The sequence below is a fragment of the Reyranella sp. genome, assembly GCF_965279465.1.
Classification (GTDB): domain Bacteria; phylum Pseudomonadota; class Alphaproteobacteria; order Reyranellales; family Reyranellaceae; genus Reyranella.
The window spans coordinates 6,541,803-6,596,434 of record NZ_OZ257242.1 but is presented as its reverse complement, the minus strand read 5'-3'; the positions used below and the strand labels follow the sequence as shown (position 1 = coordinate 6,596,434).

The window sequence follows — 54,632 nt, the reverse complement described above, 5'->3', positions numbered from 1 at the left end:
ATATCGACCTGATCGGCTCCTACACCTACACCGACGCGCTGACGACCAAGTCGAACGCGTTGGCGGCCAACATCTGGGGCACGCCGATCCGGATGCAGGGCCAGCCGGTCAACGGCGTGCCGCAGAACATGGCCTCGATGTGGAGCACCTACAGGTTCACGACCGGCTCGGCCACGGGCCTCATGGTGGGCGGCGGCGTGCGCTATATCGGGCCCCAGCCCGGCGACACTGTCAACTCCTTCATCGTGCCGGGCTTCACCCTGTACGACGCCGTCGTGAGCTATGACCTCGGCGCCGTCATGCCGAAGCTGCAGGGCGCCTCGCTCCAGTTGAACGCCACGAACCTGTTCGACACTCAGTACGTCGCCTCGTGCGCCAACGCCAACTTCTGCTCCTACGGCCTCGGGCGCAACGTCTACGCGAGCCTGAAATACAAGTGGTAAGCCCGCGCGCTGCGCTGGTGGTCCTTCGTGCACAGGTGGACGAGCCTTCGATCTGAGGATCATTACTGCAAGTTCCTCCCTGCGTTGCGCACCGGGAGGAGCATGATCAGCGCTCCATCTTCACCAGCTTGCCCATCGGCACCATGACATAGAGCTGCGGGCCGATGGGCACGATTCCGGCCAGGATCACCAGCGCGCCCACCATCGCCACCGGAATCGGCGGCTGCCAGCCGGTCTCGTGGTAGTGCTGCATTCGGCGCGTGGCACCCATCAGGCCGAGCGCGTAGAGCGGCATGAAGGCGAGATAGAAGCCGACCAGCCAGCACCAGAACGCGGCCTTGCCGAGGCGCTCGTCGAGGATGAAGCCGAACGCCTTGGGGAACCAGTAGATGAAGCCGCGAAGGCGCCAAACAGCACGCCGCGGATGATGACGCTATGGAAGTACGCCACCAGGAACAGGCTGGTGCAGCACGAAGTCGGCCGGCGGGATCGACCGCAGAACGCCGATCATGCCGCCTATCACGCAGGTGCACATGAAACCCAGCGTCCACAGCAGCGGCGAGCTGAAGCGAACCCGCCCGCCATAGAGCGCGAACAGCCGATTCAAGACCTTCACGCTGGTCGGCGCGGCGATGATCATGGTCATGACGCCGAAGAAGGCGTTCACGTCAGCGCCGCTGCCCATGGTGAAGAAACGGTGCGGCCAGACCATGAAGGAGAGCACGCAGATGCCGAGCGTCGCCGCCACCATCGAGCGGTAGCCGAACGTGCGCGCTGACCCACGCGATGCCGCCCAGGAACATCACGACCAGGGCGGGGATCGACCACACGACGAGTTCCACCGGGCCGGAATATTCCCAAACGGGGAGATAGCCTACCCTGCTGTTGCCGGCACGGAACCACCACGCGATGCCGAGCGTCAGCACGATCACGGGCACGACGATCGTCAGCATGATCGCCGTGACGTTCAACAGGATCAGCCGCTCGGCGGCACCGACCGGATCCTGGGGATGCGCCACGCCGCTTTGCCAAAGAGTTTGCACCCAGGTCTCCCCCACGATGCTCAGCGGGAGAGTTTGCATCTCTGCTCGAGGCTCTAGTGCAGCCTAGCCTTCACCGTGACCGGACGCTTGTGTTTCTTGGTCGGCGACCTACTTCCGGGGTAGGGGTGGAAGTCATGCTCTTCCAGACCGCAAGCATGATTGCATCACCGATTGCTTGATCCTCCGTCACCGCGGATGCCAGACGCCGTCGTCCCAGAGCCTGATTCCGCCGGTGATGCCCTTGTCGTTCGACGCGAGGATGACGTTCTTCGGCAGCTTGAAGGTGATGTTTGCTGCGTTGCCGCCGCCGATATGGAGCGTGTCGTAATTCAGCAATGCGCGCAGGATGACGATGATCCGCAGCACGCGCCGGTTCCACTTCTTGCGGCCGACCGCCTTCAGCGCGGCGTCGCCGACATATTCGTCGTAGGTCTCGGACCTGCGTACAGGATGGTGGGCGAGTTCGAGATGCGGTGTCATGCGGCCGTCGCTGAAGATCGCGCTACCGAAGCCGGTGCCGAGGGTGATCACCACTTCGAGCCCCTTGCCGTCGATCACGCCGAGACCAGCGACCTCGGCGTCGTTCTCCAGCCGCGCCGGCTTGCCGAACAGCTTGGATATTTCATCCTGCAGGGGGAAGCCGCGCCAGGCTTTCGTCCCGAGGTTCGGCGCGGTGATGACCGTGCCGCGTCGCACCACGCCCGGAAAGCCGATCGAGATCCGGTCAAAGGGCGGCAACGGCTTGATCAAACCGGCGAGCGTGTCGAGCACGGTGGACGGCGTCGAGGGCGAGGGTGTTGGTACCCGCACGCGCTTCACGACCATCCGGCCTTCCGGATCGAGCACCGCGGCCTTCAGGCCGGTTCCGCCGATATCGATGGCCAGGGTGCATGGGCCAGAGCCGGCGTCGCTCATCGTTCGATCACCTCCACGCCGCGGGCGCCCGCCACGATGACACGCGAGGCGAGGCCGATGAACAGTCCGGTTTCTATGACGCCGACGAGACCGGAAAGTTCGCTCTCGAGTCCGGCCGGATCTTCTATTGCAGCGATCGAGCAATCGGCGATGCGGTTGCCGCCATCGGTGACGAACGGTCGCTCGATGCCACCGCGCAACGTCGGCTGCAACCCAGAGCGTTCGAGCCGGCCGAGCGTCGAGCGCCAGCCATAGGCCACGATCTCGACAGGCAGCGGTGTACCGCCGCCCAACCGGTCGACCAGCTTGCTGTCGTCGACCATCACGATCATCCGGCGGGCGGCGCTGGCCACGATCTTCTCGCGCAGCAGGGCGCCGCCCAATCCCTTGACGAGATTGAGCGTGCCGCGCTCGACCTGGTCGGCGCCGTCGATCACGAGATCGAGTTGAGGATGCTCGTCGAGGGTTGCAAGCGCCAGCCCGAGATTGCGCGCGAGCTGCGCCGTGCGCTCCGAGGTCGGCACGCAGACGACTTGCAGACGGCGCGCGGCCAGCAGCTCGACGGCGATCTCGGCCGTCGAGCCGCTGCCAAGGCCTACGACCATGCCGTCCGCGATCTCCTCGATTGCGCGGGCCGCCGCGGCGCGCTTCAGCGCCTCGCGATCCATCAGTCGCCTGCCGCCGCGTGATCGGCGAGGATACGAAGCGTGCCGTGCGGCTGCAGCCGCGCGGCAGGCAGGCGCTTGTCGCCGGCGAGAACCTCGCGCAGCCGGTCCTTCTTGTCGGCGCCCGCGACCAGGAAGATGGTTTCGCGGCTGCTCTCCAGGCCAGGGTAGGTGACGGTGATGCGCGGCGCGCCGTTCGGATCGTCTGTGGCTCCGACCCAGCGGCGCCGTTCGTCGAGCATCGGCTTGCCGGGAAACAGCGACGCCGTATGTCCATCGGTACCGAGGCCCAGCAGGACGATGTCGAATAACGGCCGCTCTGGCGTCAGTTGCCCGGCACCGTGGAAGGTCTTGAGGCTCGCTTCGTACTGCGCTGCGGCGGTCTCGGGCGTCAGACCGACGGTGGGAACCGGATGGATCTGATCCGCGGGCACCGAAACGTGCGACAGCAGCGCCTCGCGCGTCATCCGGTAGTTGCTCGCCGGATCGTCGGGCGGCACGAAGCGCTCGTCACCCCAGAACCAGTGCGTCCGTGCCCAGGGGAACGGGAGCGTGGCGAGAAGCTGGTAGAGACGCTTCGGCGTCGATCCGCCCGACAACGCGACGGAGAATGCGCCATTCTTCGCGTGCGCCGCGGCGGACATGAGATCGGCCGCGCGCCGGGCAAGCGCGTCGGCGTCGGCGAGGACTTCGAGGAGCGGTTGGGTCATGCGTCGAGGATGTACTTTTGGATGGCTTCGGCAAGCCCGTCCTGATCATTGGAGCCGGTGACGAATCTTGCCTTGTTCTTAACCTCGGCCGGCGCATTGCCCATGGCGATGCTCAGGCCGCTTTGCGCGAACATGCCGAGATCGTTGTGGCCGTCGCCGATCACCGCGACCTCGCCCATCGGCACGCCCATCAGCGCGGCGAGGCGTTGCACACCCACGGCCTTGTTGGCCTGGGGATGGGTGATGTCGAGATAATAGGACTGCGAGCGCGAGGCCGACGCCGCTTCGCCGAGTGCCGCCTGCATCTCGGCCTCGCAGCGTGCCAGATAATCATGATCGTCGCTGACGCCGACGATCTTGAAGGCGCTCTCGAGCACGCCGTCGAAATCCCGCACCACCAGGGGCTGGTAGCGGACGGTGCGGATCTCGCCGGCGACATGGCTGTCGTCGGGATTGGTCAGCAGCCAATCCTGCCCGCTGAACACCCAGACGTCGAGCCCGTAGCCGCGCAGCATGTCGCACGCGCGATGCGCGGTCTCCGGTGCCAGCGCATGCTCCTCGAGCGGCGACAGGTCGGGATTGGTGATCTGCCCGCCGTTGAAGCCGCCGATCGGATTGGTGAGGGCGAGAGGCTCGACCAGCATGCGCATCCCGCGCGGCGGGCGGCCGCTGATCGCCGCGAAGCCGATGCCGCGTGCCTGCAGGGCCGCCACGGCTTCGCAGGTGCGCGGCGTCAGCACTTTGTCATGAGTCATCAAGGTGCCGTCGACGTCCGAGATCAGGGCGGAGATCCTCATGCTCCGCCATTGCCATTTCCGGCGATCGGGCGCCAGCGCCGGCCGTCGCTGCCCAGCAACGCGTCGGCTTCTTCCGGCCCGGCACTGCCGGCCCGGTAGACCGGCAGCTCGGGCGCAGCCTCCTGCTTCCAGGCATCGAGCACGGGTTGCATCACCCGCCAGCCGGCCTCGATCGTGTCGGCGCGCTGGAACAGCGAGGCATCGCCGATCATGCAGTCGTAGATCAGCGTCTCGTAACCGGTGCTGGGCATGGCCTGGAACGCATCCTCGTAGCGGAACTTCATGTCGACGCCGTCGATCCGGACCGTCGGGCCGGGAATCTTCACGCCGAAGCCCAGGGTCACGCCCTCATCGGGCTGGATGTGCAGCGTGAGGTCGTTGAACGGCAGGCGCTCGACCGGCGTGTCCCGGAACAGGGCGAGCGGGGCCTGCTTGAACTGGATGGTGATCTCGGTGCGCCGCCGAGCCAGCGCCTTGCCGGTGCGGAGGTAGAAGGGAACGCCGACCCAACGCCAGTTGTCTATGCCGAGCTTCATGGCGACGTAGGTTTCGGTGGTCGAATTGTGCGGCACGTCCGGTGCCTGGCGATAGGGCACCACTGTCTCGCCGCCGATGTTGCCCGCGCCGTATTGCGCCCGCACGACGTTGCGATGGGCGTCCTTGGCGCCGAAGCTGCGAGCGGCGTCCAGCACCTTGGCCTTCTCGCTGCGCATGGCATCGGCCGCGAAGCAGCTCGGCGGCTCCATCGCGATCAGGGTGAGGAGCTGGAACAGGTGATTGGGCACCATGTCGCGCAGCGCTCCGGTGGTGTCGTAGAACTTGCCGCGCTGCTCGACGCCCACGGTCTCGGCAACCGTGATCTGCACATGATCGATATGGTCGCGGTTCCACAGCGGCTCGACGAAGCCGTTGGCGAAGCGGAAGACCAGGATGTTCTGCACCGTCTCCTTGCCGAGATAATGGTCGATGCGGAAGACCTGCTCCTCCCGCGCCACGCTCAGGATCTCCTTGTTGAGCGCCACGGCGGACGGCAGGTCATGGCCGAACGGCTTTTCGATGATGAGGCGCCGCCACGCGCCGGCGCCTTCCGTCAGAAGGCCGGCCCTGCCGAGCTGGCCGGCGATCACCGCGAACTCCGAAGGCGGCGTAGCGAGATAGAACATCACGTTGCGGTCCGCAGGGAGAAGCCCGGCGAGCGCCCGATAGGTTTCCGGTGCTTCGAACTTCCCCGAAAGGTAGCGGCTGCGTTCGAGGAACCAGTCGATGTCGGCAGGGCCGGTGCCTCCCTTGAACTGCTCCATGCCTTTGCGCAGGTGATCGCGAAACCCATTGTCGCCCAGCGCGCGCGACGCGATGCCGACGATCGCGAAATCCTCCGGCAGCAATTTGTCGCGCCGAAGGTTGCGCAGGGCCGGCATCAGCAGGCGACGGGTGAGGTCGCCCGTCGCGCCGAAGATCACGAGCGTGCAGGAGGGGGCAGTCTCTGTCTCGGCCATGCTGTCGTTCCACCTCGTTTTACGCTACCCACGCATCATGGGCTTCAATACGATCCTTGTCGTCATGGGCGTCTCGGGCTCAGGCAAGACCACCGTCGCCAAGTGTCTGGCGGGCGCGCTCGGCGTCGGACTCCTCGAAGGCGACGAAATGCACCCGAAGACCAATGTCGAGAAGATGAGGAGCGGCACGCCGCTCACCGACGCCGACCGCCTGCCCTGGCTGCACTCCATCGCGCGCCGGATCGACGAATGGCGCGTGCGGGGTGAGGCGGGTGTCGTCACCTGCTCGGCGCTGAAGCGCACCTATCGCAATATCCTTATCGGCGACCGGCCCGACGTTCGGCTGGTCTATCTCAGGGGATCGCGCGAGCTGATCCATCAGCGGATGGCGGCGCGGCACGAGCATTTCATGCCGCTCGGCCTGCTCGACAGCCAGTTCGCGACCCTGCAGGAGCCCGGCGCTGATGAGCGGCCCGTCGTCGTCGATGTCGCCGGCAGTCCGGCGGAGATCGTGGCGGAGATCATCCGGCAGCTTGGCGTGGTGCCGCGCGCGCCGGCCTGAGCGCGGACCTGATCCGCTCCGGCGACAGCGGCATGTCGCGCAGGCGGACGCCTAGTGCATGGGCGACGGCATTGGCGAGGGCCGCCGCCGCGGGGCCCTGGGCGGCCTCGCCGACGCCGAGGAAGGGCTGATTCGGCCGGTCGATGACGTGCACTTCGATCCGGCCGGGAACCGCGGGGAAGCGCAGGATTGGATAGGCGCTCCAGTCGAAGCTGGTGCGGTGGGTCGCGTCGAACGTAACCGCCTCGCGCGTCGTCCAGCTCAGCGACTGCACGATGCCGCCCTCGATCTGGTTGCGAATGCCGTCCGGGCTGACCGCTTCGCCGCTGTCGACCGCAGCGACCACGCGCGGCACGAGGATCGCGCCCGTATCGCGGTCCACGCGCACTTCCATCGCCACGGCACAATAGCTAGCGAGGTTCTTGTAGCGGGCGAAGGCAAAGCCTGTGCCGCGACCTCGAGCTGCCCAATCGAAACGGTCGGCCGCCCTCTTCACGACATCGACCGCGCGCTCGTCCTGCAGGTGAGCGAGGCGGAACGCCACCGGATCGACGCCTGCGGCCTCGGCCAGTTCGTCCATGAAGGATTCGATCGCGAACACGTTCGTTTGGGCGCCCAGTCCGCGCAGCGCCGATACGCGTACGGGCATCCGTTCGACGAAATGCAAGGTGCCGCGTGCATTCGGCAGGGCGTAGATCGGGTTGCCGTTGCGCGCCGCGCCGCCTTCCGGCATCGGGATCGGCCGCGGCTTCGGCGGCGTGAACGGCGGATCGACCTCGGTGCCCGCCAGCAGGCCGCCGGCGGTGGTCGGGCGGGTGCTGTGGGTGTTGCTCCAGACATCGTGTTGCCAGCCGACGATGCGGCTGTCGGCGCCGAGCGACGCCGACAGCTCGACGATCATCGCCGGGCCCAGCGGCTCCCAGCCATGCTCCTGCTCGCGCATCCATTGCAGGCGCACCGGCTGGCCGGGTACGGCGCGGGCGGCCAGCGCTGCATCGGCGGCGACATCGTCGGCCCCGTTATGGCCGTAGCAGCCTGCGCCCTCGACATGGACGCAGCGCACCCTTTCGAGCGGGAGGCCGAGCAGCTCGGCGAGCGCCTTGCGCAGCGGATAGACGCCCTGGCTGTGGGTCCACACGGTCACGCTGTCGTCTTCCCACAGCGCCACGGCGCAGGACGGCCCGATCGAGCCGTGCATCAGGCTGGGCCGGCTGTAGCGTGCGCGCAATGTGTGCGAGTCGGCCGGCGCAGGCGGACCGGGATAGTCGAAGATCGGCACTTCCTGGGCCGGCAGGTCGCGCATCACCGCGCGCATGTCCTTTGCCGGCAGAGGCTCCCCGACTCGCTCCCAGCCCGCCGCCTGCAGGCGATGCAGCGCCTTCACCGCGCGCCATTCGTCGTCGGTCACGATGGCCGTGAAATGCCCGTGGCGTACGACCTGCACGACGCCGGGCATCCTGGCGACGGCTTCCATATCCGCCGGCTTGAGCCGCGTGCCGTCGCTCGGCCCGCGCACGACTCGGGCATGCAGCATGCCAGGCAGGCGCATGTCCTGCAGATAGGCCTCGCCGCCGCTGACCTTGGCGGGAATGTCGATTCGCGCCAGGTTCTCGCCGATGACCTTAGCGCCGCCCGCGCGGCGCGGCATGTTCGGTTTGGCGATCACATGAAGGGACAGTCCCGAGACCAGCTCGCCGTAACCGACGGTCCGCCCATCCGGGGCGTGGGCGGCGCCCTCGCGCAAGTCGATCTGGTCCGCCGCGATCGCGAAGCGCCAGGCTGCCGCTTCCGCCAGCAGAACGCGCACGTTGGCGGCGGCGTTCAGGATTGCGGTGCCGCTGTCCTGCAGGGAGTGGCTGCCCGCCGTCACGCCCTCGTCGGGCGTGCGCGCGGTGTCGGCAGTGACGATGTCGACCGCCGACGGCAGGACGGCCAGCTCATGCGCGGCAATCTGGATCAGTGCCGTCTTGAGGCCCTGGCCGAGCTCGGCTTTGCCGGTGAAGACGGTGACCTGCCCGTCGGCGTCGACACCGATCCAGGAATCGAGCAACGGCGACCTGGCGAGGTCGACGGGTAGCGCGGGGCTGTCCGAATCCTGGGCGCCAGCGCCGCGCGACAAGGCGAAGGCGACGACAAGCGCGCTGTTCGCCAGCAGGGCGCGGCGGCCCAGCCCGCTCACGGCTTTTGCTCTGCGACGTCGCGCACGCCGCCGCCCATCATCTCGGCTGCCCGGCGCACCGCGCGCAGGATGCGCATGTGGGTGCCGCAGCGGCAGAGATTGGGGGCAAGATGGGCGCGCACCTCTTCTTCTGTGGGGCGGTTGTTGCGCTCCAGCAGCGCCTGGGCGCGCACGATCATGCCGGCGATGCAGTAACCGCATTGCGCCGCCTGTTCGGCCTCGAAGGCGATCGACAACGTGCCGGGCGCACCGTCGGGCGACGCCAGCCCTTCGAGCGTGCGCACCTTGCGCTTGCCGAGCGCGGCGACCGGGACGAGGCAGGAGAACACGGGCTTGCCGTCGAGCAGCACCGTGCAGGCGCCGCATTGGCCGAGTCCGCAGCCGAACTTGGCGCCGTTGAGCGCCAGCTCGTTGCGCAGCACGTAGAGCAGCGGCGTGTCGGGATCGACATCGACCTGGTGCGTCTGGCCGTTGACGGTGAGGGCGATCACCTCGCCTCTCCTTGCCGCGCCTGCAGGACGGCGTCGCCGATGTCAGGCCACGGCGGCTTGTCGGTGAAGCGGGTCCGCAAATAGGCTGTGAGCTCGCGAAGCTGGTGGTCGTCGAGCAGGTCGGCGAAGGACGGCATCGTCGGCCAGATCAGGCCGGCCGGCGAGGTGAGGCCCTCCATGATGGTGCGCACGGCATTGTGCGCGTTGTCCGCCTGCAGCGGCGTACCCCAGGCGAGCGGCGGCCGGCCTTGCTGCATCATAGGTGCGCCGGGCTCGTGGCAGACCGCGCAGGCGCCGGCGAACAGCGTCGCCGCCTCGGGATACGTCTGTGCCGCGAGCGCCTGCCGATCGATCGGCTCGGCCTGGTCCAGTCGGGCCGCCGGGGCCTGTGACATGAGGGACGCGAAGTAGACGGCGATCGCGTGCACATCTTCGTCCCGCGCCTCGGACAATGCGCGCGTCACCTCGCCCATCGGACCGGCGGCGGCTGCATGAGCGGGGCTGAGGCCTGTGCGGAGGTAGACACTGAGCCTGTCGGTCGTCCATGGGCGCACGGCGGGTGAGCGCCCGTTGAGCGGCGGCGCGTACCAGCCGTCGGTAAGGGCGCCATCGTAGGCGCGGGCTTTGTCTTCCGCACCGAGGCTGTCGCGCGGTGTGTGGCAGCCGCCGCAATGCGCCAGCCCCTCGGCCAGCGCACGACCTCGATTCCAATCCGACGATTGCGCCGGATCGGCCGGGAGCGGGCCCTCGTTCAGATGGAGCAGGTTCCAGGCGGCGACGAGGGGCCGGAAGCCGAACACGCCGTCGAGATGCGTCGCCGGCGCCCGACCGGCAATGGGTCGACGCGTCATCAGCCAAGCATAGAGCGCGTCGAGCTCGCCGTCGCTCACATGGGTGAAATGGTCGTAGGGGAAGGCGGCGTAAAGGTGCTCGCCGTTGCGGGCGATACCGCGCCGCATCGCGCGACCGAAGGCCTCGCGCGACCAGGCGCCGATGCCTGTCTCTACATCGGGCGTGATGTTCGTCGCGAAGACCGCGCCGAAAGGCGTGGCAAGGGCACGGCCACCGGCCAGCGGTCGTGCAGGATCGGCGGTGTGGCAGCCCGCACAGCTGCCCAGCCTGGCGAGGCCTTCGCCTTCCGCCACGAGCGCACGATCGAAAGAGTCCGCTGCCGGCCGCGCGATCGCCTTGATTTCGGGATTCCAGGCGAGCGCGAAGGCGACCGCGAGCAACGCTGCCGATGCCAGCGCAACTCCCACCACGAGCCGAGTGCCTCGAACCAAGATAAGGCTCCATGCCGCCTTCGTCGTCGGAGACTATAACGCCACGCGTGTGCGGACGATTCGACCCTTTTGTGGCACGAACAGGTGCGACGGTCGGGCCTCCTGCTGGAGCTGCTCGAGGGTGCACTGGTCCGGCCGCTTGTCGGGTCGCCAGCGGACGAAGCGCGTACCATGGCGGAAGCGGTCGCCTGTGACGTGGTCATACCGGACTTCGGCCACCAGCTCGAGCTTGAGCGGCTCCCATTTCGCGCTGCGTTCGGTCGACCAGCGGCTCGGCCCGCCCGGTGCATCGCCTGTGAATCCACGCCCACCCTTCAGCGCTTCGACCTTTCGCGTCAGTGCCGGCCGCTGTTCGTCAGAGATGCCCGAGGTGAAGCCGACATGGTCGAGCTTGCCTTGGTCGTTGAACAGGCCAAGCAGCAGCGAGCCGACCTGCCTGCTGTTCGCGGCGTAGCGAAAGCCGCCGACGACACAGTCGGCGGTGCGCAGGCATTTGATCTTCACCATCGCGCGCTCGCCGGGGCGATAGGGGTCGTCGAGGCGCTTGGCGATGACGCCATCCAGTTCGCCGCCGCCGGCCCGCTTCAGCCAGCGTTCGGCCTCGGCGCGCTTCTCCGTCGCGGGCGACAGGCGCAGCGAGGGTGCATCATTGAGTGCCGCGAAGAATGCCTCGAGTGCCGTTCGCCGTTCGCTCAGCGGCCGCGCGGCGAGATCGGTGCCGCGAGGCGTCTGCAGCAGGTCGAACACGATCAGGATCGACGGCGTCTCCGCGGCGAGCCTGTTCACGCGGCTCGCCGCAGGATGAAGCCGAAGCTGCAGGGCGTCGAAGGAGAGGACCTTGCCGACCGGAATCGCGAGCTCGCCATCGAGCATGAATCGCTTGGGCTTGAGCGCACGAAGCGACGCGACCATGTCGGGAAAGTAGCGCGCGAGGCTCTTCCCAGAGCGGCCGAGCAGCTCGACCGCGTCGCCGTCGCGGATCGCAAGGCAGCGGAAGCCGTCCCACTTGGGCTCGAACTGCCAGCCCTTGTCGCGCGGCAGCTCGGACTCCGGGCGCGCTTCCATCGCGAGGATCGCGCTCGGCGACATCAGTCGCGGCCGTGGCGATTGCTGTAGAACATCAGGAACATGAGGCCGCCGCCCACTGCCAATGTGATCAGCGTGCCCAGCGCCATCGCGATGTAGCCGCCGACCGACATTTCGGAGCCGCGCGGACCTTCGGGTGTCTCCCAGCCGACAATGAGAAAGGCGCCGGCGAGCACGAGCAAGCCCAGCAACACCGTCAGAGTGACAACCGTGCCGGCGCCGATCGGACTTTTCCGTCCCGACTGATTCTTGGACCGTTCCATGCCAAGCAACGGGTAGGGCGTCCACAAGTTGCGGATCGCGTTACGCCCTTCCGGACTGTGAGCAGAAGAGGGGTTGTCTCTAATACCCCGCCGTGCGGTCGACGACCTCTTTCAGGGGCGCGCCCTCGAGGAACCGGCCGAGATTGTCGACGAAGAGCCTGGCGACGAAGCGGTCGCGTTGCGGGTGTGGGCCGCCGATGTGCGGCAGCACCAGGATGCCGTCGGTCTTCCAGAACGGATGCTCGGCCGGCAGCGGCTCCTGGCGGAAGACGTCGAGCACGGCGCCGGCGATCTTCTTGTCGTTCACCGCCGCGATGAGGTCGTCGTCCTTGATGAGATGGCCGCGGCCGAAGTTCAGCAGCCATGCCGTTGGCTTCATCTTTGCCAGCCGCTCCGCATTGATGAAGTTGTCGGTCGCCGGCGTCGCCGGCAGCAGGAGCAGCAGATAGTCGGACCGCGCCAGCACCTCGTCGGTCCGTTCGGCGGGCAGCATTTCGTCGACATGCGCCATCGGCTCGGGCCGGCGCTTGGTGCCGATCACCTTCATGCCGAAGGCCGAGGCCATGCGTGCCACCTCCTGGCCGATCGCGCCGAGCCCGAGGATGCCCAGCGTCTTGCCGGTCAGCGGCTGCGCCACGGTGTGCACCCATTTGCCGGCCTGCTTGTTCGCCGCCGCCACGGCCAGCGGCTTGGCGACGTAGAACAGCGAGGCGATGATGTTCTCCGGCATCGATTCGGTGTGCGTGCCGCGCGCGCAGGTGAGGTCGAGCTTGGGCGGCAGGTCGGGCAAGGCGAGCCAGCCTTCGACTCCTGCCGTCATCGCCTGCGCCCAGCGCAACTTGGGCATGGTCGGCAGCAGGCCGGGCGGCACTCCCGGCGCCATCAGCGCCTCGGTGCGCGCGAGCTGATCGGCTGACGGCTTCTCCTTCCGTGGCAAGGTGTCGACGGCGACGCGATCGGCGAGGCCGGCGGCCTTGATCGCGTCGAGATAGGCGGCGGTGTTGTCGGTCCAGAGCAGGACGTGGGCACGGTTGGTCACAGGGAACGGGCTCCTATCTATCTTGTCATCCTGAGCGCAGCGAAGGATCTGGCGCCAATTCCAGCGGTGTTCTTTGGGCGAAGCGCAAGGTCCTTCGCGTCGCTCAGGACGACATCAGGGAACCCGAATGTGCGCGGTTTCAATCACTTGCGTCCACTTCGGGATTCGGTGCGCGGCGACAGCTCACTCCTTCACCGGGCTGCCTTCGAGCGAGAGCGGCGCATCGACCGCCGGCTTGTCGTCGAACAGCCGGGCGCAGCCGGCGTTGAGGCCGTCGCCCGGTCCCTTGTCGGCGGGAGCGATAAATATCGCGGAGACCTTGATGTCGCCGACCTTGAGCCGCGCCTCGGTCAGCCAGCGCGTCGCGCGGATCGAGGTGCCGCCCTTGTCGAGCAGCAGCCAGCCGCACAGCACGGCGCGCTCGCCCGACGGGTCGACGCGCACATGGGCGGTATCGTTGCCCTTGAAGCTGCCGGCCGGGCTGATCACCTGCCATTCGAACGGCACCGCGCGGTAGAGCTTGGCATCATCGGCGGAGACGTCGATCGTGCCGACATAGTCCGACTTGGCGAGCGAGGGGTCGTGGATCCAGCCTTGGGAGACGGCGAGCCCGAAGAGCAGCAATCCCGCGCCAAACAGCAGGATCGCCCAGCGCGGCAGGCCGGTGATGTTCACGCGAGGATGGTGGTCATGCCGCCATCGACCACCAGCGTGTGGCCGGTGATGTAGGCGCCGGCATCGGATGCCAGCAGCAGCAGCGCGCCGCGCAGGTCGGCCGGCGTGCCCCAGCGGTGGGCCGCGGTGCGCTGCTCCAGCATGGCGCAGAATTTCTTGTCTTGCTGCAGCGGCACATTGAGCTCGGTTCGGATGTAGCCCGGTGCGATCGCGTTGGCAGTGACGTGCGGGCCGAACTCGGCGGCGAGGTTCTTGGTCAGGCCGGTCATGCCGTGCTTGGCGGAGACGTAGCCCGCAACCGAACCGCGGCCGAGCACCGCCATGATCGAGGAGATGTTGACGATCCGGCCGTACTGCCGCTCGAGCATGTGGCGGCCGACCTCGCGCGAAAGCGCGAACGGCCCGATCAGGTCGGTTTCGATCACCTTGCGGTAATCGGGCGTCGCGGTGTCGACGATGTTGTCGCGATGGATGACACCGGCGTTGTTCACCAGGATGTCGATGCGGCGGTATTTGCGCACGAGGGCGCGGACTTGGCGCTGCACGCTGTCCTCGTCGGTGACGTCGAGGATCACCGCCGCCGCCTTGCCCTTCTTGCGCGTGATCGTCTTGACCGTGGTGTCGAGGTCTTTGGCGGCGCGGCCGGCGCACAGCACCGTGGCGCCGGCTCCGGCGAGGGTGACGGCCATGTCGCGGCCGAGGCCGCGCGAGGCGCCGGTCACCAGCGCGATGCGGTTCTTGAGAGAAAAGAGGTCTGCCATGGGACCTTATCCTAGCCTATGAATCGCGCCGCAACCTATCGGGAGGAGAGACATGGCCAAGGTGGCAATCGTAACCGGATCGGCGACGGGGCTGGGAGCTGCCTGCGCGGTCGATCTCGCGGAACGCGGCTGGAACGTCGCGATCAATTACACCAAGTCGAAGAAGGAAGCCGACGAGACCTACGAGAAGGTCAAGGGCAAGGGCGTCGAGGCGATCCTCGTGCAGGCCGACATGGGCCAGGACGCCGATTGCAGGAAGCTCGCCGCCGAGACCATGAAGAAGTGGGGCCGCATCGACGGCCTGGTCAACAACGCCGGCACCACCAAGTTCCAGAGCCAGGGCGATCTCGACGGCGTCAGCGCCGAGGATTTCGACCGCATCCTGCGGGTCAATGTCACCGGCCCCTACATGATGAGCCGTGCCGTCTATCCGACGATGAAGAAGCAGTGGGATGACAGCCAGGAGCGCGGCTCGATCGTCAACATCTCGTCGATCGCCGGCGTCATGGGCGTGGGCACCTCGATCCCCTACGCCGCGTCGAAGGGCGCGCTCAACACACTGACCCTGTCGCTGGCACGCTGGTTCGGGCCGGCGGTGCGGGTCAATACGGTGTGCCCGGGTTTCATCCAGACGCGCTGGCTGCTCGGCGCCCTCGGCCAGGAAAACTACGAGAAGCTGCGCGAGGCACAGGAGCAGACCACGCCGCTGCGCCAGGCCGGCACGCCCGAGCAGATGGCCGAGGCGGTGATCTTCTTCCTGACCAGCGCCAGCAACATCACCGGCGAGTTCCTGATCGTCGATGCCGGCACCCATCTCGGCGGCCTGCCGATGAAGGGACGGTAAGCTTCATTGGAGCGCGCCACTCCAGTGGCGCTCATGAGTCCGAGCGCAACTGGAGTGGCGCGCTCCGATGAGTCTGAATGCGCCCTACGCGGCGCGCTTCTTCATTGAGGCTGCGAAGGCTGCGGCGGCGTTCTGGACGTGGCGCGTGGCGAGCAGGGCGGCCAGCTCGGCATCGCCCGCGATCACGGCGGCGAGGACGCCGGCATGCTCCTGCCAGTCCTCGCGTGCGCGGGCGCGGCCGTTGATGGCGAAGGCGATCGAGGTGCGCTCGCGCAGGCCGCGCATCACCTCGGCCAGTACCGAATTGCGGCTGGCTTCGGCCAGACGTTCGTGGAACTCGGCGTTGAGGCGCGCCAGCCCTTCGGGCGTGCCCGTTTGGGCGGCCTGGTTGCCGCGCTCCAGCGTAGCCTGCAACTGGGCGACGATCTGCGGATCGTGTCGCTGCGCCGCCAGCCGCGCATTCAGCCCTTCGAGCAGCGCGCGGACCTCGACCAGCTCGGCGACGTCTTCCGGCGTGACTTCCACGACTGTCGCCCCGCGGCGGGGCAGGATGGTCACGAGTCCTTCCGCCGAGAGGCCGCGCAACGCCTCGCGCACCGGGACCCGCGACACGCCGAGCTCGGCCGACAGCCGGTCCTCGACCAGCCGCTCGCCGGGCTTCAGCGAGCCGTCGAGGATACGGCCGCGGATCTGCTCGCTGACGACTTTCGAAAGAGACGCGCGTCCGCTCATTTTCCGAGCGTCGCCATGAAGGCGGCGATGCCGGCCTCGCAGCAGGCGATGTCCTGCTCGCCGTTGCCGCCCGAGGCGCCGATGCCGCCGACGCACTGGCCGTCGACGACGATCGGGAAGCCGCCGACGAACACGGTGAAGCGGCCGCCATGCTGGGTCCAGATGCCGAACGCCTCCTCGCCGGGCAGCGAGTTCTTGTAGTTGTCGGTACGCTTGCGATGGCCCGCCGCGGTGAACGCCTTGTTCATCGCGATCTGCACGCTGGTGATCTTGCCGCCGTCGAGCCGGCGCAGCGCGATCGGGTAGCCGGCATTGTCGGCGACGCACAGGACCTCCGGCACGCCGAGCTCCTCCGCCTTCTTTTGCGCCGCGTCGAGCATCAGATGCGCCTCGGCGAGGGTGAGGGTCTTGTAGGTGTGCATGGGGGGATGAGCTCTTCTCGAGAAACGCTTCTTTAGGCTGCCTCCCCCGCTCCGCGGGGGAGGTGTCAGCGTCTTACGCTGACGGAGGGGGAGGGAGGCGGAGATGGTGCGTCACGCCCCCTCCGACGCCGTGAGACGGCGCCACCTCCCCCGCGAAGCGGGGGAGGGGAGTAAGGCTGTCTAGTGCGCCTTCTGGATCGTTCTTAGGCCGCGAGCTTCTGCTCGACGGGCTTCTGCACGAACGTGCGGTACACGCCGTCGAGATAGAGCCGGCGCATCATCGTCGCCTCGCGCACGTTGCGGACGCAGGCGGCGCGCTGCTCGTCGGTCGTGGCGTATTTCTCGACGATCTCGTAGCCCTTCTCGCCATGCTCGATGTCGGCGGCGATATGGATCGTGAAGAAGGTCACCTCGTCCTCGCTGAAGCCGTACTTCTCGAGCAGCGGCGGCGTGGTCTTGCTGTAGATGCGTGGGACCTGGCTCTCCAACCCGATCAGCAGGCCCGACAACGCCTCGACGAACGGCTTGCGCGACTGCACCGTGCACCAGCTTTGCAGGCCCAGCGTCTCGGCCAGCAGCTCGCCGTTCACCTGCGCGTTCAGGACCTCGCCACGGCTCTTGCCGCAGACCTCGCCGAATTCCAGCAGCAGGTCGGAATGGCGCACCGGCGCGGCGCCATGCATGCCGACCAAGCCTTCTTCCTCGGTGACGTTCTCGAGCAGGAAGTGCTGCACCTCCTGGTGCGGGCAGGTGGCGTAGACCGCCGCCACCCACTCCGCGAAGTGGCTGACATAGTGATAGTGCTGCTTGACCCATTCGCCGAGCAGGCGGCGGTCGAGCTTGCCGGATGTCCAGGCATCGCTCCACGGATGCACCGCCGAATGGCGCTGCTCGATGGCCTCTTCGAGAGCCAAGCGGAACGCACTCTTAGCCATGGCGACCTCCTTTTTGCCGTTGTTGGATAAAATTGTATACAAGAATGGCTATATTCGTCAAATTGTATGAATAGAGAGGGAGAACCGTATACAAACAACTGACTATACACAGGGCGATGCCTTCCAGATCGAGAAGCGCGCCGTCTTCGCTATCGGGTGGTTGCCGCTTTGCGCCGATGGCCAGATCGCGCAACCGGGTGATTTCCTGCCGCTCTCCGTAGGTGGATGGAGCGTCGTCGCGACGCGCGACAAGGAGGGCGCGGTGCGCGTGCTGCGCAACGCCTGCCGGCACCAGAACATGCCGGTGGTCGGCACGGTGCCCGGGACCTGCGAGAGCTTTCGCTGTCGTTTCCACGGCTGGACCTACGATCTGCAGGGCAGGTTTCTCGCCGCGCCGCCGCCGGTCGCGCCGGTCGATCCGGCACCCGGTGCCAACGACCTGCAGTCGCTGCCGGTGCGTGTGCTCAACGGTCTGGTGTTCTTTTCGGTTGGCCCCGTGTCGACCGGCGTCTTCCCGCTCGATCCCGGCCAGCCCTACGGCGGTACGATCGTCACCGATATCGCCTGCAACTGGAAGGTTTGCGTCGAGCATCTGCTGGTCGGGCAGGGTGCCGGCGAACCCGAGTTCGCCTGGTTCTGGCCGCTGATGGCGGTGCGCCGGTCAGGACCGGTCGTGCTCGTCGAGCAGGTCGTGCCGCACACCTTCCTGCGCACCAGGCTGTTCAGCCACGTGTTCGGTGGCGCCCTCGAGACGCAGAAACTCCAGGCGGCGGTCGCGAAAGAGGCATGCGAACGGCTCCAGCTCGAGCGCGCTGCCGGCATGCCGGCGCAAGGCAATGCGCTGCTGGCCCGGTTTCACAAAGCGCTGGACGAGGCCTACTCCGGCAGTTCGTGACCGCGGCCGATATTGCGGATAACGTCCCGGAGGTGCGGCTTGGCGGCGATCAGCGCGACGCGATAGGCCTGCAGACCACGCAGCAGCGCACCCTCGCGCTTCAGGAGCTGGTCGGCGAACTCGACCATGCGGGTGTTGGGCCAACCGTGCTTGCGCAGCTCGAGCAGACGCAGGAACGATTCTTCTTCCCGGCCCGGCGCATGCTGGCACATAAGGATTCCCGCCGCTGCCTGCGAGCGCGAGATGCCGGCATGGCAATGGATCAGCATGTGGCTGCCCGCCCTGGCGTGCGCCCGTTCGCCGAAATCGAGCAGCCGCTCGATATGGTGCGGCGCGCAGGCCTCGTAGCCGGGATACTCGGCGACCACGTCGTCGAACCGGATCAGCTCGTGGTCGATGTCGTAGAACTCGTCGAGTGCCGGCGGGCGGGGCTCATGCGTGTCGATGATCGACAGCACGTGGCTGACGCCCAGCATGGCGTGGTGCGGCAGCTCGGGGATGCCACAGATGATGAGCTTGTGGTCGGGCAGGGGCATGCGTTGTTCTACAACAGGCCGCGCGCCATGTGCAGGCCGACGGCGAACATGCCGAAGATGAACGCCTTGCGGAATGTCTCGGCCGACAGCCGCCGACGGGCGTGCTGGCCCAGCCAGACACCGGCCATGGTCGGGGCGATGGCGGCGACGCTGCTGGCGAGGTTGGTGAGGTGATAGGCGCCTTGCCAAGCCAGAACGACGGCCAGCATGCCGATGATGAACAGGAACATGATGCCGAGCGCCTGCACCAGCTCGTGCCGGTTCATCTCCAGCGACTGCATGTAGGGCAGGAAGGGCACCGCGGCGACGCCGGTGATTCCGGCCACGAGGCCGCTGGCCACGCCGACCAGCGGGTTGGCCCACCATTCGATCCGGCGCGGCACATGCGGCCGCCACGGTGTCAGCGCCAGCAGGGAATAGAGGACGAGGATCACGCCGACCCAGGCCGCCGCGCGCGGCGAGCCAATCCGGCCGAAGACCGCCGCGGCGAGCGCAATGGCGACCATCGCGGCGAACGCCATCGGCGCGAAGCGCCGCATCAGCACGACGAAGCGGCCGCCGTAGATCGCCTGCCAGACGTTGGTGAACATCGTCGGCAGCACCATGATGGCGATCGCGCTGTCGAGCGGCAGCGCGAAGCTCAGCAGCCCGATGGCGATCGGCGGCATGCCCATGCCGATCGCACCCTTGGCGAAGCCGGCGACGATGAACGCCACGGCGATCACCAAGATTTGCAACTGGGACATCACGCGGATTTGGGAGAGACTTGCTTCACGTAGCGGGGATAGGCCTTGGCGATATTCGATTCAATCGGGCCTGCACGTGCAGGCTAGGGCCAGCGTCGCTCCTCATCGTTGATCGTTCTACTATGCGACATGCGGGCAATGCGCCGACTTACCGCTTCTTGTCGTCATGGGCGGGGACACTCCGGAGCGCGCTCGAGAAACCAGAGAAGATCGGCTGGCTTGGCCTTGCCTGCACGGCGCTTGGAGAAGCCTGCCGCAGTTTCGACCGCGGCGACCTTCTCCGCCACCGCCGCAATCCACTGGTTCAAGGAAACGCCGTCCTCCTTTGCGAGCCTGGCTGCTGCGGCCTTGATGGCAACAGGAATCTTGAGTGGGTAAGTTGCCTTGCTCGTGGTCATATTCTGTTGATGCCGGTCGAATGACCGCACGGCATCACGTAGTTGTGGCGGCCAGGCATCCCATGGGATGTCTAGTTTGAGTCTGAGTAGCGGAGAATGTTCTTCGTAAACCTGTCGAACACCTCCCAGAAGCGGGCACGGATGTCGTCGGTTTCCATCATGATCTCGTGCTTGGCCTCGGCGATGGTGACGTGCTCGACGAGGCGGAGGCGCGCGGCGACCGGGCCGTGGCTTGCCGGATCGACGATCTGGTCCTGGCCGGCGGTGAGTAGGAGGATCGGCAGGTCGATCCGTTCGAGATACCCCGGCGCTAGCGACGCCGTCATGGATCGTGCCGCCTGGCGCGCCCAGCCGACGGTCGGTCCGCCCAACGACAGGCGCCGTTCGGCCCCGAACCAGGCCTCCGTCCAGCGGTAGCGGCGCTCGTCGTGGGTGACGAAGTTGGCCGCGAAGTCGCGTGCCAGGAACAGGAAGGGCCCGGTGCCGAACAGGTAGCGATGGTCCATCGACGCGATCTCGGGCATCAGTATCAGCATCGAGCGCAGGAACAGCTCGCGGTGCAGGCCCGTCATGGGCGAGACGATCGTCGCTGCCGCAAAAGGGCCGCGGCCGTGCTCGGCCAGGTAGCGCAGGACGATGTGGCCGCCCATCGAATGGCATAGGGCGATGACCGGCTGCGCGGCATCTGGTGCCACGATCGTGTCGAGGAACAGTTTCAGATCGGCGATGTAGGTGCCGAAGCTATCGATGTGGCCGGCATCGTGCTCGGGCAGGGGGCGGTCACTCAACCCCTGGCCCCGCCAGTCCAGTGCGGCGACGGCAAAGCCGCGCTGCAGCAGTTCGCCGATCACCTCTGACGCATACTTCTCGATGAACTCGCCGCGGCCGGTCAACACCACCACCGTGCCACGCGGGGTTCCGGACGGATTCCAGAGCGCGTATCGCAGCATGGTACCCCCGCTCGACGGCAGCCGCGCATAACGATCGGCGGCGCGATAAGTTCCGATGACCTCGGACGGGACGTTGGCTGGAGCGGGAGAACGTTGATCGGTGACTGTCATGCAGCGCGATTTTGACATTTTGGCCACGATCGCGCGCCGACTCTTTACCGACTCACGGACCATCGCTATAGATTGCCTTGGCCGCCGCATGGTTTTCGGCTCGCCGCTCGAGTCGATCCGGTATGGTCCTCGCGACGAAGGTTTCGTCCGCAGATGACAGGCGACCGCGATCCAAGAGTGCGAGCGTTGATCGAGGGCGGCATGCCGGAGCGATCGCTTGTTTATGGTCCGTTTGGGGCTTGTACTGATCCTTGCAGCGATGGCGACCGTCGCCGGTTGGCGACTGCTGGACCGTCACGTCTCCGCCGCCGATGTCGAAGGGCCGCTGCAGGGCGTGACCTACGCTCCCTGGGCCAAGGACCAGGACCCGATCGCCGGCAAGGCGAGCAGTATCATGAGCTTCCTGCGCACCGCCATCAGCGATGAGCCGGTGCCGACGGTCAAACCGCGCCGGGAGCAGGTCGAGCGCGACTTCGCCATGCTGGCCGGCAAGGTCGGCACTGTCCGCACCTACCGCACTACCGACGGCGGCGAATACATGCCGGAAATCGCGGCCAGGGTCGGACTCAAGCTGGTCCCCGGCGCGTGGATCTACAGCGCCAACGAAGCCAAGTTGCAGTTCGGCCGGGAGGCGAGCGAGGTCAATGCGGAGGAGACACGCGCGCTGATCCGGATGGCCAACCAGAATCCGAACATCGAGCGGGTGCTGGTCGGCAACGAGAACATCCTGCGCTGGGACGGCCAGAAGGACCTGCGCGATCCCAACGCCGTGAGTCCGGCCCAGCTCATCCGCGAGATCCGCAACGTCAAGCGCAACGTCAAGGTGCCGGTCAGCACCTCCGAACCGTGGCATATCTGGCTGAACTATCCGGAACTCGCCAAGGAAGTCGATTATCTTGCCGTCCATATCCTGCCCTATTGGGACGAGCAGTCGAGCGAATCGCCCCTCGATTATCTCAAGGACAAGATCGGTCAGCTGCGCAAGGCCTACCCGAACAAGAACATTATTGTGACCGAGGTCGGCTGGCCGTCGAACGGCGCGGAACGGCGCAGCCCGGCCACCGGTTTGATCAAGCGCGCGACACCGGCCGAGCAGGCCAAGAGCGTTCGCGACATGGTGGCCTGGCTGAAGGCGCAAAACATCCAGTATTTCGTGGTCGAGGCGATCGATCAGCCATGGAAGTCCTACGATCTGGAAGGCAAGGCCGGCGGCTATTGGGGCCTCTGGAATGCCGACCGCCAGCAGAAGTTCGAATGGACCGGCCCGATCGAGACCTTCCCCCAGTGGTGGGTCTATGCCGCCTGGTCGGTTGCCGCCGCGTTGCCGCTGATGGCGGTTTTCCTCTGGTATTGGTCGAATCTGCGGGCTGCCGGCCAACTTGCGTTCTGCGGCCTCGTCGTGCTGTCGACCAGCGCCGTCGCCTACGGCGCCTCGGTGGCGGCCGGGACTTACATGGTGACCGGCGAGATGGTCGGCTGGGGCGTACTGGCCTTCTTCCTCGTGCTGAGCCTTGCCATGGCGCTGGTCCAGGCGCTCGAGCTTGTCGAGACGATCTGGCGCCGCCGCTGGGTGCGGGAGGCCCTTCCGGCGGCCGAGATGATCGCGCGCCAGCCGGTTGACCGGCATTGGCCCAAGGTCTCGATCCATGTCGCGATCTGCAACGAGCCGCCGGCGATGGTGATCCAGACCATCGAATCGCTGGCCGCCGTCGACTATCCGAACCTCGAAGTCATCGTCATCGACAACAACACCAAGGACCCCGCGGTGTGGCGCCCCGTGCAGGACTACTGCGCCCAACTCGGCGAGCGCTTCAAGTTCTTCCACTTCGACGTCATGAAAGGCTTCAAGGCCGGCGCGCTCAACTACGTGCTGAGCCAGACCGCGCCGGACGCCGAGGTGATCGGTGTGATTGACAGCGACTATATGGTGCGCCCCGACTGGCTGAAGGGCGTCATCCCCTATTTTGACGACGCTAAGATTGCCTATGTGCAGTGCCCGCAGGACCATCGCGACTGGACCGGCGACCGCTTCAAGGAAATGCTCAACTGGGAGTATGCGGGTTTCTTCGACATCGGCATGTGCCTGCGCAATGAATACGACGCCATCATCCAACACGGCACGATGACCCTGGTGCGCCGCACCTGCATGGAGGAAATGGACGGCTGGGCGACCTGGTGCATCACCGAGGACACCGAGCTCGGCCTGCGCCTGATGGAGAAAGGCTACGGCGCCATGTACAGCCGCGAGCGCTTCGGCCACGGCCTGACGCCCGACCATTTCGCCGGCTACAAGAAGCAGCGCTTCCGCTGGGCCTACGGCGCCATGCAGATCATGAAGGCCCATGCCCGCAAGGTGTTCTCCAACACTACGCGGCTGACCTTCTGGCAGAAGTACCATTTCGTCGCCGGCTGGTTGCCGTGGTTCGCCGATGCGCTGAACCTGATCTTCACCTGGGCCGGGCTCGCCTGGGTGCTGGCGGTGCTGGTGCCGCCGCTGTTCGGCCTCAAACCGGTCGGCCTGCCGCCGACCGAGTTCATCATCCCGACCATCGGCATCTTCATCTTCAAGCTGGTCTATTCGTTCGGTCTTTACGCCGACAGGGTGAAGTGCACCTTCCGCCAGAGCCTCGGCGCCTCGTTGGCGGGTCTGGCGCTCACCTATACGGTGGGGCGTGCCGTCATCTACGGCCTGGCAACGAGCCGCCTGCCTTTCATGCGGACACCCAAGATGGACGAGCGGGCGACACTGGGCATGGCGCTCGGCATGGCGCGCGGTGAAGCGGTGCTTATGATCCTGCTGTGGCTCGCGGCCTTGGTGTTGTGGGCGAACGTCGGCGTGATCGACCCCGAGGCCCGCCTGTGGTCGCTGTTCATGGTCGTGCAGTCGCTGCCCTACGCGGCGGCGGTCCTGGTTTCGGTGATCAATGCCCTTGAGCAGATGCGCCACGCCCAGGCCGTTTTCGAAACCGCCCCCACCCCCGTGGTTGCTTCGCCTGCGATGCAGCCTGCACAATAAGACCATGCCCACCGCCGAACATGCCGGCACCGCCCTTTTCCTGAAGCGCTGGTTGCGCCGCCCCCTCGCCATGGGGGCGGTGGTGCCGAGCGGACGCCTGCTTGCCGAGGCCCTGGCCGAGACGACGCTGTCCGCCATCCAGGGCCGTGAGGGCCACGTGATCGAGCTTGGCGCCGGCACCGGCGAGGTGACCAAAGCGTTGTTGGCCGCCGGCATCGCCAGTGATCGGCTGGTGCTGGTCGAGCGCGATCCGGAACTGGCCGCCTTCCTGCGCCGGCATTTTCGCGGGCCTCAGATCATCGAGGGCGACGCCGCTCGCCTGTCGCGCCTGCTGGCGACGCACCGGATCGACAAGGTCGCCGCCGTCGTCTCGGGCCTGCCGCTGCTGTCGCTGCCGACCGAGGTCGTGAACGGGATCGTCAACGGCGTGTTCGAGACGCTGCCGCGCGGGGCGGCGCTCGTCCAATTCACCTACGGGCCGTCGCCGCCGGTGCCACGCATGCTGCGCGCGAGCCTCCGCCTGATCGGTGCCCGCGGCCGGCGCATCTGGCGCAACGTGCCCCCGGCCGTGGTCTGGACGTTCAGGAAGCCTGCCGCGTGACCGAGCTCCGCTTCGACGAGTCCCTGCGTTCCAGGATCACCAAAAACCTCGACGGTTTCGAGGTGCGCCGGCGCAGCGATCCGGGCAGCCTGCGCCACGCCGCCGTCGCGATCGTGGTGATCGAGGCCGACGTGCCGGGCGAGGCGGCGTTCCTGCTGACCAAGCGCACGCCGCGCCTGCGCGCCCATGGCGGCCAGTGGGCGCTGCCCGGCGGTCGCGTCGACCCGGGCGAGACGATCCGGCACACGGCGTTGCGCGAGCTGCACGAGGAATTGGGCGTGCTCGCCTCGATCGACGACGTGCTCGGCACCCTCGACGACTATCCGACGCGCTCGGGCTACCTCATCGCGCCGGTGGTGGTGTGGCTGGGCGGCGCGATCGAGATCAAGCCCAATCCCGGCGAGGTCGCCGCCGCCTATCGCATCCGTTGCTCGGAGCTGTTCCGCCCGGACTCTCCCGAGATCGTCGCCATCCCGGAATCCGACCGCCCGATCATCCGCCTGCCGCTCCCCGTCGCAACGGTGAATGCCCCCACCGCCGCGGTCCTCTACCAGTTCAAGGAAGTCGCCTTGGCAGGCCGCGACACCCGAGTCGACCACTTCGAGCAACCCGTCTTCGCCTGGCGCTGACCTTCTCGACCCTTACCTGCCCTCGGGGGAGAGGGCTATGAGCGGGCAGCGGCCACCGCGACAGGACGGCGTTTCAGGAAGACGGTTGTCTCCTGTTCCATGACGTGCTCGCCGCGCTGGTTGATCGTCACCTGGCGCAGGCGGCAGATGCCGCGGTCGGGCTTGGACGCAGAGGCGCGCAGCTCGACGATGTCGGTGACGACGCGCAGCGTGTCGCCGGGGCGTACGGGTCGGGGGAATTGGGTCTCGCCGAGGCCGGGAGAGCCCAGGCTGCAGGATCTGAGCACGCCGAGCTCGAGCCACAACTTCAATGTCACGCACATCGTGTGGAGGCCGGAAGCGATCAGGCCGCCGTACTGCCACTGGTTCGCGAACTCCGCGTCGACATGAAACGGCTGCGGATCCCACTGGCGGGCGAACTCGATGATGCCCGCCTCGGTCATGGTCATGCCGCCGCTGATGAAGCGCTCGCCTTTGTTGAAATCCTCGTAGTAGCGATCGGTCACAGGACCAGCTCCATGTAGGCGGTGTCGGGGATCGGGCTCGCGTAGTAGGGCGGGATTTCGACGAACCCCATCGAACGGTAAAGCGAGAGCGCCTGGCGCATTTTGCCGCCGATTGTGTCGAGCCTGAGACGCCGATAGCCACGTCCCCGCCCGACGGCGACGATGTCCCAGGCGAGCGCACGGCCGATCGAGCGGCCGTCGGCCGTGCGCCGGCCGCGGAACGCCGGCTTCACATAGAGCCGCTTCATCTCGCAGACGGTCGCGTCGAGCTTGCGTAGCGCCACGGTGCCGGCGGCCTCGCCGCCGACCGTCGCGAGGAGCAGCGCGCCCTCCGGCGGCGCGTACTTGCCCGGGAAGTCCGCCAGCTCCGTCTCGAAGTCCTGATAGGCAAGGGAGAAGCCGAGCGATTCGGCGTACTCGCGCATCAACGTCTTGATCGCTTCGTTGTCGGCCGAAGAACGCGGCGGGGAAATTTCGACTGGCGTCATCATGTCTGCATTCTCCCGGGCTCGTGCTAGCCTGTCATCCAAAGCATATCGGGAGGACACGGATGACTACAGCAACGCGCCGTCGCGCCCTGGCGCTGGGACTGGCCGCGCCCTTCATCGCGACGCACGCCCGGGCGCAGGCGCCGTGGCCAACCAAGCCGGTGCGCTTCATCGTGCCGTTTCCGCCCGGCCAGGCGGCCGATATCTTCGCGCGGCTGATGGCGGAGCGGCTGACCGACGTCTGGAAGCAGCAGGTGGTGGTCGAGAACAAGGCCGGCGGCAGCGGCATTCCCGCCACCGAGACCGGCAAGGCCGCTGCGCCCGACGGCTACACGGTGATGGTCGTGTCGAGCGGCACGTTCGGCGTCAATCCCAGCCTCTATCCCGACCTGCCCTACAAGCCGCTGGTCGACTTCAAGCCGATCTCCAACATCTTCCTGGTGCCGCTGGTGATCGTGGCGCATCCCGACTTTCCAGCGAAGACACTGGGCGAGCTGATCGAGCTCGCGCGCAAGGAACCCGGCAAGCTGTCCTACGCCTCGGCCGGTCCGGGCACGTCGCAGCATCTCAGCATGGAGCTGTTCAAGCTGCGCGCGAAGGTCGACATCGAGCACATTCCCTACAAGGGCAGCGGCCCCGCGATGGCGGACCTGCTGGGCGGTCACGTCAAGCTGATGATGGACAGCACCGCCTCGGCACTGAATGCGATCCGCGACGGCCGCATCAAGGCGTTCGCCGTGACGACCGGCCGACGGGCGCCGGCGCCGCTCGACACCATTCCGACCATCGGCGAAACGATCCCGGGCTTCAATGCCGCTGGATGGTCGGGCCTCGCCGCACCGGTGCGGACGCCGACCGAGATCGTCGACAGGATCAGCCGCGACGTGCAGGCGTTGCTGCGGGACCCGGCGGTGATCCGCCAGATCGAGGAGCGTGCCGGCATTCCGGCGCCCGGCACACCGGCTGAATTCTCCACCTTCATTGCCAAGGAGATCGAGACCTGGGGCGAGGTGGTGCGCGCGACCGGGACCAAGCCCGGCAACTAGACCAACGTATACGAGGGAGGAATCGAATGACTGTCACAACACGCCGCCGCGCCCTGGTGCTGGGCCTGGCAGCACCCTTCATCGCCGTCCGCGCCCAGGCGCAGGCGCCGTGGCCGACCAAGCCGGTGCGCTTCATCGTGCCGTTTCCGCCGGGTCAGGCAGCCGACATCTTCGCCCGGCTGATGGCCGAGCGGCTGACCGAAATCTGGAAGCAGCAGGTCGTGGTCGAAAACAAGGGCGGGGGCGGCGGCATCCCCGGCGTCGAGGCCGGCAGGGCGGCGGCGCCCGACGGCTACACGTTCCTGGTTGCGACCAGCGGTACCTTCGGCGTCAATCCCAGCCTTTATGCCGACCTGCCCTACAAGCCGCTGGTCGACTTCAAGCCGGTCACCAACATCATCAAGGGGCCGCTGGTGATTGTGGCCCATCCCAGCTTTCCCGCCAGCACGGTCGCCGAGCTGATCGAGCTCGCCCGCAAAGAGCCGGGCAAGCATTCCTACGCCTCGGCCGGCCCCGGCACGGCGCAGCATCTCAGCATGGAGCTGTTCAAGCTCATGACGAAGCTCGACATCGTCCATATCCCCTACAAGGGCTCCGGTCCGGCCATGGCCGACCTGCTGGGCGGCCACGTCAAGTTGATGATGGACAGCACCGCTTCGTCGCTGAGCGCGATCCGCGACGGCCGGATCAAGGCGCTGGGGGTCACGACCGTGCGGTCTGCGCCAAGCCTGGAGTCCGTCCCGTCGATCGGCGCAACCGTGCCCGGTTACGATTCGGCCGGTTGGTCGGGGCTGGTGGCGCCGGCCAGGACGCCGGACGAGATCGTCAACAAGGTGAACGCCGATCTCGTGGCCCTGATGCGCGATCCCGCGGTGCTGCGCCAGTTCGCGGACCGCGCGACGCTCGCCGACCCGCTCACGCCCGCCGAGTTCGCGGCCTTCATGGCCAAGGACATGGCGACCTGGGCCGAGGTCGTGAAGGCGACCGGGACCAAGCCGGGAAATTGAGGAGACGGCGGTGAAGCTCTACGATCTCAAGAACGCGCCCAATCCCCGCCGGGTGAAGATTTTTCTGGCGGAGAAGAAGATCTCGATCCCGGTCGAGGCGCTCGACATCGAGACGCGGGAGCATCAGAGGCCAGGCTTCCTCGGCAAGAATCCGCTGGGCAAGCTGCCCGTGCTGGAGCTCGACGATGGCACGGTGCTCTGTGAGTCGGTCGCGATCTGCCGATACTTCGAGGAGATGGTGCCAGAGCCGCCGCTGTTCGGCCGCTCGACGCTTGAGCGCGCGCAGGTCGAGATGTGGAACCGGCGCATGGAGCATGAGCTGCTGCTGCCGGTGATCGACGTCTTCGTCCACACCCATCCGTTCTGGGTCGGCAAGCGCGAGCAGATGCCGGCGTGGGGCGAGGCGCAGCGCAAACTGCTGGTCGAGCGCATGCGCTGGCTCGATCGCGAGCTCGAGGGCAAGGAGTTCATCGGCGTCGAGCGCTACGACATGGCCGACATCACGGCACAGGTCGCGCTGCTGACGGCGCGCGGCGTGGCCAGGCTGCCGATCCCGGAGGATCACAGGAACCTGTCGCGCTGGTGGGCGTCGGTGTCGAAGCGACCGACGGCGCGCGCTTAAGCCATCCGCAATAGCGGCACGGCGGCGGCGGACAGAAGAATCGCGAACAGGCGCAGCCGGGTGAACGGCTCGTGCAGCCAGACGATTGCGATCATGATGGCGAAGATCGAGCTGGTGTCGCGCAGCGCCGATGCCGGCGCGATCGGCGCCTGGCTCCAGACCCACAGGATCAGCAGGTAGGAGGCCGTCGACGCCATGGCGATCGGCAAGGCGAGACCAGCGTGAGCCGCCACACTGTGCCACTGCCGCGCAGCGAAGCCATGGAAGACGAACATCGCCGCCGCGTTGGTCGCCGATACGACAAAGCCGTAGGCGAGCGGCGAGCCGGCGCGGCGCACGCCCTGCGCATCGCACAGCACGTAGCCGGCCGTCGCGAGGCCGGCCAGCATCATCCAGACCAGAGCCATGCGCGGCACGGCGGGATGAGCGCGATTGCCCGCCGCGAGCAGGCACAGCGAGACCACGATCAGGCCGATGCCCAGCACGCCGTAGCCGCTCATCAGTTCCCCTGAGAGGAGCGTGGCTGCCGGCGTGACCAGCATGACCGAGAGGGCGCGGACCATGGGATAGGCCGTCCCGAAGCCGATCAGGCTGTAGGTCCGCAGCAGTGCAGCCACGATCACCAGGTTGATGCAGGTCGATCCTGCGAGCCACGGCAGGGAAGCCGCGGCCGGCAGGCCGGTCCAGAGCAGCGCCGGCAGCCCGAGAAGGGCGCCGATCACCATCTGGGCGGTCATGATCTCGGCCGGCCGGGCGTGCGATTTCACGGCGGCGTTCCAGCCGGCATGAAGCGCCGCGCTGAGGAGGGCGGCGGCGACCTGCCAGGAGTCCATGCGATCAGCCGAGGCGGCGATAGAAGACGGTCGTGGCGCAGAGACCGCCCTGCGGCCACAGCGCGTAATCGGGAATGACTCCGACGCGCTGCCAGCCCAGTCGCTCGTAGAGTCGCTCGGCGTTGCTGCCTGTTGCCGTGTCGAGCACGAGCAGTGTCTTGCCGGCCGCTCGCGCGCCGTCCTCTGCCACCCGCATCAGCGCAGCGCCGAGGCCACGCTGCCGGCCGCGGCGATGGACCAGCATCTTCGCAATGTCGGCACGATGCGGCTGGTTCTCGGGCTGGCTCAGGATCACCTGCACCGTGCCGACGATGCCCTCGGCATCGCGCGCGACGAACAGCAGGCGGCGGCCTCGCGCGACGTCCGCCGCCAAGCCTTGCCAAAAGGCGCGGGCGCGTTCCCGTGTCAGAGGCAGCATGAAGCTCACCGATGCGCCGCCCTCGACGCAATCGTGCAGCACGTCCGCCAGTCCGGCAATGTCGGCATCCGAGAGCGTCGTCAGTTGCCGGATCACGACACGATCACCACGGCATAGCGGGCGGTCTTGCGGGTGCGGTTGCGGAAGGCGGTCGGCCGATCGAGCACGAAGGCGAGGCAGTCGCCGTCCTGCAAGCTGTGCTGCTCGTCGCCGACCGTCACGTCGATCTGCCCTTCCAGCACCCACACCTGCTGATGGGCTGCCGGCTCGCGGCTGCCGGTCTCGTAGGCGACATGGGCCCCCGCGGGGAAATCCACCTCGACGATCTGGATCGGCGTGAGCGTGCCGCTCGGCGACACATTGCGGCGCAAGTAGCCGGAGTCCGGATCGCGCCAGACTGCCTGGTCCGCCCTGCGCATCAGCGGGGCAGCGCTCCCAGCAGGCGGCTCGAACAGGGCTGCCAGGGTGATGCCGAGGGCAGCCGCGAGCTTCTCCAGTACGACGGCGGTGGCGCTCGTCTCGCCGCGCTCGATGAGCGAGATCATCGAGCGGCTCACGCCACTGCGTTCGGCCAGCCCCTCGAGGGAGAGATCGTGCGCCACCCTGAGGTGGCGCACGCGCGCAGCGATCTGCTCATTGATATTCATTTATCCATTGTAATGGACATTTCGTCCAATACAATGGAGGCAAATTCAGGTGAGGACGCCCCGAAGTCCGTAGACCAAGCCAACGACCAGGGCGCCGATGAAGATCGTCTCGACCACCAGCAGCATCACCGGCGCCATGCCGATGCGCGCCAGCGCCAGCAGCGATGTCTTCATGCCGAGCGCGCCGATCGCCAGGATGATCAGGAAGGACGACACCTGCGTGATCGCAGCCTTCACCTCGGCCGGCACGAGGCCAAGCGAATTGAGCGCGGCCAGCGCCAGGAAGCCGAACAGGAAGACCGGCGGCGTCGGCCGCGCCTCGCCAGCCTTCTCGCCGCTCCTGGCGACCCACCACGCGATCCCCATGACTGCGGGCAGCAGGAAGGCCACGCGCAACAGCTTGGTGATGATGGCGTCGCCCAGGATCGTCGGGCCGAGCGTTTGGCCCGCGCCGGCGACCTGCGCCACATCGTGGATCGAGCCACCCAGGAAGGCGCCCATCTCGAGCGGCGAGAAGCCGAGAGTCTGATGCAGGGTCGGATAGATCACCATGGTGATGGTGCTGATGAAATTGACGCCCATCACGGTGAAGGCGAGGTCTCGGTCTGAATGCTCGTGCTTGGGCAGGACGGCGGAGGTCGCCATCGCGGCGGCCGCGCCGCACACGCCGGTCGCGCAGCCGGTCAGCAGTCCGAAGTTGCGGCTCAGGCCGAAGGCGCGTGCAGCCACGGCGCCGAAGGCGATGGTGCAGGCGACAGCCGCCAGCGCGATGAGCACCGGTAGCGGTCCGCCGTCGATCAGGTTGCCGATCGTGAGGCGCGCACCGTAGAGCGCGACACCGACGCGAAGCAGCGTGCGGCCGGAGAATTCGATGCCGGCCTTCAGCGCAGGGCGTGCGGAAAGCGGCTGCAGCGCCATCCCGATCGCCAGCGCGATGATCAGCGGCGGCACGAAGACAGTGCCGAAATGCGTCCAGCCGCGCGCGTCCGCGGTGAAGGCGATGGCGGCGATCACGGCAGAGACGGCGGTGCCGGCGGCGACCTTCCTGAGATTGTCGGGAGCCCAGAGCCGCGCGACGTCGACGACGACGCCGCTAGGCATCGATCACGGCAACGAGCTGACCTTCGCCGATCGCTTCGCCTTCGTTCACCCTGATTTCCTTGATCGTGCCTGCTTTCGGCGACAGCACCGGGATTTCCATCTTCATCGATTCGAGGATCATGATCTCACCCTCGAGCTCGACCTTGTCGCCGGCCTTGAGCTGGATTTTCCAGACATTGCCGGCGATTTCCGATTTCACGTTGACGACGGCCATGTCCCGGTCTTCTCCCGTGCGTTCTTGCTCAGCCAATCTTTTCTGCCACCGCGCGCGCCAAGGCAAGCGCGGAGCCGCCCACATACAGCCCGAGACGTTCGGCCGCGCGGTTGACGGTCGAGAGCGTTCCGTCCTGCAGAGTCGAGCGTCCATCGCCGATGCGGGCCGACAGGGCGGCCACCGCGCCGGCCGCGATGCCCTCGTTGTCGAGCAGGTCGACGCCGAGAACGCCGCCACGGTCGATGCCGGGCCCGGCGTCGTTGAACAGGACCAGCCGGGGCCGGATCGTTGCCATGGTGCGGCCCGAGTTGAGCGCGCCATGGCTGCCGGCCGCGATCACCAGCCCGCGATCCTCCGGCACGGCGAGAACCGCGGAGTCCATGCACAGCACGCCCGCCACCATATGCCGGCCTTCGGGCTCGGGTGGAGGCAGGGGATAAGGCCAGGTCGCCACCTTCAGAAGCTCCGCGGCCTCCTTGCAGGTCATGCCGGCCGTCACGCCACAGGCGGCGGCGAGTCGGTTCGCGTGGCCGATAATGCCACGGGCATAAAGGTCCGCGCCGTCGCCGATGCGGGCGCTTGCGGTAGCCACCACTGCCATCGCCATGCCGAGTGAATCGGCATAGGCCAATCCGCCGATCCCTGCTTCGTCGAGTCCGATGCCGGCGTCATGGTGGATGGCGGCACGGACATGGCCGCTCGCCGACAATTGCGCCGCCGAGACTGCGCAGTGCGAGGCGCCGACGACGACGGCGCCGGCGGCTTCCGGCGGCAGTCTGGTGACGCTGTCGAGGATCAGGAGAGTGACGTTCATTGTTCCCTTGTCGGCGCAACCGGAGCGAGGCCCTTCGGCTACGCTCGGGGTGGCGGACGGAGTATATCTGCGGCATGCCCGAAACCGTCGAGAACAAAGTCGCCGTGCTGATCCTGCAGCATCCGCAGGAGCAGGACCATGTGCTGAGCACCGCCAGGCTGATCTGCTCGACCCTGGCGAATGCCAGACTCACGGTCGGGCTATCGTGGCGCAACCTCGGCCATGCGCTCGGGACGCCGGCCGACGGCAAGGACTGGGGCGTCCTCTATCTTGGCTCGGCCCATGCGGCGAAGGAGAAGGGTCCTCTCGTCGCGCTGGATGGCAAGGGCGAACCGTTGGCCGACCAGAGAAGCGCGCGCGCCGGACTCAAGGGCTTGGTCGCGCTCGACGGCAACTGGGCGCAGGCCAAGGCGCTGTGGTGGCGCAATGCCTGGCTGACCCGGCTGCGCCGCTTCGTGGTCGTGCCGGACGGGCCGTCGCTCTACGGTGACCTACGCCGCGAGGCGCGGCCCGACGCCGTCTCGACCCTCGAGGCGGTCGGACTTGCGCTCGCCGTCCTCGAAGGCGATGCCGCGGTGCGAGAGAAGCTGCTCGTGCCGTTCCGCGTCCTGCTGGCCAAGGCACGTGCCGACGGTGTGCGGCCGGTCAAACGGGACTATCGCCGGCGGCGCTGATTCTTTGCTGGGGGCGCGTCACTCCAGTGACGCGTCATGCGGTGCGGCAAACGATGAGGAAGACGCGCCACTGGAGTGGCGCGCCCCCAGCCATGAGGTAATAATCGCCGGATGCTCGACCAGCCGCAGCTTCCTGTCGCCCAGCGCACCAATCCGGAGCGGTCCTTCAAGGAGGAGGTGCGGTCGCTGCGGCTCGGCGACGGCGAGGTCTTCCGGGGCGAAGGCATACTGGCCGTCACCAAGGCGATCCTGCAGTCGGGCGTCTCCTATGTCGGCGGCTACCAGGGCGCGCCGGTCTCGCACCTCGTCGACGTGCTGGTCGAATCGCAGGACCTGCTCGACGAGCTGGGCGTGCATCTGGAGACCTGCACCAACGAGGCGTCGGCGGCGGCGATGCTCGGCGCGTCGATCAACTATCCGATGCGCGGCTGCGTCACCTGGAAGTCGATCGTCGGCACCAACGTGGCGGCCGACGCGCTGTCCAATCTCGCCTCGCCCGGCGTGATCGGCGGCGCATTGATCGTGGTCGGCGAGGATTACGGGGAGGGGGCGTCGGTCATCCAGGAGCGTACCCAGGCCTATGCGCTGAAATCCTCGGTCTGGCTGCTGGACCCGCGGCCGTCGCTGCCGACCATCGTGCGCTGCACCGAGAAGGCGTTCGAGCTCTCCGAAGCGACCAACACGCCGGTGATGATGGAGCTCCGCATCCGCGCCTGCCATGTCACCGGCGAGTTCGTTGCTACAGACAACAAGGCGCCGGCGATCTCGCGCAATCACCGGCTCGCCCATCCGGCGCTGCACAACTACGACCGCATCTCCCACCCGCCATCGACCTATGCGCACGAGAAGATCAAGGTCGAGGTCCGCCAGCCCGCGGCCGAGCGCTTCATCGTCGAGCACGGCCTGAACGAGTTCTTGCCCGGCGAGCGTTCCGATCTCGGCATCATCGTGCAGGGCGGAATCACCAACGTCCTGATGCGCGGTCTCGACCGGCTCGAGGTCGACGGCAAGGTGCCGACGCTGGTGCTGAACGTCACCCATCCGCTGGCGCCCGACCAGATCGCCGACTTCTGCAAGGGCAAGCGTGCCGTGCTGGTCGTCGAGGAGGGCGCCCCCGACTACATCGAGCAGGCGATCCATGTCCTGCTGCGCAAGCGCGACATGGACACGAAGATCTATGGCAAGGATGTGCTGCCGATGGCAGGCGAGTACACCGCCGAGGTGATCACCGATGGCCTGCTGAAGTTCTTCGCCCGCGCCGCCAACGACATCGACGTGTCCGGCCCGCGCGAGCGCTTCGAGGCCGCACGTGCCGGCCGCGCCGAGGCGCAGAAGATCCTGGGCGGGTCGCTGCCGCTGCGCCCGCCGGGCTTCTGCGTCGGCTGTCCCGAGCGGCCGGTATTCTCCGCGATCAAGCTGCTCGAGCGCGAGGTCGGCAAGGTCCATATCTCGAGCGACATCGGCTGCCACTCGTTCGCGACTTTGGCGCCGTTCAATCTCGGCAACTCGATCCTCGGCTTCGGCATGTCGCTCGCGGCCGCGGGCGCGGTGGCGCCGATCATGCAGAAGCGCACCATCTCGGTGATGGGCGACGGCGGCTTCTGGCACAATGGCCTGCTGTCGGGCGTGGCGTCATCGATGTTCAATCGTGGCGACCGCGTGCTGGTCATCATGCAGAACGGCTACACCTCGGCGACCGGCGCGCAGTTCATTCCGAACACGTCGGGCAATCGCCGCGACGGCGAGACGACGTCCGACATCGCCGCGACCCTCAAGGCGATGGGCGTGAAGTGGCTGCGCACCATTCGCACCTACAATGTCGGCACGATGCTCCAGACGCTGCGCGATGCCATGAGCACGAACGACAAGGGGCTCAAGGTCATCGTCGCCGACGGCGAATGCCAGCTCGCGCGGCAGCGCCGCATCAGGCCGCAGATCGCGGCCCAGCTGAAACGCGGCGAGCGGGTTGTCCGTACCCGCTACGGCGTCGACGACGAGGTCTGCACTGGCGACCACTCCTGCATCCGCCTGTCGGGCTGCCCGTCGCTGGTGGTGAAGCCCAGTCCCGATCCGCTCCGCACCGATCCGGTGGCGCATGTGAATAACGGCTGCGTCGGCTGCGGCCTGTGCGGCGAGGTCGCCGACGCCGCCGTGCTCTGCCCGTCCTTCTACAAAGCCGAGATCGTGCAGAACGCGACCTGGTGGGACCGGCTGAAATGGCACCTGCGATCGAAGGTGATCGGAGCGATGGCCAATGCCTGATCCGATCGTCTTCAGCGGAGGCTCGGCGGGGACCTGGCGCGTAAGGAGTCAGGGCGCCATCCGCGGCGAGGCGCTGCCGTCGGTCGCGCGCCTCGACAAGGGTGCAGTGCCGCGGCCCAGTGCTGCCTGGGTCATCGGCGGCATGACCAGCAATCTGCGCTACACGCACGCTTCGGAGAAACGCGTGCTCGATGCCACACCGTCGGTGCTCGGCCGACCGGCGGCAACTTATGCGGCGCTCATTCCGATCACCAAGTCCGCCGCATGGTGGGGCATGGCACAGGACGAGCGCCGCGCGGTGATCGAGGACAAGTCACGCCATATCGCGATCGGCAGCGACTACCTCTCGGTCGTGTCCCGGCAGCTCGTCCACTGCCGCGACCAGGCGGGCGCCATGTTTGACTTCCTGACGTGGTTCGAGTTTGCGCCCGCCGACGAAGGCCGGTTCGACGAATTGCTCGGAAAGCTGCGCGCTTCCCCGGAGTGGGCGTTCGTCGAGCGCGAGGTCGAGCTGCGTCTGGAGAAGGACGGGTGAGCAAGCCCCTCACCATCCTGATCGGCGCGCTGGGCGGCGACGGCGGCGGCGTGTTGTGCGACTGGATCATTGCCGCCGCGCACAGCCAGGGTCTCGGCGTGCAGGCGACGCAGATCCCGGGCGTGGCCCAGCGCACCGGGGCCACGACCTACTATGTCGAGGTGATGCCGGGGCGCGGGCCGCGCGAGGCGGTGCTGGCGCTCAATCCGGCGATGGGCGAGGTCGACATCGCTCTTGCCACCGAGCTTCTCGAAGCCGGCCGCATGATCTTCAACGGCTTCGTCACACCCGATCGCACCACCCTGATCGCCTCCACCCATCGCGTGCTGTCGATCGGCGAGCGCGCGGCGATGGGCGACGGCAGCTTCGACGTCGGCCGCTTGCTGCGCGCGGTGAAGGAGCGCAGCAAGTCCCAGATCCTGTTCGACATGGAGCAGACCGCCGAGGAGAGCGGCGGGGTAATCAATGCCGTGCTGCTGGGCGCGCTGGCCGGCTCGGGTAAGCTGCCGATCCCCGACACCGCCTTTGAGGCAGCGATCCGCGAGGGCGGCAAGGCGGTCGACACCAATCTCGCGGCCTTCGCCTTCGGCCGCGGCCATGCGCGCGGCGAACTCGAGCAGGCGGTGCGCGAGCATCGCAAGCGCCAGGCGGCCGCGCAGGGCGTCGAGGACCTGATCGAGCGCGCCCGCTCGAGCTTCCCGGGCGCGAGCCTGGACGTGATCGAAGAGGGCATCCGTCGCCTCGTCGCCTATCAGGACCGGGGCTACGCCACCCTCTATCTCGACCGGCTGTCCGGCATCGACGCGGCGATCGTCCGGGACGTTGCGAGGCATCTCGCGGTGCGCATGTCGTTCGAGGATGTAATCCGCGTCGCGCAGGCGAAGACGTCGCGCGAGCGCTTGGACCGTGTGCGCGCCGAGGTGCGCGCCAAGCCACATGAGCCGCTCGTGATCACCGAGCATTTCAAGCCGGGCAACGAGGAGATCGCTGCCATCCTGCCGCCATGGGCGGCGCACTGGCTGCTCGCGGGGCGCAAGTTCCATTTCTCGATGCACGTGCGCAGCACGACGATCTGGGGCTTCGCCCGCCTGCGTTTCCTCGCGAGCCTGCGGTGGTGGCGGCCGCACAGCTGGCGCTACATCGAGGAGCAGGCCGAGATCGGCCGCTGGCTGGAACAGATCCGCAGTGCACAGGCGCTGAGCGTCGAGCTGGCGCGCGAGATCGCCGAATCGGCGCGGCTGATCAAGGGGTACGGCGACACCTACAAGCGCGGGCTCGACAACTACCGGCGCATCACCGCCGAGGTCATCGCGCCGGCGCTCGCCGGCCGTATGGCGCCGCGCAAGGCGGCCGACGCCGTTGCCAATGCGCGCGTCGCAGCGCTCGCCGATCCCGACGGTGAGTCGCTCGACCGGACCCTGGCGGCGATCGCGGCATGACCGCTGCGGCCAAGATCGACCTCGCCGCCCTGGCGACGCGCGATGCGTTCTGCGTGGGGCTGGGCATCGAGCTGGTCGAGGCGTCGCTTGGCTGCGCAGTGACCCGCGTGACGGTCGGCACGCAGCACCTCAACTTCCATGGCGCCTGCCATGGCGGGCTGACCTTCACCCTCGCGGACGCCGCCTTCGGCTTTGCCTGCAATTCGCGCGGTATCGCCTCGTCGGGGATCGACACGCACATGATCTACAATCGCCCTGTGAAGGCGGGCGATGTGCTGACCGCGACGGCTGTCGAGATCTCACGCTCGAGCAAGCTGTCGCACTATCGTGTCGATGTCGTGCGCGCCGACGGCAAGCTCGTGGCCGCCCTGACCGGCACGGCTTTCGTCAGCGGCCAACCGATCGAGGTCTGAACCATGTCGCTCGTCAGCCACCATACCGTCACCGTCGAATGGGGCGATTGCGACCCGGCCGGCATCGACTACTACCCGGCTTATTTCCGCTGGAGCGACCAGTCGACCTACCGGCTTTTTCTTGCAGCAGGTCTCAAGCGCGACGACCTGAGCAGTGGGCAATGGAAGGAGGGCACGCCGCTGGTCGCGGCCGAGTGCGCCTTCAAGCGCCCGTCACAACAGGGTGAGAAGCTGATCATCGAGACCCGGGTTGAGAAGTGGGGCCGCAGCTCCTTCGTCATCCGCCACCTCTTCCGCAACGAGGCGGGAGAGATCGCGGCCGAAGGCACGGAGACGCGAATCTGGGCCCGGAAGGAGGGGGACGCGCAGTCGCTGAAGGCGGTCGCCATCCCCGAGGACGCGAGAAAGAAACTGGGAGGATAGCGATGCGCCGCAGCGAAGAGCGGATTCTCACGACCCACGTCGGCAGCCTGCCGCGCGAGCCGGTCCTGTCGGACCTGCTGATCCGCGACGAGCTGGGCGAGGCGGTCGATCGCGCCGAGCTGGCGCGGCGCGGTGAAAGCGCGGTGCGCCACGTCGTCGAGCGTCAGACGGCGAGCGGCGTCGACGTGGTGAACGACGGCGAGCAGCCGCGAGTCGGCTTCCAGACCTATGTGGCGCAGCGCATGAAAGGCTTCGGCGGAGAGTCGAAACGGCCGCGGCCGCGCGATTACGTCGACTTCCCCGCCTTCGCCAAATGGGCGGCAGCACGCTCGCCCCGCCGCAGCAAGGTATCGAACGCCCCGCAGGCGGTCGCCGAGGTGGCCTACGACGATCTCCGCGCGGCCGAGGAGGAGTGCCGCATGTTCCGCGCGGCGCTCAGCGGCCTCGCCACGCAGCCGGTCGAGACATTCATGACGGCGGCGTCGCCCGGCATCATCGCCACGACGATGCTCAACGCGCACTACGACAGCTACGAGGCCTATGTCTTCGCGCTCGCCCGCGAGATGCGCAAGGAATACGAGCTGATCGCCGACAACTTCATCCTGCAGATCGATGCGCCGGACCTCGCCATGGAACGCACGGTGCTGTTCCACGACAAGACCGTGCCGGAGTTCCTGGAGATCGCCGAGATGCACGTGGCAGCGCTCAACGAAGCGCTGGTCAACATTCCGCGTGATCGCGTGCGGCTGCATTGCTGCTGGGGCAACTACGAGGGGCCGCACGTCCACGACGTGCCGCTCGCCGACGTGATGCCGGTGCTCACCGGGGCGAAGGTCGGCGGGCTCAGCATCGAGTTCGCCAATCCACGGCACCAGCACGAGTACGCCGCGCTGAAGCAGGCAAAGCTGCCCGCCGATTTCATTCTCCTGCCCGGCGTGATCGACACCTCGACCAACTACGTCGAGCACCCGGAGGTGGTGGCCAATCGGATCTGCGAGGCGGTCGATGCCGTCGGCGACCGCACCCGGGTCATCGCCTCGAGCGATTGCGGCTTCGGCACCTTCGCCGGCTCCGAGATGGTCTCCGAAGACGTTGTCTGGGCCAAGCTCAAGGCCTGCCGCGATGGCGCCGACATCGCGACCAAGAGGCTGTGGGGGCGGTAGCTCGAGTCTTTGCTGGGAGCGCGGGTCTCCAGACCCGCTCATGAGTTGAGCGGGTCTGGAGACCCGCGCTCCCAGCGACGACTACACCGCCGCCTTCAATATATCCGCCATCTTCTCGCCGACCATGATCGAGGGCGCGTTGGTGTTGCCGGACGGCATGGTCGGGAAGATCGAGGCGTCGGCGACCCGCAGGCCTTCGATCCCATGCACCAGGAGCTTGTCGTCGACTACCGTTTTCGGCCCGGCGGGTCCCATGCGGCAGGTGCCGATCGGGTGATAGGCGGTCTGCGAGTTGTTGCGGATGTAGTCGAGGATGTCGGCGTCCTTGCTGATCTGCGGGCCAGGCGAATATTCCTCGCCGCGATAGGCGTCCATCGGCGGAGCGTCGACGAGGCGGCGGATCATGCGGAAGCCTTCGGACATCGCCGCCTGGTCGATCGGGTCGGCCAGGAAGTTGAAGCGGATCGCCGGCTGGGCCTTGGGGTCCTTCGAGCGGATGTGGATCGAGCCCAGGCTCTCCGGGCGAAGCTGGTAGACCGATACAGTCATCGACGGAAAGTCCTGCAGCTTGCGCGTCTTGGGGTCCTTGATCGAGTAGGGCACGATGTGCATCTGCACGTCGGGCGTGGCGAGCTCCGGCCGCGTGCGCAGGAAGGCGAGCAGGGGCGCCGAGGGCAGGCTCATGAAGCCACCGCCCGTGGCGAGGTACTTCATCATTTGGGTGACCGCCCCGACGCCGCGCGCCATGTGGTTGTAGGACACCTTCGGGTCCTTCACCCGCCACACGATGCGGGCGTTGATGTGGTCGCGGAAATTCTCGCCGACCGCCGGCAGCTCGTGCTTCACCTCGATGCCGTGCTGCTTCAGCAGCTCGGGCTGGCCGATGCCGGAAAGCTCGAGGATCTGCGGGCTGGCGACGCCACCGGCCGACAGGATCGTTTCCTTTGCGCGCGCCTGCACGACCTTGCCGTCCTTCTCGTACTCGACGCCGGTGCAACGCTTGCCGTCGAGCAGGACGCGCAGGGTGTGGGCGTTGGTGACGACATGCAGGTTCTTCGAGCGCTTCATCGCCGGCTCGATGTAGCAATGGGCGACGCTCATGCGCCGGCCCTTGTAGATCGAGGTCTGCGTTTTCACGACGCCTTCCTGATCCTCGCTGTTGTAATCGGGATTGAGCTTGAAGCCCGCGGCCTTCGCTGCCGCGAAGATCGCGTCGTAGAGCGGGTTCTGGTCGGGCACGGTCGACACCTTGAGCGGGCCGCCGGTCCCGCGGCCGTTGCTGCCGTCGCCGTCGACGAAGTTCTCCATCCGGGTGAAGACCGGTGCCACGTCGTGCCAGCTCCAGCCGCGGCAGCCCATCTGCGCCCATGTATCGTAGTCGAGCGGCTGGCCGCGGACCCAGACCAGCCCGTTGATCGAGCTCGACCCGCCGAGCAATTTACCGCGCGGCACCGGAATTTGGCGGTTGGCCGTGTTGGGCTCGGGCTCCGACTCGTAGAGCCAGTTGGCGGCCGGATTGTCGATCAGCAGGCCGAAGCTGAGCGGCATGCGGGAGTACGGGTGGCTGGCCGCGCCAGCCTCGAGCAGCAGAACCTTGTGGGTTGTATTTTCCGTGAGGCGCGCCGCGAGGGCGCCGCCGGCGGAGCCGGCTCCCACGATGATGTAATCATAGTCGGCCATGGTGTCGCATCCTCGCACGGAAACTTGATCGCCCTATGCAAGCCTAGCGCACCGCCATGCAAGGAGAAGGGGCAAAATTGCTCGACACCCGAACACCGGCATGATTCCATTGTGCGGTGCCGGATCCGCTGGGGTCGGGCTCCCTGACAACGTGGTTAGCCGGCTGGAATGCTGAATCTCGTCCGTATTGCGCTGACCAGGCCCTATACGTTCGTGGTTCTGGCGCTACTGATCCTGATCGTGGGCCCGCTGGCGGCGCTGCGCACGCCGGTCGACATCTTCCCCGAAATCCGCATTCCCGTCATTGCGGTGGTCTGGCAGTACACCGGCCTGCCGCCGGACGAGATGTCGGGCCGCGTCATGCTGGGCTTCCAGCGTTCGCTGACCACCACCGTCAACGACATCGAGCATATCGAGGGCACGTCCTATACCGGCGTCGGCATCGTCAAGATCTTCTTCCAGCCGGGCACCGACATCCGCACCGCCAATTCACAGGTCACGGCGATCGCCCAGACCGTGGTGAGGCAGATGCCGCCCAACATGACGCCGCCGCTGATCCTGAACTTCAATGCCTCGACGGTGCCGATCATCCAGATCGCGCTGGCCGGCAAGGGCGTGTCGGAGCAGGCGGTGTTCGACATCGCAATCAACACGGTGCGCACGCCCCTGGTCACGGTGCAGGGGGCGGCGATCCCGTTCCCGTTCGGCGGCAAGTTCCGCCAGATCCAGATCGATCTCGACCCGGCCGCCATGCAGTCGCGCGGCCTGTCGGCCAACGACGTCGCCAACGCGCTCGCCGCGCAGAATCTGCTGACGCCGGTCGGAACCCAGAAGATCGGCGGCTTCGAATACGCCATCCAGCTCAACAACGCGCCGAAGGACTTCGCGGCGCTGGCCGACCTGCCGGTCTTCTCGAAGGACGGCACGATCGTCTTCCTGCGGGACGTTGCGACGGTGCGCGACGGCAATCCGCCACAGCAGAACATCGTTCATGTCGACGGCAGCCGCTCGGTTCTTCTGGCCGTGCTGAAGAACGGCGCGACCTCGACCCTGTCGATCATCGAGGGTGTCAAGCAGCGGGCCGAGGAGCTGCGCAAGACGCTGCCCGACAACGTCACTCTCGCCATGCTGGGCGACCAGTCGCTATTCGTCGAGGGCGCGGTCACCGGGGTCGCGGTCGAGGCGGTCATCGCCGCCGTGCTGACCAGCCTGATGATCCTGCTGTTCCTGGGCAGCTGGCGTTCGACGGTGATCATCGCCACGTCGATCCCGCTCGCGATCCTGGGCTCGATCGCCCTGCTGGCGGCGTTCGGCGAGACGCTCAACATCATGACCCTGGGCGGGCTCGCGCTCGCGGTCGGCATCCTGGTCGACGATGCGACGGTCACCATCGAGAACATCAACTGGCATCTCGAGCAGGGCAAGGACGTCGAGACGGCGATCATGGATGGCGCGCACCAGATCGTGACGCCGGCATTCGTCTCGCTGCTCTGCATCTGCATCGTCTTCGTGCCGATGTTCTTCCTGGAGGGTGTCGCCCGCTTCCTGTTCGTGCCCATGGCGGAAGCGGTGATGTTCGCGATGGTCTGCTCGTTTTTCCTGTCCCGCACGCTCGTGCCGACGATGGCGAACTTTCTGTTGCGGCAGCATACGACACACGAGCATGGCGGGAAGCCGCCGACGCGTAACCCGCTGGTGCTGTTCCAGCGCGGCTTCGAGGCGCGCTTCGAGCGCTTCCGCGCCTTCTATCGCGACCTGCTGTCGATGGCGCTGGGCAGCCGTACGGTGTTCATCACCGGCTTCATGGCGTTCGTCCTGGCGTCATTCGCGCTGGCGCCGATGCTCGGCCGCAATTTCTTCCCGTCCGTCGATGCCGGCCAGATCCTGATGCACGCGCGCGTCCAGGTCGGAACCCGGGTCGAGGAGGCCGCCAACCAGTTCGCCGCCATCCAGAAGGCGATCCGCCAGATCATTCCGTCGCACGAGATCGCGACCATGGTCGACAACGTGGGCATGCCGGTGAGCGGCATAAACCTGACCTACAACAACACCGGCGTCATCGGCCCGCAGGACGGCGATATCCAGATCAAGCTCACGGAGGAGCACGGACCGACCGAGCACTATGTGGCGGAGCTGCGCCGCCGGCTTCCCGAGCTCTTTCCCGGCGTCACCTTCTCCTTCCTGCCGGCCGACATCATCAGCCAGATCCTGAATTTCGGCGCACCATCGCCGATCGACGTTCAGGTGCGGACCTCCGATCTCGCCGAGGGATTCGAACATGCCAACAGGCTGCTCGCCCGGATTCGCACCATTCCGGGCATCGTCGACGCGCGCCTCCAGCAGTCCCGCCAGGCCCCGGTCTTCGCCGTCGATCTCGACCGAACGCGCGCCCAGTCCGTTGGGCTGACGACGCGCGACGTCACGAATTCCCTGGTGGTCAATCTCGCCGGCAGCGGCCAGGTCGCGCCAACCTATTGGCTCAATCCGGCGAACGGCATCACCTACAACATCGTGATGCAGACGCCGCAGTACCGGCTCGATTCGCTTGCCTCGCTGTCGAACCTGCCGATCATGGCGCCGGCGGCGACCTCTTTGCAGGTGCTGGGCGGGTTTGCCGACATCCGCCGCGGCCAGGACAACGCCGTGGTGTCGCAGTACGACCTTCAGAACATGGTCCAGATCTACGCCGGCGTGCAGGGCCGCGATCTCGGCTCCGTCGCCGCCGACGTTCGCAAGGTCGTGGCCGAGCTGGCGGTTGGCGCCTCGCCCAAGATCCGCGCGGTCAAGGTGCAGGGCCAGGTCAAGACCATGGAAAGCGCCTTCTCCGGCCTGCTGTTCGGCCTGCTCGGAGCCATCGTGCTGATCTATCTGCTGATCGTCGTAAATTTCCAGTCGTGGAGCGATCCCTTCGTCATCATCACCGCGCTGCCGGCCGCGCTGGCGGGCATCGTCTGGATGCTGTTCGCGACCAGCACAACCTTGTCGGTGCCGGCGCTCACCGGGGCGATCATGTGCATGGGTGTTGCGACCGCCAATTCGGTGCTGGTCATCAGCTTTGCCCGCGAACGGCTGGTCGAGCTGGGCGACGCCACAGCGGCGGCCCTCGATGCCGGATTCGTGCGCTTCCGCCCCGTGCTGATGACCGCGCTCGCCATGATCATCGGCATGGCGCCGATGGCGCTCGGCCTGGGCGAGGGCGGCGAGCAGAACGCGCCGCTCGGCCGCGCCGTGATCGGCGGCCTGATCTTTGCAACGATCGCTACGCTCCTTTTCGTCCCGGTCGTGTTCAGCGTCATTCACCGGAACCATGGAAAGTCGGTCAAGGCCGCGACTGCCGGTGATCACGGAGTAACCAATGCCGTCTGAGTCAGCACCCCCTTCCGGCAAGGTCTCGCGCCGCGGCCTGGCGCTCACCGGCATCGTCGCCGGCCTGGTCGTGGTTTTCGTCGTCGTCAACGGCGTCTGGAGCCGCAACGCCAGTGAGGCCAAGCTCAAGGAGACAACGGACGCGATGGCGGTGCCGACGGTCGCGCTGATCGAGCCCGGCCTCGGCAGCAACAAGTCCTCGCTGGACCTGCCGGGCCGCCTCGAGGCCTATTCGCGGGCACCGATCTACGCCCGCGTCAGCGGCTTCCTGAAGGCCTATTACGTCGACATCGGTCAGTCCGTGAAGGCGGGCCAGCTCCTGGCCGAGATCGAGGCGCCCGACCTCGACCAGCAGCTCTTGCAGGCCAAGGCCGCGCTCGCATCGGCGCAGGCGGCGGAGACGCTGGCGACGGTCACCGCGCAGCGCTGGCAGACGCTGGGCGGCAGCAACGCGGTCTCCAAGCAGACCGTCGACGAGAAGGCTGGCGATCTCACGGTCAAACAGGCGCTTTCGAAAGCGGCGCTGGCCAATGTCGACCGTCTGCTGGTGCTGTCGGATTACAAGCGCGTGGTCGCGCCGTTCGACGGCATCGTGACGACGCGCAACACCGATGTCGGCGCGCTGATCAATGCCGATTCGAGCGCCGGCCTCGCCCTGTTCGTGATCTCCGATACCCAGAAGCTCAGGCTCAACGTCAACGTGCCCCAGAACTACGTGCCGGCGGTGAAGCTCAATACCAAGGTCGAGATCACCGTGCCGGAGTATCCGGGCAGGACGTTCTACGGCACCGTCGAGGCCTCGGCGCGTTCGGTCGACGCCGCATCTGGCACCACGCGCATGCAGGTCGTGGTCGACAACAAGTCGGGCGAGCTGATGCCCGGCGCCTTCGCCAATACCCGCATCCAGCTGCCTGAGAACTCCCTTGCCCTGTCGATCCCGGCCGGTGCGCTGATCTTCGGCCAGAAGGGCCTGCGGGTCGCCGTCGTCGATGCCAGCGACAAGGTGATGCTGAAGAACGTCACGATCTCGCGCGACCTCGGTCAGGTGGTCGAGATTGCGACCGGGCTGGAACGTACCGACCGGGTGATCGAAAGCCCGCCGGACGGCCTGTCGAACGGCGACCCGGTTCGGGTCGTCACGCCCGCAATGGCCAAAAAGTAGGCCATTTCGGCGGGTTGAAAGACCTTGGTGCTTCTTCCATAAGCGGACAGGATGGAGTGCAAGGTCGAGCTGGTCGTATGTCGTAGATGGATCAAACTTCTTTCGGCGCGAGTGAATTGCCACGACACGCCGTTGGGAGCCGTGATCGTGGGCGGGCCGGAGATGATCCTGGACGTGGCCTCACGACGGCGGGCGTAAGGCATGTCGTTCGTGCCGCCGGTGCAGGAGGTGGTCGAAGCCGATGGCACACGGGTCCGCCTGGGCGCCAGACTCGGCCAGGGCGGCGAGGGCGCGATCTACGAGCTCGAAGACCGGCAGGGGGTGGTCGCCAAGATTTTCCACCAGCCGCTGCCAGAGCAGCAGGCGGAGAAGATCCGGGCAATGGTGGCCTTGCGCACGCTGGCGCTCGACAGGCTGACGGCATGGCCGATCGAATTGTTGTCGCTGCCGGGCGGCCGGCCGATCGGCGTGAAAGTGCCGCGCGTGGTCGGCCATCGCGAGATCCACCAGCTCTACAGCCCGAAGAGCCGCCGCAGTGCGTTCCCGCATGCCGATTGGCGCTTCCTCGTGCGCGCTTCGGCCAACGTTGCGCGCGCCTTCGCCACGGTGCACGCCGAGGGCGCCGTCATTGCCGACGTCAATCAAGGCGGCATCCTGGTCGGCGCCGATGCGCGAGTCAGGCTGATCGATTGCGAATCCTTCCAGATCACGGCCGGCGGCCGCTGTCTCCCGGGCGATGTCGGCGTGCCGATCTTCACACCGCCGGAGCTGCAGGATCGCATGCTCACCGGCGCGATCCGCAGCGAGAACCACGACAATTTCGGCCTCGCGGTGATGATCTTCCTGGTCCTGTTCATGGGCCGACATCCCTTTGCCGGCCGCTACCTGGGCGAAGGCGACATGCCGATCGAGCGGGCCATCAAGGAACATCGCTTCGCCTACGGAGCGGAGCATGACTTCGCGGCGATGGAGCAGCCGCCGGGAACGCCGCCGCTCGACATCGTGTCGCCGCCGGTCGCGGAGCTCTTCGAACGCGCCTTCACGATGTCCGCGCCGCGCGGCGGCCGGCCAACGGCGGTGGAATGGATCGACGCGCTCGAAACCCTGGCAGGCGAGCTGAAGGAGTGCCCCATCGGGATCGCGCATTGGCATTTCGCCGGCTTGCCCGGATGCCCGTGGTGCCGGATCGAAGCGGCGACGGGCGTGCCGCTGTTCTCGAGCGCAATGTCGGAGGCGACGGCCGACCTGTTCGACCTGTCGGCGTTCTGGAACCAGGTCATCGCGATCGAGCATCCGGGTCCGGCGCCCGACGTCACGGCGCAGGCGAAGCAACCCAGCTTGTCGCCGGTCGCGCGTCGGCTTCTGTTCCGGCGCGGTTGGCACGGGACGATCGCGCTTTTGCTTGCGGCGATTCCCGCGGGGCTCAGTTTCAGCGTAGCCCTGCCGCCGCTCAGCCGCAGCTTGTTCTTCCTCGGTGCGATCGTGCTCTACGTGCTGCTGAGACTGATCCTGCGAAGGACGGTCGATACGAGGCCGTTCGTCGCGCGCGAATACGAAAGCCGCCAGCTTTGGGAATCGACCCTTGCGGAGTGGGAGGCCAAGGCAGGCTCCCGGCAGTTCGACGACAAGCGGCGCGACCTCGAGAAGCTCCGCGATTGGTGGGATGAGGCAGCGAGCCAGCCGCAGCAGCGCGCCCGCATCGAGGCCGCCATTCGCCGCGCCTTCGACGAGCTCCAGGAGATCGTCAGCCAGATCCAGTTCGCCCGGAATTCCCTGCGCGAGAACGCGGTGGCCACCTACGAGCTCCTGCTCCAGACCCAGTTCGACCTCGCCGCGGTGCGGAAGAAGCGATAGGGATTCATGGCTGGGACCGCGCCACTCTGTGGCGCGGTCCCAGCAAAGGGTTCAGGCCTTCCTGATCTCGGTAAGGGCCACGCCCGATGCGATCAGGGCGTCGATCTCGGCCGTCGAGTATCCGCGCTCGGCCAGCACCGCGCGCGTGTCGAGGCCGAACTTTTTCGGCTTGCTGTGCACCGCGGGCGGCGTGCGGGAGAGCTTCACCGGATTGCCGACGTTGCGATAGCCGTCCTTTTCCCAGACCATGTTTCGATGCTTCGTATGCGGGTGCTCCATCACGTCCGGCACCTCCATGACGGCGCCTGACGGTACACCGTTCTTCATCAGCTCGTTTGCGAAGGCCTCGCCGTCGCGGTCCTTGGTCAGGACACGCAGCTCGGCTTCCATCTCGGCCTTGTGCGCGAGCCGGTCCTTGTTGGTCTTAAAGCGCGGATCGTCGGCCATCTCCGGCTTGCCCAGCATCTGGACGAGCTTGCGGAATTGCCCGTCGTTGCCGGCGCCGATCACGATGTTGCGGCCTTTGGTCGGAAAGTTGGCGTAGGGTGCGAGGTTGCCGTGGCTGTTGCCGAACAGCTTCGGCTTCTGGCCGGCCATGAAGTAGTTGGGCGCGTGTGGTTGGTGCAGCGCGATGGCGCTGTCGTACAGCGTCGCATCGACGAACTGGCCCTTGCCCGACCGGTTGCGCTCGTAGAGCGCCATCAGGATGCCCATGCAGGCGTTCATGCCGGTCGAGAGATCGACCACCGGCACGCCGATTCTCACCGGCCCGCCCTCGGGCGAGCCGTTGACCGAGACCAGCCCCGCCGAGGCCTGCACCATGGCGTCGTAGCCGGGAAAGCCGCCGAGCGGACCGTCGGCGCCGAAGCCCGAGACGCGGGCATGGACCAGCCGCGGAAATTTCTCCGACAGCGCGTCGTAGCCAATGCCCCATTTCTCCATCGTGCCGGTCTTGAAGTTCTCGATCAGCACGTCGGCATCGGCGAGCAGTTTCAGCAGCACCTCGCGGCCGGCCGGCTTCGACAGGTCGAGGGCTATCGTGCGCTTGTTGCGATTGATGCCGGCGAAGTAGGCCGAGATGCCCTCCGCGTCGAACGGAGGACCCCACAGCCGCGTCTCGTCGCCTTGCGGCGGCTCGATCTTGATCACTTCCGCGCCGTGATCGGCCAGCATTTGCGCGCAATAGGGCCCGCCCAGCACGCGCGACAGGTCGATGACTTTCAGGCCGTCCAGGGCGCCCATGCGTTCACTCCTCGGATTTCTTTGCGTCTCGCGCTTAGTGTACCGTCCCGAGATGATCGAGCGCGAGGTGGATATCGCCACGGCAGATGGCGCGATGAACTGCTGGACGGTGCGGTCCGACGATGGGGGGCCGCTGCCGGTGGTCATCATGCTGATGGACGCCCCCGGCGTGCGCGAAGGCCTGAAGGAAATCTGCCGCCGCATCGCGCAGTCGGGTTACTACGTACTGCTGCCCAATCTCTATTACCGCACGACCCGGGAGTTCGTGGTGGGCCCGACGCGCGACCATCCCGACGCGGAGGCCAACCTCGAGCGGATGTTCGGTATGGTGGGCTCGATCTCCAACGGCAAGATCGCGGCCGACACCGGGACGGTGCTCGACCGGCTGCCGTCGTTGCCCGATGCCCGGCCGGGCAAGGTCGGGCTCGTTGGCTACTGCATGAGCGGCGCGTTCGTCACCGTGGCGGCGGCGATGCACCCCGACCGGATCGGCTGTTTCGCATCCTATTACGGAACGCGCCTGATCACCGACAAGCCGGACTCGCCGCACCTGATGCTGGGCGACATCACGGCCGAGGGCTACTACGCGTTTGCCGAGCACGACACCTACGTGCCGCTCGACCAGGTCGCCGCATTCGAGACGCTGCTGGCGGCTGCGCCGTTCCCGTCGCGCAGCGAGATCGAGAGTGGCACGCATCACGGCTATGCCTTTTCCGACCGCGGCAACCTCAACGAGGCGGCGCGCGAGAAGCATTACGAGCGCATGCTCGCGCTCTATCGTCGTCACATCGGATAGGCTGTCGTCCATCGCTTCGTTCGCGACGGCAAAGGGAGGAACATCATGCTGAGCGGCATCCATGGCCATCAGGACATCGAGCGGGTCGTCTACGGCAAGCCTGCGGGCGCGGCGTTGCGCGCGGAGGCCGAACGGCTGGGCGCCCACCGCGTGTTCGTCACCACGACCAGATCCGTGGCGCAAAGCGCGTTGCTGGCCGACGTCATCAAGGAGCTCGGCGACCGCTATGCCGGCGTCTATGCCGGCATCACCGCGCACTCGCCGCGGCCCTGCGTGATCGAGGGCGCGCAAATGGCGCGTGACGCCAAGGCCGACCTGCTGGTCGCCGTCGGCGGCGGCTCGGCGATCGATGCCACCAAGGTCATGCTGATCGCGCTGTGGCAGGGCGCGACGAAGATCGAGGATCTCGATCTCTACAGGGCCGGCCGGCCGAAGGAAGGTGCCGCGCCACCGTCCGAGGCGATCAGGCCGCCGGCCGATGCGATCCGCATGCTTGCCGTGCCGACGACGCTCTCCGCCGCCGAGTTCAACGCCTACGCCGGCATCTCCGATCCCCGTCACGGCATCAAGGAGAGCTTCGGCCATCGCCTGATCGTGCCGCGGGTGATCGTGCTCGATCCGGCCGCGACGCTCGCCACACCGATGGAGCTGATGCTTTCGACCGGCCTGAAGGCCGTCGACCACGCTGTCGAACGTCTGTGTTCACAGCAGGCCAATCCCTTTGCCATCGGCACGGCGAGCGAAGCGCTGAAGCTGCTCTCCCACGCCCTGCCGGCGCACAAGGAAAAGCCCGATGACATGGAAACGCGGCTGAACCTCCAGTTTGGCATGTGGCTGTCGATCGGCGCGGGCACCTCGGGTGTGGGCGTCGGCGCGAGCCATGGGATCGGCCATGTGCTCGGCGCGGCCTGCCATGTGCCGCACGGCCATACCTCCTGTGTAATGCTGCCGTCGGTGCTGCGCTGGAACTTGCCGGCCAATGCGGATCGCCAGAAGCGGGTGAGCGAGGCCTTCGGCAAGCCCGATCGGCCGGCGGCCGACCTCGTCGCACACCTGGTCGCGACGCTCGGCCTGCCGGGAAGCCTGAGCGAGGTAGGAGTGGGGAAAGACCGGTTCCGCGAGATCGCCGAAAAGTCGATGCACGACCGCGCCGTGCTCAACAATCCGCGGCCGATCAAGGGGCCGTCCGAGGTCATCGAGATTCTCGAGCTGGCCGCATGAGCCGGCATGACCTCATGAATTCTTCTCGTGAGCGAAGGGTCTTTCGCAGCGTATGGTGCCGCACGACGTAAGATGGAGACGTCGATCCAATAAAACGGGTGGCAAATGCCTGATATCCGAATTCCTGAATCGGTTGCGAAGCGCGGCGTTGGCCTGACCTACGTTGACGCACAGGTCAACTATCTGGCCGATCTCAGCGTCAAGCCGGTGACCTACAATCCGCCGCCGGGCACGGGCGTGCCGAGGCGCGACGGCAACTACCAGTTCTTCAAGGTCCGCGTGCACAATGCGCGGCCCTACGCAGATGAGCTTTCGCTCGACAGGCAAGCCTTCATCCTGACGCCGCACGACACCAACGTGCGCGACTTCTACGATGAGGCCGAGCTCAAGGCGGTCTATTTCGCCGAGGTCGAGGCACTGATCAAGCGCGAGACCGGGGCCACGAAGGTCGTGGTGTTCGATCACACCGTGCGGACGGGCAATCGCGCCGTCGAACGCGGGCTTCGGACCCCGGTCCAGTCTGTCCACAACGACTACACGGAGAATTCCGGTCCACAGCGGGTGCGCGACCTGCTGCCGCCGGACGAAGCGGAGACGCGGCTGAAGAAGCGCTTCGCCGAGTACAATGTGTGGCGCAACATCGCCCACGCTCCGATCGAGACGATGCCGCTGGGCTTCGTGGATGCCGAAAGCATCGCCCCGCGCGACCTCGCGGTATGTGACCTGGTCTATGCCGACCGTACCGGCGAGATCTACCAGGGCGTCTACAACGCCGATCACCAGTGGCACTACTTTCCGGCGATGACGCGCGATGAAGCGATCCTGATCAAGTGCTACGATTCTGAGAAGGACGGCCGGGCGCGCTTCTCGCTCCACTCCGCTTTCAACGATCCGACTTCACCGTCCAACGCCAGGCCGCGCGAGAGCATCGAGGTTAGGGCCTTCGCGTTCTGGGATTGACCTCATATTCCTCTTCCCTGGCGGGCCGCGGAGATGAAAGGCGTTGTACGGTGTGCTAGAGACACAGCACGCTACGGCGGCGATGTCGTCATCCGATCGGAGGAAGAGACGGGTCTGACAGCGCGACCATGGAGGTTACGAGGGAGCCACGCGGGCGCGTGGTCTTGCCGAGATGGGGCGAAGGTTCGGAGAATCGGGGGCGGATGCGGCTTTGCTCGACCTCATCTACGGCGTAGTCGCCGATCCCGACCGATGGCCTGACGTCCTCACGCGCGTTGCAGACCATCTCGGTGCCGTCGGCGGCATGCTCATCCACGTCCCACGGGCCGGCAGCGGCCACGTTATCGACATTTACGGCCGGCTATCGGAAGAACACGGAGCTATCTTCCGGCAGCACTACACCTGGAACCCCTGGAGCCTCGCGATGACGGGCGTTCCCTTCGGGAAGGCAGTGGCCGTCAACTCGCTGCTGGAGCCGGGCACCCTTGTGAAAACCGGATTCTATGCCGACGTTCTCCGGCCTCAAGGTCATGTCGACATCCTGAACGTGAAGCACCGCGCCCTGTCCGAGGGTGGTGCCGTCGGTGGGTTCGGGTTCTGCCTGTCGGCTCGAGGTGCGGACCAGGCCGACAAGAACTTGCGGCGCTTTCAGCGGCTCGTGCCGCATCTTGGCCGCGCGCTCGACGGCGCGCTGCATCTAGGCCATCTCGCCGACGGCACGCGGCAGCTCGGGAGAGTGCTCGAGCTCATGCCCAATCCCGCACTGCTGCTCGATCGCAAGGCGCGCGTCATCCTGGCCAATGCCGCCGCCGAGACGCTGCTGTCCACGGGCGACGGCCTGTCGACCACCTGTGATGGCGGCCTCCAGCTCGTGGCCGCCTTTCCAGCGGAGACAGCTGCATTGTCGCGGACCTTGGGGCAAGCACTCGCCGTCGCGGCGGGAGCGAACGACGCGCTTGGCGCGCCGTTGCGGCTGACTCGCCCCTCGGGAGCATCGCCGCTCCTCGTCCTGCCGGTGCCGCTTCCGCCGCCAGTCTTCGAGTTCTGGAGCCTGCTGGAGCCGGCGCGGGCGCTGGTGCTGATTGTCGATCCGGCCGCGCTCCGGCGCGTCAAGACCTCCGCGATCCAGGCGGCCTTCGAGCTGACGCTTGCCGAGGCACGGGTCGCCGCCCTGGTCTCGGGCGGCCTCAGCGGGCCGCAGGCGGCGGACGCGCTTGGCCTCTCCCTCTCGACCGTGAAGACGCATCTCAGGCGCTGCTTCGAGAAGACCGGCACGCATTCGAAGGTCGAGCTCGCGCTTCTGCTCGGCTCCCTGCCCGACGACGCGGCCGGTAGGCCGGGCTGATCCTGAGCGGAACGAATGCCCCGCACCGCCCAATCCGTCGCCATCGAAGCCACGCGCCGCTGTAGTCGGGCTGACCGATAGGGTGCTGACCCGTCAGGAACAAGTGGGGGACGGCAGCTTCGCGCACAAATGATGGGTCCACATCGCGAAGAGCGCTTGTCGACTTGAGGTCATGCCGACCGGAGGCTCGAATCTTTGTTGAAGCGCCGCCGGACTCCGGCCAGTACATCGAACGGCTGATCTGACCGGTAGCGGCAATGTCAACGGTACCGGCAACTCGCTCGCCAACTCCCTCACCGGCAACTCGGGTAGACAACATCCTCGACGGCAGGGACGGCGCGGACACGATGACCGGTGGGCTTGGCGCCGATGCGTTCGCCTTCGGGGCCGCCCTTGGCGCGTCCAACATCGACACGATCACCGACTTCAACGTCGCCGCCGACATGCTCCGGCTCAACAGCGCGATCTTCACCGCACTCGCGGGGACCGGGACGCTGAGCCTGGCCCAGTTCGCCGCCAATGCCCGCGGCACCGCGCAGGATGCCAGCGGCCGCATCATTTACGAGACCGACACCGGCAAGCCGTTCTACGACAGCAACGGCAACGCCGCCGGCGGCTCGATCCAGTTCGCAACGCTCGCCCCCGGCCTCGCACCAACGCCGACATCGCCGTCATCTAGCAAGGGAGATCGCCTTGGCGGGGAGTGCAGCCACTACCTTCGCTTTGCCGCTCCCGGTTGCGCCATCAGGTCTCAGGCTGGAGTTGTTGTGCAAAGCCCGCCTCGCGGCCGCGAGTAGCCTGATGTCCGCTCTAGCCGCCCGCGGCCAGAGCTTGTGCGAGGTCGGCGATCAGGTCGTCGGGGTGCTCGATGCCGACGGACATCCGGATGGTGGTGTCGAGGACGCCGATGCGGTTGCGCACGGCAACCGGAACGCCGGAATGTGTCATCGCGGCAGGATGGCTCGCCAGCGACTCGGTACCGCCGAGGCTGACCGCGAGCTTGAAGACCTGCAGGGCGTTGAGGAAGGCGAACGCCTCGGCCTGCCCGCCCTCGATGTCGAACGAGAAGGTGGAACCCGCGCCGGTGCATTGCCGCAGGTAGGTCGCCTGCGCCGGCGAGCCGGGCTCCAGGAACTCGAGGTAGTGGACCTTGGCGACCCGCGGATGGTCGCGGAGAT

Annotated in this window: 57 protein-coding genes and 1 pseudogene (2 of these 58 cut by a window edge); 25 read left to right on the top strand and 33 right to left on the bottom strand. The window is 66.9% G+C overall.

The window, feature by feature from the left end:
• Positions 1 to 443: the end of a TonB-dependent siderophore receptor gene (locus ACQY8M_RS32015; RefSeq protein WP_428664819.1), read on the top strand. The gene continues 1,666 nt to the left of window position 1, outside the view; the window shows 443 of its 2,109 coding nt (coding positions 1,667-2,109); its start codon lies beyond the left edge, outside the window; it ends in the stop codon at positions 441 to 443.
• A gap of 106 nt (positions 444 to 549) precedes the next feature.
• Here ACQY8M_RS32015 and ACQY8M_RS32010 read toward each other — a convergent pair.
• The 7 genes and pseudogenes from ACQY8M_RS32010 to zwf form a co-directional block, all read right to left on the bottom strand.
• A pseudogene (locus ACQY8M_RS32010) lies at positions 550 to 1,194 on the bottom strand (cbb3-type cytochrome c oxidase subunit I).
• On the bottom strand, positions 1,112 to 1,486 hold the full coding sequence (locus tag ACQY8M_RS32005) for a hypothetical protein (protein ID WP_428664816.1): 375 nt from the start codon (positions 1,484 to 1,486) through the stop codon (positions 1,112 to 1,114). The pseudogene ACQY8M_RS32010 and the gene ACQY8M_RS32005 overlap by 83 nt, the downstream one beginning before the upstream one ends.
• Positions 1,487 to 1,672: 186 nt before the next feature.
• Entirely contained in the window at positions 1,673 to 2,401 is a 729-nt protein-coding gene (locus tag ACQY8M_RS32000) for an ROK family protein (protein ID WP_428664813.1), read from the bottom strand.
• Complete coding sequence (gene rpiA / locus ACQY8M_RS31995) at positions 2,398 to 3,069, bottom strand: ribose-5-phosphate isomerase RpiA (protein ID WP_428664810.1); 672 nt, start codon at positions 3,067 to 3,069, stop codon at positions 2,398 to 2,400. Before rpiA ends, ACQY8M_RS32000 begins: the two co-directional genes overlap by 4 nt.
• Complete coding sequence (gene pgl / locus ACQY8M_RS31990; protein WP_428664807.1) at positions 3,069 to 3,776, bottom strand: 6-phosphogluconolactonase; 708 nt, start codon at positions 3,774 to 3,776, stop codon at positions 3,069 to 3,071. The genes rpiA and pgl overlap by 1 nt, the downstream gene beginning before the upstream one ends.
• Positions 3,773 to 4,573 (bottom strand): Cof-type HAD-IIB family hydrolase, encoded by an 801-nt coding sequence (locus tag ACQY8M_RS31985; protein ID WP_428664804.1) that lies wholly within the window; start codon positions 4,571 to 4,573, stop codon positions 3,773 to 3,775. The genes pgl and ACQY8M_RS31985 overlap by 4 nt, the downstream gene beginning before the upstream one ends.
• Positions 4,570 to 6,069: a glucose-6-phosphate dehydrogenase gene (zwf, locus tag ACQY8M_RS31980; RefSeq protein WP_428664801.1), complete on the bottom strand. Its 1,500-nt coding sequence runs from the start codon at positions 6,067 to 6,069 to the stop codon at positions 4,570 to 4,572. Before zwf ends, ACQY8M_RS31985 begins: the two co-directional genes overlap by 4 nt.
• Between zwf and ACQY8M_RS31975 the strand changes: the two genes are divergently transcribed.
• On the top strand, positions 6,068 to 6,631 hold the full coding sequence (locus ACQY8M_RS31975) for a gluconokinase (protein ID WP_428664798.1): 564 nt from the start codon (positions 6,068 to 6,070) through the stop codon (positions 6,629 to 6,631). The genes zwf and ACQY8M_RS31975 overlap by 2 nt on opposite strands.
• On the opposite strand, the gene ACQY8M_RS31970 is transcribed toward ACQY8M_RS31975, so the two are convergent.
• The 8 genes from ACQY8M_RS31970 to ACQY8M_RS31935 all read right to left on the bottom strand — a co-directional run bounded on the left by ACQY8M_RS31970 (position 6,591) and on the right by ACQY8M_RS31935 (position 14,408).
• Positions 6,591 to 8,810: a molybdopterin cofactor-binding domain-containing protein gene (locus ACQY8M_RS31970; RefSeq protein ID WP_428664796.1), complete on the bottom strand. Its 2,220-nt coding sequence runs from the start codon at positions 8,808 to 8,810 to the stop codon at positions 6,591 to 6,593. The two genes, ACQY8M_RS31975 and ACQY8M_RS31970, sit on opposite strands and share 41 nt — an antisense overlap.
• Positions 8,807 to 9,301 (bottom strand): (2Fe-2S)-binding protein, encoded by a 495-nt coding sequence (locus ACQY8M_RS31965; protein WP_428664793.1) that lies wholly within the window; start codon positions 9,299 to 9,301, stop codon positions 8,807 to 8,809. The genes ACQY8M_RS31970 and ACQY8M_RS31965 overlap by 4 nt, the downstream gene beginning before the upstream one ends.
• Positions 9,298 to 10,584: a c-type cytochrome gene (locus ACQY8M_RS31960; protein WP_428664790.1), complete on the bottom strand. Its 1,287-nt coding sequence runs from the start codon at positions 10,582 to 10,584 to the stop codon at positions 9,298 to 9,300. The genes ACQY8M_RS31965 and ACQY8M_RS31960 overlap by 4 nt, the downstream gene beginning before the upstream one ends.
• A gap of 33 nt (positions 10,585 to 10,617) precedes the next feature.
• Complete coding sequence (locus tag ACQY8M_RS31955) at positions 10,618 to 11,673, bottom strand: ATP-dependent DNA ligase (protein ID WP_428664788.1); 1,056 nt, start codon at positions 11,671 to 11,673, stop codon at positions 10,618 to 10,620.
• Positions 11,673 to 11,933, bottom strand: a complete 261-nt coding sequence (locus tag ACQY8M_RS31950; RefSeq protein ID WP_428664785.1) for a hypothetical protein — start codon at positions 11,931 to 11,933, stop codon at positions 11,673 to 11,675. The genes ACQY8M_RS31955 and ACQY8M_RS31950 overlap by 1 nt, the downstream gene beginning before the upstream one ends.
• A 79-nt stretch (positions 11,934 to 12,012) precedes the next feature.
• Complete coding sequence (locus ACQY8M_RS31945) at positions 12,013 to 12,972, bottom strand: D-2-hydroxyacid dehydrogenase (RefSeq protein ID WP_428664783.1); 960 nt, start codon at positions 12,970 to 12,972, stop codon at positions 12,013 to 12,015.
• A gap of 183 nt (positions 12,973 to 13,155) precedes the next feature.
• Positions 13,156 to 13,647, bottom strand: coding sequence for a hypothetical protein (locus tag ACQY8M_RS31940; RefSeq protein ID WP_428664781.1), 492 nt, complete (start codon positions 13,645 to 13,647; stop codon positions 13,156 to 13,158).
• Positions 13,644 to 14,408 (bottom strand): SDR family NAD(P)-dependent oxidoreductase, encoded by a 765-nt coding sequence (locus ACQY8M_RS31935; RefSeq protein WP_428664778.1) that lies wholly within the window; start codon positions 14,406 to 14,408, stop codon positions 13,644 to 13,646. Before ACQY8M_RS31935 ends, ACQY8M_RS31940 begins: the two co-directional genes overlap by 4 nt.
• A gap of 52 nt (positions 14,409 to 14,460) precedes the next feature.
• Here ACQY8M_RS31935 and ACQY8M_RS31930 point away from each other — a divergent pair, with 52 nt between their 5' ends.
• Positions 14,461 to 15,252: an SDR family NAD(P)-dependent oxidoreductase gene (locus ACQY8M_RS31930; RefSeq protein ID WP_428664775.1), complete on the top strand. Its 792-nt coding sequence runs from the start codon at positions 14,461 to 14,463 to the stop codon at positions 15,250 to 15,252.
• Between the two features lie 84 nt (positions 15,253 to 15,336).
• Here the strand turns inward: ACQY8M_RS31930 and ACQY8M_RS31925 are convergent, their stop codons facing one another.
• The 3 genes from ACQY8M_RS31925 to ACQY8M_RS31915 form a co-directional block, all read right to left on the bottom strand.
• Positions 15,337 to 15,984: a GntR family transcriptional regulator gene (locus tag ACQY8M_RS31925; RefSeq protein WP_428664772.1), complete on the bottom strand. Its 648-nt coding sequence runs from the start codon at positions 15,982 to 15,984 to the stop codon at positions 15,337 to 15,339.
• A complete protein-coding gene (locus ACQY8M_RS31920) occupies positions 15,981 to 16,406 on the bottom strand; it encodes a GlcG/HbpS family heme-binding protein (RefSeq protein ID WP_428664769.1) in 426 nt (141 codons plus the stop codon). Before ACQY8M_RS31920 ends, ACQY8M_RS31925 begins: the two co-directional genes overlap by 4 nt.
• Positions 16,407 to 16,609: 203 nt before the next feature.
• On the bottom strand, positions 16,610 to 17,341 hold the full coding sequence (locus ACQY8M_RS31915; RefSeq protein ID WP_428664766.1) for a TenA family transcriptional regulator: 732 nt from the start codon (positions 17,339 to 17,341) through the stop codon (positions 16,610 to 16,612).
• A 160-nt stretch (positions 17,342 to 17,501) separates the two neighbouring features.
• On the opposite strand from ACQY8M_RS31915, the gene ACQY8M_RS31910 reads away from it, so the two are divergent.
• A complete protein-coding gene (locus tag ACQY8M_RS31910) occupies positions 17,502 to 18,236 on the top strand; it encodes an aromatic ring-hydroxylating oxygenase subunit alpha (RefSeq protein ID WP_428664763.1) in 735 nt (244 codons plus the stop codon).
• Here ACQY8M_RS31910 and ACQY8M_RS31905 read toward each other — a convergent pair.
• The 4 genes from ACQY8M_RS31905 to ACQY8M_RS31890 all read right to left on the bottom strand — a co-directional run bounded on the left by ACQY8M_RS31905 (position 18,218) and on the right by ACQY8M_RS31890 (position 21,040).
• Positions 18,218 to 18,772 carry a tyrosine phosphatase family protein gene (locus ACQY8M_RS31905; RefSeq protein WP_428664760.1) on the bottom strand — a complete coding sequence of 185 codons (555 nt, stop codon included), beginning with the start codon at positions 18,770 to 18,772 and terminating at the stop codon, positions 18,218 to 18,220. The genes ACQY8M_RS31910 and ACQY8M_RS31905 overlap by 19 nt on opposite strands.
• A gap of 8 nt (positions 18,773 to 18,780) precedes the next feature.
• Positions 18,781 to 19,518 (bottom strand): sulfite exporter TauE/SafE family protein, encoded by a 738-nt coding sequence (locus ACQY8M_RS31900; protein ID WP_428664757.1) that lies wholly within the window; start codon positions 19,516 to 19,518, stop codon positions 18,781 to 18,783.
• Between the two features lie 164 nt (positions 19,519 to 19,682).
• Positions 19,683 to 19,916, bottom strand: coding sequence for a pilus assembly protein HicB (locus ACQY8M_RS31895; RefSeq protein WP_428664755.1), 234 nt, complete (start codon positions 19,914 to 19,916; stop codon positions 19,683 to 19,685).
• 71 nt (positions 19,917 to 19,987) lie between these two features.
• On the bottom strand, positions 19,988 to 21,040 hold the full coding sequence (locus ACQY8M_RS31890; RefSeq protein ID WP_428664752.1) for an alpha/beta fold hydrolase: 1,053 nt from the start codon (positions 21,038 to 21,040) through the stop codon (positions 19,988 to 19,990).
• A gap of 196 nt (positions 21,041 to 21,236) precedes the next feature.
• Here ACQY8M_RS31890 and ACQY8M_RS31885 point away from each other — a divergent pair, with 196 nt between their 5' ends.
• The 3 genes from ACQY8M_RS31885 to ACQY8M_RS31875 are packed head-to-tail and all read left to right on the top strand — an operon-like array spanning position 21,237 to position 25,223.
• Entirely contained in the window at positions 21,237 to 23,993 is a 2,757-nt protein-coding gene (locus ACQY8M_RS31885) for a glycosyltransferase (RefSeq protein ID WP_428664749.1), read from the top strand.
• A 4-nt stretch (positions 23,994 to 23,997) separates the two neighbouring features.
• Positions 23,998 to 24,594 carry a class I SAM-dependent methyltransferase gene (locus ACQY8M_RS31880; protein ID WP_428664746.1) on the top strand — a complete coding sequence of 199 codons (597 nt, stop codon included), beginning with the start codon at positions 23,998 to 24,000 and terminating at the stop codon, positions 24,592 to 24,594.
• Positions 24,591 to 25,223 carry an NUDIX hydrolase gene (locus ACQY8M_RS31875; RefSeq protein ID WP_428664743.1) on the top strand — a complete coding sequence of 211 codons (633 nt, stop codon included), beginning with the start codon at positions 24,591 to 24,593 and terminating at the stop codon, positions 25,221 to 25,223. The genes ACQY8M_RS31880 and ACQY8M_RS31875 overlap by 4 nt, the downstream gene beginning before the upstream one ends.
• 35 nt (positions 25,224 to 25,258) lie before the next feature.
• Here ACQY8M_RS31875 and ACQY8M_RS31870 read toward each other — a convergent pair whose 3' ends face one another.
• Positions 25,259 to 25,729 (bottom strand): MaoC family dehydratase, encoded by a 471-nt coding sequence (locus tag ACQY8M_RS31870; RefSeq protein WP_428664740.1) that lies wholly within the window; start codon positions 25,727 to 25,729, stop codon positions 25,259 to 25,261.
• Positions 25,726 to 26,220, bottom strand: a complete 495-nt coding sequence (locus ACQY8M_RS31865; RefSeq protein WP_428664737.1) for a GNAT family N-acetyltransferase — start codon at positions 26,218 to 26,220, stop codon at positions 25,726 to 25,728. Before ACQY8M_RS31865 ends, ACQY8M_RS31870 begins: the two co-directional genes overlap by 4 nt.
• A gap of 59 nt (positions 26,221 to 26,279) precedes the next feature.
• Here ACQY8M_RS31865 and ACQY8M_RS31860 point away from each other — a divergent pair, with 59 nt between their 5' ends.
• From ACQY8M_RS31860 to ACQY8M_RS31850, 3 genes are read left to right on the top strand one after another with little or no spacing between them, the layout of a single operon-like run.
• A complete protein-coding gene (locus tag ACQY8M_RS31860) occupies positions 26,280 to 27,263 on the top strand; it encodes a Bug family tripartite tricarboxylate transporter substrate binding protein (protein WP_428664734.1) in 984 nt (327 codons plus the stop codon).
• Between the two features lie 26 nt (positions 27,264 to 27,289).
• Positions 27,290 to 28,270, top strand: coding sequence for a Bug family tripartite tricarboxylate transporter substrate binding protein (locus ACQY8M_RS31855; protein ID WP_428664731.1), 981 nt, complete (start codon positions 27,290 to 27,292; stop codon positions 28,268 to 28,270).
• Positions 28,271 to 28,280: 10 nt separating this feature from the next.
• A complete protein-coding gene (locus tag ACQY8M_RS31850; RefSeq protein ID WP_428664729.1) occupies positions 28,281 to 28,892 on the top strand; it encodes a glutathione S-transferase family protein in 612 nt (203 codons plus the stop codon).
• Here the strand turns inward: ACQY8M_RS31850 and ACQY8M_RS31845 are convergent.
• The 6 genes from ACQY8M_RS31845 to ACQY8M_RS31820 are packed head-to-tail and all read right to left on the bottom strand — an operon-like array spanning position 28,889 to position 32,919.
• Complete coding sequence (locus ACQY8M_RS31845; protein WP_428664726.1) at positions 28,889 to 29,725, bottom strand: EamA family transporter; 837 nt, start codon at positions 29,723 to 29,725, stop codon at positions 28,889 to 28,891. The two genes, ACQY8M_RS31850 and ACQY8M_RS31845, sit on opposite strands and share 4 nt — an antisense overlap.
• A 4-nt stretch (positions 29,726 to 29,729) precedes the next feature.
• Entirely contained in the window at positions 29,730 to 30,236 is a 507-nt protein-coding gene (locus tag ACQY8M_RS31840) for an N-acetyltransferase family protein (protein WP_428675557.1), read from the bottom strand.
• Positions 30,236 to 30,790, bottom strand: coding sequence for a helix-turn-helix domain-containing protein (locus tag ACQY8M_RS31835; RefSeq protein WP_428664723.1), 555 nt, complete (start codon positions 30,788 to 30,790; stop codon positions 30,236 to 30,238). The genes ACQY8M_RS31840 and ACQY8M_RS31835 overlap by 1 nt, the downstream gene beginning before the upstream one ends.
• A 45-nt stretch (positions 30,791 to 30,835) precedes the next feature.
• Positions 30,836 to 31,891: a YeiH family protein gene (locus ACQY8M_RS31830; protein WP_428664721.1), complete on the bottom strand. Its 1,056-nt coding sequence runs from the start codon at positions 31,889 to 31,891 to the stop codon at positions 30,836 to 30,838.
• Positions 31,884 to 32,105, bottom strand: a complete 222-nt coding sequence (locus ACQY8M_RS31825; RefSeq protein ID WP_428664718.1) for a biotin/lipoyl-binding carrier protein — start codon at positions 32,103 to 32,105, stop codon at positions 31,884 to 31,886. The genes ACQY8M_RS31830 and ACQY8M_RS31825 overlap by 8 nt, the downstream gene beginning before the upstream one ends.
• A gap of 28 nt (positions 32,106 to 32,133) precedes the next feature.
• Positions 32,134 to 32,919 carry a hypothetical protein gene (locus ACQY8M_RS31820; protein ID WP_428664715.1) on the bottom strand — a complete coding sequence of 262 codons (786 nt, stop codon included), beginning with the start codon at positions 32,917 to 32,919 and terminating at the stop codon, positions 32,134 to 32,136.
• A 74-nt stretch (positions 32,920 to 32,993) separates the two neighbouring features.
• On the opposite strand from ACQY8M_RS31820, the gene ACQY8M_RS31815 reads away from it, so the two are divergent.
• From ACQY8M_RS31815 to ACQY8M_RS31785, 7 genes are all read left to right on the top strand, one after another.
• Positions 32,994 to 33,593, top strand: coding sequence for a DTW domain-containing protein (locus ACQY8M_RS31815; protein WP_428664712.1), 600 nt, complete (start codon positions 32,994 to 32,996; stop codon positions 33,591 to 33,593).
• Positions 33,594 to 33,704: 111 nt separating this feature from the next.
• A complete protein-coding gene (locus ACQY8M_RS31810) occupies positions 33,705 to 35,855 on the top strand; it encodes a thiamine pyrophosphate-dependent enzyme (RefSeq protein ID WP_428664709.1) in 2,151 nt (716 codons plus the stop codon).
• Positions 35,848 to 36,390: a chlorite dismutase family protein gene (locus ACQY8M_RS31805; protein ID WP_428664707.1), complete on the top strand. Its 543-nt coding sequence runs from the start codon at positions 35,848 to 35,850 to the stop codon at positions 36,388 to 36,390. The genes ACQY8M_RS31810 and ACQY8M_RS31805 overlap by 8 nt, the downstream gene beginning before the upstream one ends.
• A complete protein-coding gene (locus ACQY8M_RS31800) occupies positions 36,387 to 37,829 on the top strand; it encodes an indolepyruvate oxidoreductase subunit beta family protein (RefSeq protein ID WP_428664704.1) in 1,443 nt (480 codons plus the stop codon). Before ACQY8M_RS31805 ends, ACQY8M_RS31800 begins: the two co-directional genes overlap by 4 nt.
• On the top strand, positions 37,826 to 38,242 hold the full coding sequence (locus ACQY8M_RS31795; protein WP_428664701.1) for a hotdog fold thioesterase: 417 nt from the start codon (positions 37,826 to 37,828) through the stop codon (positions 38,240 to 38,242). The genes ACQY8M_RS31800 and ACQY8M_RS31795 overlap by 4 nt, the downstream gene beginning before the upstream one ends.
• Positions 38,243 to 38,245: 3 nt before the next feature.
• Entirely contained in the window at positions 38,246 to 38,665 is a 420-nt protein-coding gene (locus ACQY8M_RS31790) for an acyl-CoA thioesterase (protein WP_428664698.1), read from the top strand.
• A 2-nt stretch (positions 38,666 to 38,667) separates the two neighbouring features.
• Positions 38,668 to 39,828: a cobalamin-independent methionine synthase II family protein gene (locus ACQY8M_RS31785; protein WP_428664695.1), complete on the top strand. Its 1,161-nt coding sequence runs from the start codon at positions 38,668 to 38,670 to the stop codon at positions 39,826 to 39,828.
• Positions 39,829 to 39,909: 81 nt separating this feature from the next.
• Here the strand turns inward: ACQY8M_RS31785 and ACQY8M_RS31780 are convergent, their stop codons facing one another.
• Complete coding sequence (locus ACQY8M_RS31780) at positions 39,910 to 41,508, bottom strand: GMC family oxidoreductase (protein ID WP_428664692.1); 1,599 nt, start codon at positions 41,506 to 41,508, stop codon at positions 39,910 to 39,912.
• 168 nt (positions 41,509 to 41,676) lie between these two features.
• Here ACQY8M_RS31780 and ACQY8M_RS31775 point away from each other — a divergent pair, with 168 nt between their 5' ends.
• From ACQY8M_RS31775 to ACQY8M_RS31765, 3 genes are all read left to right on the top strand, one after another.
• Positions 41,677 to 44,874: an efflux RND transporter permease subunit gene (locus tag ACQY8M_RS31775; RefSeq protein WP_428664689.1), complete on the top strand. Its 3,198-nt coding sequence runs from the start codon at positions 41,677 to 41,679 to the stop codon at positions 44,872 to 44,874.
• Positions 44,864 to 46,036, top strand: a complete 1,173-nt coding sequence (locus ACQY8M_RS31770; protein WP_428664686.1) for an efflux RND transporter periplasmic adaptor subunit — start codon at positions 44,864 to 44,866, stop codon at positions 46,034 to 46,036. The genes ACQY8M_RS31775 and ACQY8M_RS31770 overlap by 11 nt, the downstream gene beginning before the upstream one ends.
• A gap of 201 nt (positions 46,037 to 46,237) precedes the next feature.
• Positions 46,238 to 47,890, top strand: coding sequence for a helix-hairpin-helix domain-containing protein (locus tag ACQY8M_RS31765; RefSeq protein ID WP_428664683.1), 1,653 nt, complete (start codon positions 46,238 to 46,240; stop codon positions 47,888 to 47,890).
• Positions 47,891 to 47,941: 51 nt separating this feature from the next.
• Here the strand turns inward: ACQY8M_RS31765 and ACQY8M_RS31760 are convergent, their stop codons facing one another.
• Complete coding sequence (locus ACQY8M_RS31760; protein ID WP_428664680.1) at positions 47,942 to 49,132, bottom strand: CaiB/BaiF CoA transferase family protein; 1,191 nt, start codon at positions 49,130 to 49,132, stop codon at positions 47,942 to 47,944.
• 52 nt (positions 49,133 to 49,184) lie between these two features.
• Here ACQY8M_RS31760 and ACQY8M_RS31755 point away from each other — a divergent pair, with 52 nt between their 5' ends.
• The 5 genes from ACQY8M_RS31755 to ACQY8M_RS31735 all read left to right on the top strand — a co-directional run bounded on the left by ACQY8M_RS31755 (position 49,185) and on the right by ACQY8M_RS31735 (position 54,251).
• Positions 49,185 to 49,928, top strand: coding sequence for a dienelactone hydrolase family protein (locus ACQY8M_RS31755; RefSeq protein ID WP_428664677.1), 744 nt, complete (start codon positions 49,185 to 49,187; stop codon positions 49,926 to 49,928).
• A 45-nt stretch (positions 49,929 to 49,973) separates the two neighbouring features.
• Positions 49,974 to 51,149 (top strand): iron-containing alcohol dehydrogenase, encoded by a 1,176-nt coding sequence (locus ACQY8M_RS31750; protein WP_428664674.1) that lies wholly within the window; start codon positions 49,974 to 49,976, stop codon positions 51,147 to 51,149.
• A 105-nt stretch (positions 51,150 to 51,254) separates the two neighbouring features.
• Positions 51,255 to 52,109 (top strand): CmcJ/NvfI family oxidoreductase, encoded by an 855-nt coding sequence (locus ACQY8M_RS31745; RefSeq protein WP_428664671.1) that lies wholly within the window; start codon positions 51,255 to 51,257, stop codon positions 52,107 to 52,109.
• Positions 52,110 to 52,320: 211 nt separating this feature from the next.
• The gene (locus tag ACQY8M_RS31740; protein WP_428664668.1) at positions 52,321 to 53,454 is read left to right on the top strand and encodes a LuxR C-terminal-related transcriptional regulator; all 1,134 of its coding nucleotides are present in this window, start codon (positions 52,321 to 52,323) and stop codon (positions 53,452 to 53,454) included.
• Positions 53,455 to 53,801: 347 nt separating this feature from the next.
• Complete coding sequence (locus ACQY8M_RS31735; RefSeq protein ID WP_428664665.1) at positions 53,802 to 54,251, top strand: hypothetical protein; 450 nt, start codon at positions 53,802 to 53,804, stop codon at positions 54,249 to 54,251.
• 13 nt (positions 54,252 to 54,264) lie between these two features.
• Here the strand turns inward: ACQY8M_RS31735 and ACQY8M_RS31730 are convergent, their stop codons facing one another.
• Positions 54,265 to 54,632, bottom strand: the final stretch of a protein-coding gene (locus tag ACQY8M_RS31730) for a cystathionine gamma-synthase family protein (protein WP_428664662.1). Its footprint extends 919 nt past the window's final position; 368 of the gene's 1,287 nt are visible here — the last part of the coding sequence; its start codon lies off the right edge, out of view; the stop codon is at positions 54,265 to 54,267.

Excerpts from the sequence above, each read along its gene's own strand:
- ACQY8M_RS31785 (WP_428664695.1), top strand. The coding sequence starts at position 38,668 with ATGCGCCGCAGCGAAGAGCGGATTCTCACGACCCACGTCGGCAGCCTG.
- ACQY8M_RS31820 (WP_428664715.1), bottom strand. The coding sequence starts at position 32,919 with ATGAACGTCACTCTCCTGATCCTCGACAGCGTCACCAGACTGCCGCCG.
- ACQY8M_RS31830 (WP_428664721.1), bottom strand. The coding sequence starts at position 31,891 with ATGCCTAGCGGCGTCGTCGTCGACGTCGCGCGGCTCTGGGCTCCCGAC.
- ACQY8M_RS31915 (WP_428664766.1), bottom strand. The coding sequence starts at position 17,341 with ATGGCTAAGAGTGCGTTCCGCTTGGCTCTCGAAGAGGCCATCGAGCAG.
- ACQY8M_RS31770 (WP_428664686.1), top strand. The coding sequence starts at position 44,864 with ATGCCGTCTGAGTCAGCACCCCCTTCCGGCAAGGTCTCGCGCCGCGGC.
- ACQY8M_RS31860 (WP_428664734.1), top strand. The coding sequence starts at position 26,280 with ATGACTACAGCAACGCGCCGTCGCGCCCTGGCGCTGGGACTGGCCGCG.
- ACQY8M_RS31825 (WP_428664718.1), bottom strand. The coding sequence starts at position 32,105 with ATGGCCGTCGTCAACGTGAAATCGGAAATCGCCGGCAATGTCTGGAAA.
- ACQY8M_RS31760 (WP_428664680.1), bottom strand. The coding sequence starts at position 49,132 with ATGGGCGCCCTGGACGGCCTGAAAGTCATCGACCTGTCGCGCGTGCTG.
- ACQY8M_RS31950 (WP_428664785.1), bottom strand. The coding sequence starts at position 11,933 with ATGGAACGGTCCAAGAATCAGTCGGGACGGAAAAGTCCGATCGGCGCC.
- ACQY8M_RS31920 (WP_428664769.1), bottom strand. The coding sequence starts at position 16,406 with ATGCACACCTACAAGACCCTCACCCTCGCCGAGGCGCATCTGATGCTC.
- ACQY8M_RS31900 (WP_428664757.1), bottom strand. The coding sequence starts at position 19,518 with ATGTCCCAGTTGCAAATCTTGGTGATCGCCGTGGCGTTCATCGTCGCC.
- ACQY8M_RS31985 (WP_428664804.1), bottom strand. The coding sequence starts at position 4,573 with ATGAGGATCTCCGCCCTGATCTCGGACGTCGACGGCACCTTGATGACT.
- ACQY8M_RS31795 (WP_428664701.1), top strand. The coding sequence starts at position 37,826 with ATGACCGCTGCGGCCAAGATCGACCTCGCCGCCCTGGCGACGCGCGAT.
- ACQY8M_RS31805 (WP_428664707.1), top strand. The coding sequence starts at position 35,848 with ATGCCTGATCCGATCGTCTTCAGCGGAGGCTCGGCGGGGACCTGGCGC.
- ACQY8M_RS31815 (WP_428664712.1), top strand. The coding sequence starts at position 32,994 with ATGCCCGAAACCGTCGAGAACAAAGTCGCCGTGCTGATCCTGCAGCAT.
- pgl (WP_428664807.1), bottom strand. The coding sequence starts at position 3,776 with ATGACCCAACCGCTCCTCGAAGTCCTCGCCGACGCCGACGCGCTTGCC.
- zwf (WP_428664801.1), bottom strand. The coding sequence starts at position 6,069 with ATGGCCGAGACAGAGACTGCCCCCTCCTGCACGCTCGTGATCTTCGGC.
- ACQY8M_RS31835 (WP_428664723.1), bottom strand. The coding sequence starts at position 30,790 with ATGAATATCAATGAGCAGATCGCTGCGCGCGTGCGCCACCTCAGGGTG.
- ACQY8M_RS31755 (WP_428664677.1), top strand. The coding sequence starts at position 49,185 with ATGATCGAGCGCGAGGTGGATATCGCCACGGCAGATGGCGCGATGAAC.
- rpiA (WP_428664810.1), bottom strand. The coding sequence starts at position 3,069 with ATGGATCGCGAGGCGCTGAAGCGCGCCGCGGCGGCCCGCGCAATCGAG.
- ACQY8M_RS31765 (WP_428664683.1), top strand. The coding sequence starts at position 46,238 with ATGTCGTTCGTGCCGCCGGTGCAGGAGGTGGTCGAAGCCGATGGCACA.
- ACQY8M_RS31735 (WP_428664665.1), top strand. The coding sequence starts at position 53,802 with ATGACCGGTGGGCTTGGCGCCGATGCGTTCGCCTTCGGGGCCGCCCTT.
- ACQY8M_RS31745 (WP_428664671.1), top strand. The coding sequence starts at position 51,255 with ATGCCTGATATCCGAATTCCTGAATCGGTTGCGAAGCGCGGCGTTGGC.
- ACQY8M_RS31855 (WP_428664731.1), top strand. The coding sequence starts at position 27,290 with ATGACTGTCACAACACGCCGCCGCGCCCTGGTGCTGGGCCTGGCAGCA.
- ACQY8M_RS31955 (WP_428664788.1), bottom strand. The coding sequence starts at position 11,673 with ATGTCGCCGAGCGCGATCCTCGCGATGGAAGCGCGCCCGGAGTCCGAG.
- ACQY8M_RS31975 (WP_428664798.1), top strand. The coding sequence starts at position 6,068 with ATGCTGTCGTTCCACCTCGTTTTACGCTACCCACGCATCATGGGCTTC.
- ACQY8M_RS31845 (WP_428664726.1), bottom strand. The coding sequence starts at position 29,725 with ATGGACTCCTGGCAGGTCGCCGCCGCCCTCCTCAGCGCGGCGCTTCAT.
- ACQY8M_RS31780 (WP_428664692.1), bottom strand. The coding sequence starts at position 41,508 with ATGGCCGACTATGATTACATCATCGTGGGAGCCGGCTCCGCCGGCGGC.
- ACQY8M_RS31935 (WP_428664778.1), bottom strand. The coding sequence starts at position 14,408 with ATGGCAGACCTCTTTTCTCTCAAGAACCGCATCGCGCTGGTGACCGGC.
- ACQY8M_RS31790 (WP_428664698.1), top strand. The coding sequence starts at position 38,246 with ATGTCGCTCGTCAGCCACCATACCGTCACCGTCGAATGGGGCGATTGC.
- ACQY8M_RS31865 (WP_428664737.1), bottom strand. The coding sequence starts at position 26,220 with ATGATGACGCCAGTCGAAATTTCCCCGCCGCGTTCTTCGGCCGACAAC.
- ACQY8M_RS31905 (WP_428664760.1), bottom strand. The coding sequence starts at position 18,772 with ATGCCCCTGCCCGACCACAAGCTCATCATCTGTGGCATCCCCGAGCTG.
- ACQY8M_RS31775 (WP_428664689.1), top strand. The coding sequence starts at position 41,677 with ATGCTGAATCTCGTCCGTATTGCGCTGACCAGGCCCTATACGTTCGTG.
- ACQY8M_RS31930 (WP_428664775.1), top strand. The coding sequence starts at position 14,461 with ATGGCCAAGGTGGCAATCGTAACCGGATCGGCGACGGGGCTGGGAGCT.
- ACQY8M_RS31890 (WP_428664752.1), bottom strand. The coding sequence starts at position 21,040 with ATGGTCCGTGAGTCGGTAAAGAGTCGGCGCGCGATCGTGGCCAAAATG.
- ACQY8M_RS31810 (WP_428664709.1), top strand. The coding sequence starts at position 33,705 with ATGCTCGACCAGCCGCAGCTTCCTGTCGCCCAGCGCACCAATCCGGAG.
- ACQY8M_RS32000 (WP_428664813.1), bottom strand. The coding sequence starts at position 2,401 with ATGAGCGACGCCGGCTCTGGCCCATGCACCCTGGCCATCGATATCGGC.
- ACQY8M_RS31925 (WP_428664772.1), bottom strand. The coding sequence starts at position 15,984 with ATGAGCGGACGCGCGTCTCTTTCGAAAGTCGTCAGCGAGCAGATCCGC.
- ACQY8M_RS31885 (WP_428664749.1), top strand. The coding sequence starts at position 21,237 with ATGGCGACCGTCGCCGGTTGGCGACTGCTGGACCGTCACGTCTCCGCC.
- ACQY8M_RS31750 (WP_428664674.1), top strand. The coding sequence starts at position 49,974 with ATGCTGAGCGGCATCCATGGCCATCAGGACATCGAGCGGGTCGTCTAC.
- ACQY8M_RS31895 (WP_428664755.1), bottom strand. The coding sequence starts at position 19,916 with ATGACCACGAGCAAGGCAACTTACCCACTCAAGATTCCTGTTGCCATC.
- ACQY8M_RS31880 (WP_428664746.1), top strand. The coding sequence starts at position 23,998 with ATGCCCACCGCCGAACATGCCGGCACCGCCCTTTTCCTGAAGCGCTGG.